Source organism: Blautia sp. DFI.6.71 (genome assembly GCF_020593585.1).
Classification (GTDB): domain Bacteria; phylum Bacillota; class Clostridia; order Lachnospirales; family Lachnospiraceae; genus Blautia_A; species Blautia_A wexlerae.
The window spans coordinates 1-57,671 of the sequence record NZ_JAJDMJ010000022.1 but is presented as its reverse complement, the minus strand read 5'-3'; the positions used below and the strand labels follow the sequence as shown (position 1 = coordinate 57,671).

Annotated in this window: 53 protein-coding genes and 1 tRNA gene (1 of these 54 running past the window's edge); 12 read left to right on the top strand and 42 right to left on the bottom strand. The window is 42.0% G+C overall.

Translation table 11 applies throughout. The annotated features are described in order from the left end of the window. From LJE12_RS10935 to LJE12_RS10925, 3 genes are all read right to left on the bottom strand, one after another. Nucleotides 1–330: the 5' end (the start) of an MATE family efflux transporter gene (locus tag LJE12_RS10935; protein WP_022380097.1), read on the bottom strand. Its footprint begins 1,038 nt before the window's first position; 330 of the gene's 1,368 nt are visible here — the first part of the coding sequence; its start codon is at nucleotides 328–330; the stop codon falls past the left edge of the window. Nucleotides 331–438: 108 nt separating this feature from the next. Then, nucleotides 439–954, bottom strand: a complete 516-nt coding sequence (tadA, locus tag LJE12_RS10930) for a tRNA adenosine(34) deaminase TadA (protein ID WP_025578592.1) — start codon at nucleotides 952–954, stop codon at nucleotides 439–441. 89 nt (nucleotides 955–1,043) lie between these two features. Further along, a tRNA-Pro gene (locus LJE12_RS10925) sits at nucleotides 1,044–1,117 on the bottom strand. 132 nt (nucleotides 1,118–1,249) lie between these two features. Between LJE12_RS10925 and LJE12_RS10920 the strand changes: the two genes are divergently transcribed. Then, nucleotides 1,250–2,293, top strand: coding sequence for a DUF6128 domain-containing protein (locus tag LJE12_RS10920; RefSeq protein WP_055199826.1), 1,044 nt, complete (start codon nucleotides 1,250–1,252; stop codon nucleotides 2,291–2,293). On the opposite strand, the gene LJE12_RS10915 is transcribed toward LJE12_RS10920, so the two are convergent. The 5 genes from LJE12_RS10915 to LJE12_RS10895 all read right to left on the bottom strand — a co-directional run bounded on the left by LJE12_RS10915 (nucleotide 2,264) and on the right by LJE12_RS10895 (nucleotide 7,439). Then, nucleotides 2,264–2,959 carry an anaerobic ribonucleoside-triphosphate reductase activating protein gene (locus tag LJE12_RS10915; RefSeq protein WP_008706935.1) on the bottom strand — a complete coding sequence of 232 codons (696 nt, stop codon included), beginning with the start codon at nucleotides 2,957–2,959 and terminating at the stop codon, nucleotides 2,264–2,266. The two genes, LJE12_RS10920 and LJE12_RS10915, sit on opposite strands and share 30 nt — an antisense overlap. A gap of 171 nt (nucleotides 2,960–3,130) precedes the next feature. Beyond that, nucleotides 3,131–4,453 (bottom strand): PcsB-like coiled-coil domain-containing protein, encoded by a 1,323-nt coding sequence (locus LJE12_RS10910; protein ID WP_008706937.1) that lies wholly within the window; start codon nucleotides 4,451–4,453, stop codon nucleotides 3,131–3,133. A gap of 256 nt (nucleotides 4,454–4,709) precedes the next feature. Beyond that, nucleotides 4,710–4,997 (bottom strand): septation regulator SpoVG, encoded by a 288-nt coding sequence (gene spoVG, locus LJE12_RS10905; RefSeq protein WP_055053372.1) that lies wholly within the window; start codon nucleotides 4,995–4,997, stop codon nucleotides 4,710–4,712. Between the two features lie 49 nt (nucleotides 4,998–5,046). After that, nucleotides 5,047–6,165, bottom strand: a complete 1,119-nt coding sequence (gene glgD / locus LJE12_RS10900; RefSeq protein WP_008706942.1) for a glucose-1-phosphate adenylyltransferase subunit GlgD — start codon at nucleotides 6,163–6,165, stop codon at nucleotides 5,047–5,049. After that, a complete protein-coding gene (locus LJE12_RS10895; RefSeq protein ID WP_008706943.1) occupies nucleotides 6,165–7,439 on the bottom strand; it encodes a glucose-1-phosphate adenylyltransferase in 1,275 nt (424 codons plus the stop codon). The genes glgD and LJE12_RS10895 overlap by 1 nt, the downstream gene beginning before the upstream one ends. A 393-nt stretch (nucleotides 7,440–7,832) precedes the next feature. Here LJE12_RS10895 and murC point away from each other — a divergent pair, with 393 nt between their 5' ends. From murC to LJE12_RS10875, 4 genes are all read left to right on the top strand, one after another. Next, on the top strand, nucleotides 7,833–9,212 hold the full coding sequence (gene murC, locus LJE12_RS10890) for a UDP-N-acetylmuramate--L-alanine ligase (protein ID WP_020993254.1): 1,380 nt from the start codon (nucleotides 7,833–7,835) through the stop codon (nucleotides 9,210–9,212). A gap of 632 nt (nucleotides 9,213–9,844) precedes the next feature. Next, nucleotides 9,845–10,927: a DnaD domain protein gene (locus tag LJE12_RS10885; RefSeq protein WP_008706947.1), complete on the top strand. Its 1,083-nt coding sequence runs from the start codon at nucleotides 9,845–9,847 to the stop codon at nucleotides 10,925–10,927. A 68-nt stretch (nucleotides 10,928–10,995) separates the two neighbouring features. Beyond that, nucleotides 10,996–11,979: an ATP-binding protein gene (locus tag LJE12_RS10880; RefSeq protein ID WP_008706949.1), complete on the top strand. Its 984-nt coding sequence runs from the start codon at nucleotides 10,996–10,998 to the stop codon at nucleotides 11,977–11,979. 3 nt (nucleotides 11,980–11,982) lie between these two features. Further along, nucleotides 11,983–13,170: a ribose-phosphate pyrophosphokinase gene (locus tag LJE12_RS10875; RefSeq protein ID WP_008706950.1), complete on the top strand. Its 1,188-nt coding sequence runs from the start codon at nucleotides 11,983–11,985 to the stop codon at nucleotides 13,168–13,170. A gap of 162 nt (nucleotides 13,171–13,332) precedes the next feature. Here the strand turns inward: LJE12_RS10875 and LJE12_RS10870 are convergent, their stop codons facing one another. From LJE12_RS10870 to LJE12_RS10830, 9 genes are all read right to left on the bottom strand, one after another. Next, nucleotides 13,333–14,703: a hypothetical protein gene (locus LJE12_RS10870; RefSeq protein ID WP_020993256.1), complete on the bottom strand. Its 1,371-nt coding sequence runs from the start codon at nucleotides 14,701–14,703 to the stop codon at nucleotides 13,333–13,335. Continuing rightward, nucleotides 14,669–15,721 carry a metallophosphoesterase family protein gene (locus tag LJE12_RS10865; RefSeq protein WP_055059440.1) on the bottom strand — a complete coding sequence of 351 codons (1,053 nt, stop codon included), beginning with the start codon at nucleotides 15,719–15,721 and terminating at the stop codon, nucleotides 14,669–14,671. Before LJE12_RS10865 ends, LJE12_RS10870 begins: the two co-directional genes overlap by 35 nt. A gap of 84 nt (nucleotides 15,722–15,805) precedes the next feature. After that, a complete protein-coding gene (gene asnS, locus LJE12_RS10860; protein ID WP_008706954.1) occupies nucleotides 15,806–17,197 on the bottom strand; it encodes an asparagine--tRNA ligase in 1,392 nt (463 codons plus the stop codon). A 211-nt stretch (nucleotides 17,198–17,408) separates the two neighbouring features. Then, on the bottom strand, nucleotides 17,409–19,814 hold the full coding sequence (locus tag LJE12_RS10855; RefSeq protein WP_227226857.1) for an InlB B-repeat-containing protein: 2,406 nt from the start codon (nucleotides 19,812–19,814) through the stop codon (nucleotides 17,409–17,411). Between the two features lie 193 nt (nucleotides 19,815–20,007). Further along, nucleotides 20,008–21,498 carry a UDP-glucose--hexose-1-phosphate uridylyltransferase gene (gene galT / locus LJE12_RS10850; protein WP_008706957.1) on the bottom strand — a complete coding sequence of 497 codons (1,491 nt, stop codon included), beginning with the start codon at nucleotides 21,496–21,498 and terminating at the stop codon, nucleotides 20,008–20,010. Between the two features lie 213 nt (nucleotides 21,499–21,711). Further along, nucleotides 21,712–24,165: a C39 family peptidase gene (locus LJE12_RS10845; protein ID WP_227226858.1), complete on the bottom strand. Its 2,454-nt coding sequence runs from the start codon at nucleotides 24,163–24,165 to the stop codon at nucleotides 21,712–21,714. After that, a complete protein-coding gene (locus LJE12_RS10840; RefSeq protein WP_118574014.1) occupies nucleotides 24,162–25,325 on the bottom strand; it encodes a class I SAM-dependent methyltransferase in 1,164 nt (387 codons plus the stop codon). Before LJE12_RS10840 ends, LJE12_RS10845 begins: the two co-directional genes overlap by 4 nt. Before the next feature lie 87 nt (nucleotides 25,326–25,412). Beyond that, a complete protein-coding gene (locus tag LJE12_RS10835; RefSeq protein ID WP_022379846.1) occupies nucleotides 25,413–25,781 on the bottom strand; it encodes a hypothetical protein in 369 nt (122 codons plus the stop codon). A 109-nt stretch (nucleotides 25,782–25,890) separates the two neighbouring features. Then, nucleotides 25,891–26,589 carry a 5'-methylthioadenosine/adenosylhomocysteine nucleosidase gene (locus tag LJE12_RS10830; protein WP_008706966.1) on the bottom strand — a complete coding sequence of 233 codons (699 nt, stop codon included), beginning with the start codon at nucleotides 26,587–26,589 and terminating at the stop codon, nucleotides 25,891–25,893. Between the two features lie 368 nt (nucleotides 26,590–26,957). Between LJE12_RS10830 and LJE12_RS10825 the strand changes: the two genes are divergently transcribed. Beyond that, nucleotides 26,958–27,203: a TIGR03905 family TSCPD domain-containing protein gene (locus LJE12_RS10825; protein WP_008706968.1), complete on the top strand. Its 246-nt coding sequence runs from the start codon at nucleotides 26,958–26,960 to the stop codon at nucleotides 27,201–27,203. Between the two features lie 149 nt (nucleotides 27,204–27,352). Here the strand turns inward: LJE12_RS10825 and LJE12_RS10820 are convergent, their stop codons facing one another. Then, nucleotides 27,353–28,969 carry an MBL fold metallo-hydrolase RNA specificity domain-containing protein gene (locus LJE12_RS10820; RefSeq protein WP_118338990.1) on the bottom strand — a complete coding sequence of 539 codons (1,617 nt, stop codon included), beginning with the start codon at nucleotides 28,967–28,969 and terminating at the stop codon, nucleotides 27,353–27,355. A 571-nt stretch (nucleotides 28,970–29,540) separates the two neighbouring features. Then, entirely contained in the window at nucleotides 29,541–29,981 is a 441-nt protein-coding gene (locus LJE12_RS10815; RefSeq protein ID WP_118614231.1) for a hypothetical protein, read from the bottom strand. A gap of 176 nt (nucleotides 29,982–30,157) precedes the next feature. Between LJE12_RS10815 and LJE12_RS10810 the strand changes: the two genes are divergently transcribed. Next, nucleotides 30,158–31,228, top strand: coding sequence for an undecaprenyldiphospho-muramoylpentapeptide beta-N-acetylglucosaminyltransferase (locus LJE12_RS10810; protein WP_008706972.1), 1,071 nt, complete (start codon nucleotides 30,158–30,160; stop codon nucleotides 31,226–31,228). Here LJE12_RS10810 and LJE12_RS10805 read toward each other — a convergent pair whose 3' ends face one another. Then, the gene (locus tag LJE12_RS10805; RefSeq protein WP_147412544.1) at nucleotides 31,229–31,762 is read right to left on the bottom strand and encodes an RNA polymerase sigma factor; all 534 of its coding nucleotides are present in this window, start codon (nucleotides 31,760–31,762) and stop codon (nucleotides 31,229–31,231) included. Nucleotides 31,763–31,788: 26 nt separating this feature from the next. Further along, on the bottom strand, nucleotides 31,789–32,202 hold the full coding sequence (locus LJE12_RS10800) for an HIT family protein (protein ID WP_025578568.1): 414 nt from the start codon (nucleotides 32,200–32,202) through the stop codon (nucleotides 31,789–31,791). A 139-nt stretch (nucleotides 32,203–32,341) separates the two neighbouring features. On the opposite strand from LJE12_RS10800, the gene LJE12_RS10795 reads away from it, so the two are divergent. After that, on the top strand, nucleotides 32,342–33,025 hold the full coding sequence (locus tag LJE12_RS10795; protein WP_008706975.1) for a sensor histidine kinase: 684 nt from the start codon (nucleotides 32,342–32,344) through the stop codon (nucleotides 33,023–33,025). A 7-nt stretch (nucleotides 33,026–33,032) separates the two neighbouring features. Here LJE12_RS10795 and LJE12_RS10790 read toward each other — a convergent pair whose 3' ends face one another. The 13 genes from LJE12_RS10790 to yicI form a co-directional block, all read right to left on the bottom strand. Further along, nucleotides 33,033–33,623, bottom strand: coding sequence for a rhomboid family intramembrane serine protease (locus LJE12_RS10790; RefSeq protein ID WP_118614235.1), 591 nt, complete (start codon nucleotides 33,621–33,623; stop codon nucleotides 33,033–33,035). A gap of 84 nt (nucleotides 33,624–33,707) precedes the next feature. After that, the gene (locus tag LJE12_RS10785; RefSeq protein WP_182465560.1) at nucleotides 33,708–35,177 is read right to left on the bottom strand and encodes a DUF6382 domain-containing protein; all 1,470 of its coding nucleotides are present in this window, start codon (nucleotides 35,175–35,177) and stop codon (nucleotides 33,708–33,710) included. Between the two features lie 30 nt (nucleotides 35,178–35,207). Further along, the gene (locus tag LJE12_RS10780) at nucleotides 35,208–35,669 is read right to left on the bottom strand and encodes a TadE family protein (RefSeq protein WP_025578565.1); all 462 of its coding nucleotides are present in this window, start codon (nucleotides 35,667–35,669) and stop codon (nucleotides 35,208–35,210) included. Beyond that, nucleotides 35,666–36,091: a prepilin peptidase gene (locus LJE12_RS10775; RefSeq protein WP_022380467.1), complete on the bottom strand. Its 426-nt coding sequence runs from the start codon at nucleotides 36,089–36,091 to the stop codon at nucleotides 35,666–35,668. The genes LJE12_RS10780 and LJE12_RS10775 overlap by 4 nt, the downstream gene beginning before the upstream one ends. Before the next feature lie 20 nt (nucleotides 36,092–36,111). After that, nucleotides 36,112–36,951, bottom strand: coding sequence for a TadE family protein (locus LJE12_RS10770; RefSeq protein ID WP_025578561.1), 840 nt, complete (start codon nucleotides 36,949–36,951; stop codon nucleotides 36,112–36,114). A 24-nt stretch (nucleotides 36,952–36,975) separates the two neighbouring features. Next, on the bottom strand, nucleotides 36,976–38,457 hold the full coding sequence (locus tag LJE12_RS10765; RefSeq protein ID WP_177968493.1) for a DUF5702 domain-containing protein: 1,482 nt from the start codon (nucleotides 38,455–38,457) through the stop codon (nucleotides 36,976–36,978). A 30-nt stretch (nucleotides 38,458–38,487) separates the two neighbouring features. After that, complete coding sequence (locus LJE12_RS10760; protein WP_020993262.1) at nucleotides 38,488–38,688, bottom strand: Flp1 family type IVb pilin; 201 nt, start codon at nucleotides 38,686–38,688, stop codon at nucleotides 38,488–38,490. Nucleotides 38,689–38,748: 60 nt separating this feature from the next. Continuing rightward, nucleotides 38,749–39,783 (bottom strand): type II secretion system F family protein, encoded by a 1,035-nt coding sequence (locus LJE12_RS10755; protein ID WP_025578558.1) that lies wholly within the window; start codon nucleotides 39,781–39,783, stop codon nucleotides 38,749–38,751. 8 nt (nucleotides 39,784–39,791) lie between these two features. Next, nucleotides 39,792–40,565 carry a type II secretion system F family protein gene (locus tag LJE12_RS10750; protein WP_008706986.1) on the bottom strand — a complete coding sequence of 258 codons (774 nt, stop codon included), beginning with the start codon at nucleotides 40,563–40,565 and terminating at the stop codon, nucleotides 39,792–39,794. After that, nucleotides 40,562–41,752 (bottom strand): CpaF family protein, encoded by a 1,191-nt coding sequence (locus LJE12_RS10745; protein ID WP_215679910.1) that lies wholly within the window; start codon nucleotides 41,750–41,752, stop codon nucleotides 40,562–40,564. The genes LJE12_RS10750 and LJE12_RS10745 overlap by 4 nt, the downstream gene beginning before the upstream one ends. Before the next feature lie 35 nt (nucleotides 41,753–41,787). Continuing rightward, a complete protein-coding gene (locus LJE12_RS10740) occupies nucleotides 41,788–42,813 on the bottom strand; it encodes a hypothetical protein (RefSeq protein ID WP_022380463.1) in 1,026 nt (341 codons plus the stop codon). After that, nucleotides 42,810–43,325 (bottom strand): prepilin peptidase, encoded by a 516-nt coding sequence (locus LJE12_RS10735; protein WP_062807119.1) that lies wholly within the window; start codon nucleotides 43,323–43,325, stop codon nucleotides 42,810–42,812. The genes LJE12_RS10740 and LJE12_RS10735 overlap by 4 nt, the downstream gene beginning before the upstream one ends. Before the next feature lie 345 nt (nucleotides 43,326–43,670). After that, nucleotides 43,671–46,025, bottom strand: a complete 2,355-nt coding sequence (gene yicI, locus LJE12_RS10730) for an alpha-xylosidase (protein WP_118614249.1) — start codon at nucleotides 46,023–46,025, stop codon at nucleotides 43,671–43,673. A gap of 269 nt (nucleotides 46,026–46,294) precedes the next feature. Between yicI and bsh the strand changes: the two genes are divergently transcribed. Both bsh and LJE12_RS10720 read left to right on the top strand, forming a co-directional pair. Then, nucleotides 46,295–47,272, top strand: a complete 978-nt coding sequence (gene bsh / locus LJE12_RS10725) for a choloylglycine hydrolase (protein WP_008706993.1) — start codon at nucleotides 46,295–46,297, stop codon at nucleotides 47,270–47,272. A 122-nt stretch (nucleotides 47,273–47,394) separates the two neighbouring features. Continuing rightward, nucleotides 47,395–48,906: an ATP-binding protein gene (locus tag LJE12_RS10720; RefSeq protein WP_008706995.1), complete on the top strand. Its 1,512-nt coding sequence runs from the start codon at nucleotides 47,395–47,397 to the stop codon at nucleotides 48,904–48,906. Nucleotides 48,907–49,017: 111 nt separating this feature from the next. Here the strand turns inward: LJE12_RS10720 and atpC are convergent, their stop codons facing one another. The 8 genes from atpC to LJE12_RS10680 form a co-directional block, all read right to left on the bottom strand. Continuing rightward, complete coding sequence (atpC, locus tag LJE12_RS10715) at nucleotides 49,018–49,431, bottom strand: ATP synthase F1 subunit epsilon (RefSeq protein ID WP_008706997.1); 414 nt, start codon at nucleotides 49,429–49,431, stop codon at nucleotides 49,018–49,020. 12 nt (nucleotides 49,432–49,443) lie between these two features. After that, the gene (atpD, locus tag LJE12_RS10710; RefSeq protein ID WP_008706999.1) at nucleotides 49,444–50,841 is read right to left on the bottom strand and encodes a F0F1 ATP synthase subunit beta; all 1,398 of its coding nucleotides are present in this window, start codon (nucleotides 50,839–50,841) and stop codon (nucleotides 49,444–49,446) included. A 5-nt stretch (nucleotides 50,842–50,846) separates the two neighbouring features. Further along, a complete protein-coding gene (atpG, locus tag LJE12_RS10705) occupies nucleotides 50,847–51,737 on the bottom strand; it encodes an ATP synthase F1 subunit gamma (RefSeq protein ID WP_022380460.1) in 891 nt (296 codons plus the stop codon). Between the two features lie 8 nt (nucleotides 51,738–51,745). After that, complete coding sequence (gene atpA, locus LJE12_RS10700) at nucleotides 51,746–53,245, bottom strand: F0F1 ATP synthase subunit alpha (protein WP_055057703.1); 1,500 nt, start codon at nucleotides 53,243–53,245, stop codon at nucleotides 51,746–51,748. Nucleotides 53,246–53,261: 16 nt separating this feature from the next. Next, nucleotides 53,262–53,765: an ATP synthase F1 subunit delta gene (atpH, locus tag LJE12_RS10695; protein WP_022380458.1), complete on the bottom strand. Its 504-nt coding sequence runs from the start codon at nucleotides 53,763–53,765 to the stop codon at nucleotides 53,262–53,264. Then, a complete protein-coding gene (atpF, locus tag LJE12_RS10690; RefSeq protein ID WP_020993266.1) occupies nucleotides 53,746–54,246 on the bottom strand; it encodes a F0F1 ATP synthase subunit B in 501 nt (166 codons plus the stop codon). The genes atpH and atpF overlap by 20 nt, the downstream gene beginning before the upstream one ends. Nucleotides 54,247–54,286: 40 nt before the next feature. Further along, nucleotides 54,287–54,505 carry an ATP synthase F0 subunit C gene (gene atpE / locus LJE12_RS10685; RefSeq protein ID WP_008707007.1) on the bottom strand — a complete coding sequence of 73 codons (219 nt, stop codon included), beginning with the start codon at nucleotides 54,503–54,505 and terminating at the stop codon, nucleotides 54,287–54,289. Between the two features lie 262 nt (nucleotides 54,506–54,767). Continuing rightward, nucleotides 54,768–55,430 carry a F0F1 ATP synthase subunit A gene (locus LJE12_RS10680; protein WP_008707008.1) on the bottom strand — a complete coding sequence of 221 codons (663 nt, stop codon included), beginning with the start codon at nucleotides 55,428–55,430 and terminating at the stop codon, nucleotides 54,768–54,770. A gap of 431 nt (nucleotides 55,431–55,861) precedes the next feature. On the opposite strand from LJE12_RS10680, the gene LJE12_RS10675 reads away from it, so the two are divergent. Together LJE12_RS10675 and LJE12_RS10670 are read left to right on the top strand one after the other, a co-directional pair. Continuing rightward, complete coding sequence (locus tag LJE12_RS10675; protein ID WP_227226859.1) at nucleotides 55,862–56,560, top strand: SGNH/GDSL hydrolase family protein; 699 nt, start codon at nucleotides 55,862–55,864, stop codon at nucleotides 56,558–56,560. Between the two features lie 100 nt (nucleotides 56,561–56,660). Further along, nucleotides 56,661–57,437 (top strand): GNAT family N-acetyltransferase, encoded by a 777-nt coding sequence (locus LJE12_RS10670; protein ID WP_055150171.1) that lies wholly within the window; start codon nucleotides 56,661–56,663, stop codon nucleotides 57,435–57,437. Nucleotides 57,438–57,671: the final 234 nt, after the last annotated feature.

Below are 57,671 nucleotides of genomic sequence, written 5' to 3'. Positions count from 1 at the left end.
CATGACAATGGAAAATGCAGCCATAAGGTAAATGGACATGGCAACATAATGGCGCATCCTGTCAAACTTTTTCGCTCCGAACATCTGGGCTACGATAATCGCAAATCCACTGCTGAGTCCATTCAGCCAGCCGGTCACAAAAAACATCAGTGAACCGGTGCTTCCGATAGCTGCAAGGGCATTTACTCCGATAAATTTTCCGGCAACAATGGAATCTGCAATATTATAAAACTGCTGAAAAAGATTTCCCAGGCACATTGGGATCATAAATTTTATTATCAGACTCACCGGACTGCCGACGGTCATGTCGTTTGTTGTATCTTTTTTCATTCTTTTTATTCGCCTCTTTTTATTTCTGCCTGTAACATTACTTCTGTTATTTTTATTACTCTTATTGCCTTTAAGATTCTTCCTGTTTTTGTCTGTCTTTTACTTTTATTATTCCGGTTCTCCCTCCGGATTTTCCTGTGCAGCTTTAAGGGCTGCCTTTTCCTGCTTCTTTTTCTCACGAAGCTTTCTGAAAAACTCAGATAACATAGAAGAACATTCCTCTTCCAGAACTCCCTGTGTAATCTTTACCTGATGATTAAATCCATCCACCTGTAAAAGATTCATCACAGAACCTGCGCAGCCCGCTTTGGCATTCATACAGCCGATCACTACTTCATCTATTCTGGACTGGACAAGTGCCCCGGAACACATCTGACATGGTTCCAGCGTCACATACATAGTGCATCCCTCCAGTCTCCAGTCACCAAGTTTTTTACTGGCTTTGCGGATTGCATTCAGTTCTGCATGGGAGAGTGTATTTTTATCTGTGTTTCTTCTGTTATATCCACGTGCGATGATCTTACCCTCATGCACGATCACACAGCCGATTGGCACTTCTTCCAGAGCTTCTGCCTTCTTCGCCTGACGGATAGCTTCTTTCATAAAACGTTCCTGATCTGTCAACTTTTCTTTTCCTTTCTGCTGTTGCATCACTACCAGAATAGCAAAAAGAAAGCCTGAAAACCAATTGGTTTCAGACTTCCTATGCGTAGTCGAAGCGACGGGATTCGAACCCACGACCTCTGCGTCCCGAACGCAGCGCTCTACCAAACTGAGCCACGCTTCGTCAATGCAAGTGCTATTATATTAATAAAATCGCAGTTTGTCAATAGATTTTTTCAAATTTTTTTAATTTTTTCGAATATTTTCTTCTGATGGTCATATACATTATTGAATCTGGTTTTACGGAGGAAGGATTTTGGCTGGATATCGGCGTTTTATCGCATATGTATATGACTATGAAAGCGGAAAGAAAGGCAGCAATTGCGGATTTATTAAAGTTGAAGTAAAAGATCAGCAATGTTCTGTTGAGATTCATCTGCATTGTCCGGGGCTGCCTGAAAATGTAAAATGCAATATTTATGGATTTACACGAAAGGATGGCCTGATCAACGGAATTCTTCTGGATACCTGCGAGACAGAAAAAGAAACTGTAGAATGCCTGATCATAACAGATGCAACAGATATGAATGACTCCGGCGTTGCAATGGGTAAGTTGGGCGGAATGATCATTACTTCAGATACCGGCGGATTCTTTGGTACTGAATGGGACGATCAGCCTATACGTCCGGAGAATTTCCATGAAATAAAAGCTATGCCTGACGCAGATATTCCTGAATCTGCGAAAATCACTTCACAGAAACCCGAAGTTCCGGCAGATATGGTATTACAGGAAATGCCCGAAGAACTTGAAGATATTTCAGAAAAACCCGAAGATACCTCGCTTACAAAAGTTCCTGACGATTCTTTATCAATTGAACCGTCTGCCAACATTCCGGCTCAGGGAACATCTGATAACAAGCCAGGAACAGAGTCATCCTATATCTCAGATAATACTGTTGAAGATTCCAATAGTTCTGAAAATGCCGGCAATCCTGTCCCGGAAAGAAATGCAGAAAACAGAAAAACCTCTGCCGAATTTTCCCCCTTCTCCGATGGCGAACTGATTTCTGCATGGAAGATACACCTTGATGACCTGAAGCATTTTCCGCGGCATTACTGTGCACTGCGCAATAACCGTTTTCTCCAGTATGGGCATTATAATTTCGGATATTTGCTTTTAGGACAAAGAAATAACGGACAGTATATCCTCGGCGTTCCCGGCGTTTATAATCAGCAGGAACGCTTTATGGCAAATATGTTTGGCTTTCCTTACTTCAAAGAAAGCAGCTATATAGAGATTCCAAAAATGCGCGGCGGTTACTGGTATCGTTTAATCGATGCCCCGGATTCCCACAGATAAAATCGTCTTTTGAAGAATCTTCTGAAAATTCTGAAGTTCTTCAAAAGTATAGCTTCCATATCCAGGCCTGAGGACTCCATCTGAGTCCTTATAAGCCTGCAGATAATATTCTTTCGCTCCTGCCAGCCACCCAGCGATTTCTTCAAAATCCTTCTGCGTATGCAGTTCCCGTACTACTGTTGTTCTGAATTCATAGTCCAGATTCCCATGCAGCAGAAAATCTGCTGTCTCAAAAATACTGTCCATATCAGGCTTTTCTATTCCGGTCAGATTTCCATAGTTATCCGGACAGGCTTTGATATCCATAGCTACTTTATCGATCAGTCCGGCTTCTGCCAGATGTTTTACAATCTTCGGACGTGAGCCATTGGTGTCCAGTTTAACAGCATAGCCCAGCTCTTTGATTTTTCCCAGAAATTCCTCCAGACCATCTGACAGTGTAGGTTCCCCTCCTGAAATGCAGACCCCGTCCAGAATTCCCTTTCTTTTTTTCAAAAAAGTCAAAAGTTCCTCCTGACTGTAATCCGGCTGTTCTCCGGGAGCCACAACCAATATACCATTCTGACAGAACGGACAGCGGAAATTGCATCCACCCAGAAATATAGTACTGGCTACCTTTCCCGGATAGTCCAGCAATGTCGTTTTATTAAAGCCACAGATTCTCATTGTTTATCTCCATTCCAATTATATTTTACCGTATATAAATCTGATATATCATTTTATCATCAGGCATCTGAATCCTCAAGTTAAACCACCTATGTTATAGCAATCCGGGCAAAAATCCGAAAAAAAGAACCCTGTTTTACCAGAGTTCTTAATCACATTATTGTTTTGTTATCAGTTCAACTGATAAACCTCAGCAGACTGAAGTCCGAAGCTTAATGCTTCTGAATGGCTGTCACAATAAATATCAACATGTCCATAAGGTGTTCCCAGATCCTCTACTGTGTATACATTTCCGTTGATCAGAAGCTGTGTTCCAAAGGGTACTCCCGCCATAGCTACAGTACGTCCTGCTGTCGGAACTGTTCCGCTGGCTGTCAGGTTACCTGCTGTACCGCAGCACTGTGCACAGTTGCAATATGCAGTCAGTGTAAAGTTGCCAAGGTATTTTCCCTGACCGGAAGAACTGTCTGAGGATGCCTGGCTGTCAGATGTATCTTCTGATTCATTGCTGTCAGAGTCTCCCTCATAGAAATCTGCATCGTTCTCTTCGTATGTATCTTCATCATCAGAATCCCCTGAATCTTCAGAAGTATCCTCAGATCCTTCAGTCTCCGAAGAATCCTGACTGTCCGAAGAGTCTTCCTCATAGGAATCTGTATCTTCTTCATAATCATCAGAACTCTCTTCTGCATCCTGTTCCTGTGCCGCTGCCGCCTCTGCTTCGGCCTGTGCCTGCGCTGCCTCTCTGGCTGCTTTTTCCTCTTCTGCCTGCTGCACAAGCTGAGCAATGCTGTTATCTGCATTGTTGATTTCTGCAGTCAGTGCTGCTGCTTCTTCCTGGCTTGCGCTGATCTGGCTTACATAGGAAGAGATGTTATCACTTGTGCTTGCTGCAAGATTCTGAACTTCCTGCTGTTTTGCCGCTCTCTCTTCAAGAAGCTGATCAATAGCAGCCTTCTCTTCCTCAGCAGTTGTTTCCTGATCTTTGATAGTGTTCTGAAGGTTCTCGCATTTCTCCAGCATAGTCCTGTCATACTGGGAAATCTTCGCAACACTCTCTGCATTGTTGAGGAACTCAGAAAGATCCTTAGATGACAGCAAAGTCTCTAATGCAGATGTACCACCATTCTCATACATATACTGGATGCGGAGTTTCATATCATCGTACTGTTTATTTAATGCTTTCTTAGCTTTCTTTAATTCTGTGTGAAGCTGTTTCAGCTCATTCTCTTTCTCTCCGGCCTGTATGCTAAGTTCAGAAATCGCATTAGTCAGGTCTTCATACTGTGTATTCAAATCAGACAGATAGTTCTCCAGCTCCTGCTTCTTGCTCTGAAGGCTGTCAATATTCGCCTGTGTCTGGGCAAGTCCGGCTTCTGCCTGCTGTTTCTGAGCCTGCATATCAGCAATCGCATCTTCTGTTGCATATGCAGTTGTTCCCATGGAAAAAGTAAGCATTCCGGCCAGCAGTAATGAAAAAACTTTTTTCTTCATAAATTAATCACCTTTCTCGTTAATCTGAAACCCAGTATATCATATTTCGTAAAAAAATCAACACTTTTTATTAACTTATGTAATAACTATGTAATATTTTCGTTACTGTTCACTGGTAATATCCCGCGAAGCGTGTTGCTGTGAACAGTAACAACATTTTACTTTTTCACCAATGCTAACAAAAAACAGGCACTGCCCTTTTTCAGAGACAGTGCCTGTGCTTCTTCTTATTTGTTTACAGTTCTTTATTCACCGGTTATTCCGCTTCTGCAGCTTCTTCCGGTTCCGCATCCATAACTTCCTGGAACTTGTCCAGAATGATCGTCTGGATCCTGTCACGTGTTGCAGAATTGATCGGATGTGCAATATCACGATATTCTCCGTCTGTTGCCTTACGGCTTGGCATAGCGATAAATAACCCTTTTTCTCCTTCAATCACCTTGATATCATGTACTACAAATTCATCATCGATTGTTATGGAAACAACCGCTTTCATCTTTCCTTCTTTTGCTACCTTCCTCACACGCACGTCAGTAATATTCATGATACAAATTTACTCCTTTCGATTTACCGAATCTATCCGGCTGTTTTATTTACAGTATATATCTGTCATTTTTCTCCACGACGATCTTCACTTCACCGTCGCCACAGTAATACGAATTTGCACGAATAGTATCCCGGCTTTCAACAATGCAGTTCTCAATATGAGTATTATCTCCCAGATATACATTGTTTAAAATCACAGAGTTCTTGATCACGCAGTTATTTCCTACAAATACGTCTTTAAAAAGAACGGAATTCTCCACCGTACCATTGATAATACATCCGCTGGCAACCAGGCTGTTCTTCACCTGTGCTCCCGGATTGTATTTTGCAGGAGGCAGATCATCAATCTTTGTCTTAATTGTCGGTTCCTGTTTGAAGAAATAGTTTCTGATCTCCGGTTTCAGGAAATCCATATTTGTCTTATAATATGCTTCTGCTGTGGAGATATTGCTCCAGTATGTGTCAATCTTATATCCATAGATTCTCTTAAGATTCTTGTAGCGGATCAGAATATCCTTTACAAAATCATGTCTGCCTTCCAGCGCAGCTCTCTCGATCAGCTCGATCAGCTGTCTTCTTCGGATAACATAGATACCTGTTGAAATTGTATTATAAGAAGAAACCATTGGCTTCTCTTCAAATTCCTCAATCCTGCAGTCCTCATTCATACGGAGAACACCAAATCTCTCAATCTCACTGGGATTATCGCAGGTAGTGCATACTACCGTAACATCTGCACGTTTCGCAATATGATATTCAAGAACCTTGTTGTAATCCATCTTATAAACGCAGTCGCCGGATGCGATCACTACATATGGTTCATGACTGCTTTTAAGGAATTCCAGATTCTGATAAATAGCATCTGCTGTTCCCTGATACCACAGACTGTTCTCTTTTGTGATCGTAGGTGTAAATACAAAGAGACCACCCTGTTTTCTTCCGAAATCCCACCATTTGGAAGAGCTTAAATGTTCATTCAGAGAACGGGCATTGTACTGTGTCAGAACAGCAACTCTCTGAATATGAGAACTCGCCATGTTGCTCAGTGCGAAGTCGATACTTCTGTAGCTTCCGGCAATCGGCATTGCTGCGATTGCCCTCTTATTTGATAATTCTCTCATGCGGTTATTATTACCGCCAGCCAAAATAATACCTATCGCTCTCATTATTCGTCACCGTCCTTTGCTGTAATTACCTGTCCGCCGGCCAGCTCACCATCAGGATAATCCTCAGGAACAGTTATACCTGAGATTGCTGTATTCTTTCCGATCCTTACATTATCCGGGATCACGCTGCGTTCACCAACCGTAGCAATTCCAAATGCATAAACTGCAGGTTTCAGCACATTCGGTGCTTCCTCACCACATCCCAGTACAACATTGTTTCCAATAGTAACATCCTCGGCAATAATAGCCTTATCCATCTGTACGCCCTCACCAATGGTAGAATTGCGCATGATAATGGAATCACGGATCACGCTGCCTTTTCCGATCACAACATTTGGTCCGATCACAGAATTATGTATTTCCCCGTAAATTTCTGCACCCTCACCGATCAGACATCTGTCTGTAACCGCATCTGCCGAAATATACTGAGGCGGGATAATATCTCCCTTTGTGTAAATCTTCCAGAATTCTTCATAGAGATTAAATTCCGGAATAATATCGATCAGTTCCATATTGGCCTCCCAATAAGAACCCAGTGTTCCTACATCCTTCCAGTATCCATTGTATTCGTAGGCGAAAAGTCTTTCACCTTTCTCCTTGCAGTATGGAAGAACATGTTTGCCAAAATCACAGCTGTTCTGATCCTTCAGAGACATCAGTGCTTCCTTTAAAGCAGGCCAGCTGAAAATATAAATTCCCATGGACGCCAGATTGCTGCTTGGATGCTCCGGTTTCTCCTCAAACTCCGTAATGCGTCCTATGTCATCTGTTACCATGATACCAAAACGGCTTGCTTCCTCAATAGGTACCGGCATACAGGCAATCGTCACATCCGCTTTATTCGCTTTATGGAAATCAAGCATTACTTCATAATCCATCTTATAGATATGGTCACCGGATAAGATCAGGACATAATCCGGATTATACTGTTCCATGTAATCCATATTCTGGAAGATTGCATTGGCTGTTCCTGTGTACCACTCACTGCTGGTACTCTTCTCGTAAGGCGGCAGTACTGTTACACCACCTTCGTTTCTGTCAAGATCCCATGGAATACCAATTCCGATATGTGTATTAAGTCGCAATGGCTGATACTGTGTCAATACACCTACTGTATCGATGCCTGAATTAATACAGTTACTTAAAGGAAAATCTATGATACGATATTTCCCGCCAAAAGCAACTGCAGGTTTCGCTACTTTTTCTGTCAGTACACCCAGTCTGCTGCCCTGACCGCCGGCCAGAAGCATAGCTATCATTTCTTTCTTAATCATGCAATCACCTCTTGTTGTAGTTATGGTAACTATTCGTCAGTCTGCTGTTTCGCGAGGCACTGAACAGTTACAGGTTATGATTATTTAATTATAACACACTTTTATCTGTTAGTGAACATTATTTACAATTTTTGTTTCTCATTTTTTGTTTTTTTATGATTTTTGCACACGTTTTTTATTGAGTCTGTATTTCCACCGATATATTATTAGGCATTTTTCATATATCCAATGTCGTTTTTTGTAATTTTTTATCAACCAAAAGAAGTCCTTTTCATTTTAAGGCACAGGGAGTATAATAAACAGACAGATAAAACAGTTCCAGTAACTATGCGAATATGTTACAGTTACCGGATTTATAAAGATTTGTAAATAATTAATCAAGGAGAACATACTATGTATCAGATAGATTTTCACAAACCACTTCATATACATTTTATCGGTATCGGCGGCATCAGCATGAGCGGACTGGCCGAGATTCTTCTCGGCGAGGATTTTGTCATTTCCGGTTCCGATTCCAAATCCAGTCCTCTTACGCAGGCACTGGAGAAAAAGGGAGCCACCATCTATTACGGACAGCGTGCCACAAACATTACCGATGACGTAGATGTTGTGGTATATACCGCAGCTATCCATCCTGACAACCCGGAATTTGCCTGTGCAAAGGAAAAAGGACTTCCAATGCTCACACGTGCAGAGCTTCTCGGACAGATCATGAGGAATTATGATACTCCTGTTGCCATTTCCGGAACTCATGGAAAAACAACCACGACATCTATGGTATCTCACATTCTTCTTGCAGGAGACTGTGACCCGACCATCAGTGTGGGAGGTATTCTTCCTGCTATCGGCGGAAACATCCGCGTAGGCAATTCTGAGACTTTTGTCACAGAAGCCTGCGAATACACAAACAGCTTTCTGAGCTTTTTCCCGAAGATCAGTATTATCCTGAATATGGATGCAGACCATCTGGATTTCTTTAAGGATATTGACGATATCCGTCATTCCTTCCGCCGCTTTGCAGAGCTTCTTCCTGCTGACGGTACACTGATCATCAATGCAGATACTCCGAAATATGAAGATATCATCCGGGATCTTCCATGTAATGTGATCACTTATGGTCTGGAACATGATGCAGATTATCAGGCAGCAGATATCACTTATGACAAATATGGACATGCTTCCTTCTCCGTTCTGCGCAATGGCGTTAAGGTTGGCAGCTATTATCTGAAAGTGCCGGGCATCCACAATGTTTCCAATGCACTGGCAGCAATTGCCCTCGGTCATCTTCTTGGTCTTTCCGAAGAAGTGATCATCAAGGGACTTGGAAGTTTCACAGGAACAGACCGCCGTTTCCAGTATAAAGGAGAAGTTGCAGGGGTTACGATCGTAGACGATTATGCACATCATCCTACAGAAATTGAAGCAACTCTTCATGCCGCACACAATTATCCCCATAAGAAATTATGGTGTGTATTCCAGCCACATACATATACCCGTACCAAAGCTCTGCTTCCGGAGTTTGCCAAAGCACTCAGCCTGGCAGATCATGTGGTAGTTGCGGATATTTATGCAGCAAGAGAAACCGATACTCTGGGAATTTCTTCTGAAGATCTGCAGAAGCGTATTCAGGAACTGGGAACTCCCTGCGAGTATTTCCCTACCTTTGATGAGATTGAGAATTATCTGCTCTCCAACTGCCAGGAGGGTGATCTGCTCATCACCATGGGAGCCGGAGATGTTGTAAATATCGGGGAGCATCTGCTGGGTAAATAATGTTTCTGCCTGACATAAATATCAGCAATTTACACAGGACAATTCGGAAAATAATTTTTCAGAATTGTCCTGTTTTTTACAAACGCCCAACTTATAGCAATAGAAGATACTGAACACTTGTGTCTCTGTCGACAATTTCCATTAAAAAGTTATAAACATTTTATCCCCCTCAATTCTTCCTTTATTTATAACAGTTCAGATCACTTATCCACATTTTCCACATCGTTATACACATTTTCATCTGCCTGCATATGTGGATGTATATGTGCATAAATCACTTAACATAATTCGACATTATTCGTCCCCGTAATACTCCGTTTTTCCCTGAAATTCAACATTTTTCAGGTTTCCAATAATATATACCACATTTCACCTTTCCACATTATCCACATTATCCACATTCAAATGTGGATGAAATCTTCGACAAAAATCCCCTATTCTCTTTTAAAAAATGTTGTGCTATAATTCATAGATATCAAGTCAGAGGAAAAATATCTTTTTTTACTCTGACATCTTATTATTATGAGAATTGTGGGAGCTGCTTTGCAGCGGAGCAATTCGTGGATATCAGGTTAGGGGCAAAATACCTTTTGACCCTAACATCTTATTATTATGAAAGAGAGTGGAAATTCATGGCTATGATCACTTTACAGAATTCCCGCAATGCGGAAGTAACTGTATTAACCAACAATTTCATAGACAACTATATGCCTGGGGCCAATGGAGAATTTGTGAAAGTATATATCTATCTTCTGAGGCTTCTTTCTGACACCTCTGTACCCTTCAGTCTGGAGCAGATGGCTGATCATTTCTTCTGTACAGAACGTGACATTATCCGCGCTCTGAAATACTGGGAGAAAGAGAAACTCCTTACTTTAACCTACAGAAATAACGAAGATATAGCAGATATCATATTGAATGTACCACCTGTAAAATCTGCTGCTTCCGACACACCCGTTTCGACAGCCCCTGTTACAAAAACAGAAACCCGTACTTCTTCTGCACCGGCACAGCCTGTGAAGCAGACCACCAACTCAGCCACTGCACTGTCTCCTGACCGTGTAAAAGAATTAAAGCAAAATGATGAGATCGTACAGCTCCTCTATATCGCAGAACAGTATCTCGGCAAAACGCTCACTCCTACCGAGATGAAAAAGATCCTGTTTTTCTATGATGAGCTGAAATTCTCGCCTGATCTGATCGAGTACCTGATCGAATACAGTGTCAGCCGCGGGCATAAGAGTATGCGTTACATAGAAACCGTTGCTCTTGCCTGGGCAGATGAGGGAATCACCACTGTCACCATGGCAAAAGAGGCAAATTCCCGTTATGCCAAAGAATACTTTACTATTTTTAAATCAATGGGAATCAGCGGACGAAATCCGGTAGATACAGAGATTTCTCTTATGAACACTTGGCTGAATGATTATGGTTTTACCATGGATATCATCCAGGAAGCCTGCAGCCGTACAGTTCTCTCTACCGGACAGCCAAGTTTCCAGTATGCAGATAAAATCCTTTCCGGATGGAAAGATAAAAATGTCCGTACACTTGCAGATGTCCGGCTCCTCGATGCTCAGCATCAGCGCCAGAAGATGGAAAAGAATACCCAGCGAAAAGCAGCTTCCAAACCGGCTGCATCAAACCGGTTTAACAATTTCCATCAGCGACAGTACGACTTTAACGAATATGAAAAGAAATTGCTGAATCAGTAACGGCAGTGGCATAATCGTCTGAAAGTCACTGAACAGCTACAAAAAAACAAACGAAAGGGTGTGAAGTCATGCCTTTACAGAATTATCAGTATGATACGATCATGCGGGAATACAGCAAGACCCAGTCTCAGAACAGACGTATTCTGGAGGAGCGTACTCAGGAAATTTATAAAAAAATCCCGCGCATCCACGAAATAGATGAAGAGGTTGCCACCTTAAGCGCCAAAAAAGCAAGAGCACTCTTAAGCGGAGAATCATCAGGTCTTGAGGACCTTAAAGCTGCAATCTCTCTTCTGTCCCAGGAGCGCAATGCCCTGCTGGTATGTAACTCATATCCGGAGGATTATCTGGAACTTCCATATAAGTGTCCGGTCTGTCAGGATACCGGTTACGTCGGAAGCCAAAAATGTACCTGTTTTAAGAAAGCAGAGATAGAACTGCTCTATACGCAGTCCAATTTAAAAGAAATTCTCAAAAAAGAAAACTTTGACCACTTTTCTTTTGATTATTATTCTGATACAATGAAGAACGAAGCTACCGGACTGACAGAAAGAGAGACGGCCCGGAGAGCTTATGATATTGCCAGAGGTTTTGTGAGAAATTTTGACAGTTCCTTTGAGAATCTGTTTCTTTACGGTGATACCGGTGTGGGTAAGACTTTTCTTTCTCACTGTATTGCTCATGATCTTCTGGAATCAGCACATTGCGTTATGTACTTTTCCGCATTTGATCTGTTTGAACTGCTGGCAGACTCCAAATTCTCCAGAGATAAAACAGAAGGACAGGAATTTGTATTTGACAGCGATCTGCTGATCATCGACGACCTGGGAACTGAACTTACAAACAGCTTTGTCTCTTCCCAGTTGTTTTTGTGCATAAATGAACGCATCATGCGCAGGAAGTCTACGATCATATCAACAAATCTGAAACTGGAAAATTTCTCGGATACTTATTCCGAACGAACCTTTTCGAGAATCGCCAGCAACTACCGTATGGTGAAACTGGAAGGAAAGGATATCCGTATACAGAAAATTTTTTTAGGAGGAAAATAAAACATGGCACAGGCAACAACTAAAGATTTAACTACACTTCCGGTGGGCAGACTTGGTCTGATCCCTCTGATCAGCTGTAAGGATCTGGGTGAAAAAGTAAATGAATGGCTGATACAGTGGCGTAAAGAGCGCAGCCACGAAGAGCTTGATTCTTTTGCATTTGAGGGTTATCAGAGAGAGTCCTATCTGATACCGGTCCAGACAGCACGTTTCGGTTCCGGTGAGGCGAAATGTACGATCATGGAATCTGTACGTGGTGACGATATCTATCTGATGGTTGATGTATGTAACTACAGTCTTACCTACAGCATCGGACCATACGAGAATCTTATGTCTCCTGATGACCATTTTCAGGATCTGAAACGTGTGATCGGCGCAATCGGCGGCAAAGCCCGCAGAGTAAACGTGATCATGCCTTATCTGTACGAAAGCCGCCAGAATATCCGCAGCGGCAGAGAATCCCTGGACTGTGCAACAGCACTTCAGGAGCTTGTAAGTATGGGTGTGGAAAACATCATCACTTTTGACGCACATGACGCGCGCGTGCAGAATGCAACACCTCTGCATGGATTTGAGACTATACAGCCATCCTATCAGTTTATCAAAGCTCTTCTCAATCATGAGAAAGGACTTCACATCGACAACGATCATTTCATGATCATCAGCCCTGATGAGGGAAGCATGAACCGCGCAATCTATCTTGCCAATATCCTTGGTGTTGATATGGGTATGTATTACAAACGTCTGGATTACTCCAAGAGAATCAATGGACGTCACCCAATCGCAGCTTACGAATTCCTCGGTCCAAACCTTAAGGGCAAAGATATGATCCTGATCGATGATATGATTTCTTCCGGTGATACAGTTCTTAAGATTTCTTCTCTCCTCAAGGAAAGAGGAGCAGGCAGAATTTATATCTGCTCTACTTTCGGACTGTTTACAAACGGACTCGAGAAATTTGATGAGGCTCATAAGGCAGGAGTGTTTGACAAACTGCTCACTACAAACCTAATCTATCAGTCTCCTGAGCTTCTTGCAAAAGATTACTACATTTCCTGTGATATGAGTAAATATATCGCCCTGATCATTGATACTCTTAATCATGATCAGTCCGTAAGCTATCTGCTCAACCCGGTTGACAGGATCAACCGCTGCGTAAGCAATTATATGGCTCAGTATGATGAGAAATAAATAACTTCTGTAAAATTTATAAAAAGAGATTTCATGTTCTGTTCCGGCTGTTTCATCCGAAATTCCTGCAGTACATGAAATCTCTCTTTTTGTTATATATAATGCAATCCACTCTTCTATGCGGCCCTACACTGAATAACTGCTTCGCAGTCTGATTAAAATTCAGGAAATAATTTGCTTCCCATAAGGGATTCCCTCTCTGTCCAGAAGTTCCATCTCGCGTTTACTGCAGGTACTGATGATAACCTGCTTTTTCTCCTTATACATCCATTCAAGAACTGCCTCAAGATCTTCTTCCTCATACATCCCAAAGATATCATCCAGTATCACCGGCAGACTTTCTTCCTGACACAGAAGCTCTCCTGCAGCCATGCGCATGGCAAAATAAATCAGCTCCAGAGTGCCGCGGCTGAGACATTCCAGTGCTTCCGCTCCGTTCCCGGTAGTTACTGTCATGTGGGATGCCGCATCCATCTGTACGTCCTGATATTCACCATCTGTAATCTCACTCAAAATCTGAGAAGTACGTATCTGCAGCTTTCGTCCCACCTGAAGATGAATATTTCCTGACATTCTCTCTATGGTTTCCATCGCCATATTCAGAGCCTGTACTTCCCGCTCTTCCGATGTAAGCAGAAAAGAATTTTCTTCGTATTCCCGGTATTCTTCCTTAAGGTTACAAAGTTCTGTTTCTTTCTCATCATAGTCCTGTCTGAGATTTTCTTTACTGCATCTGAGTTTCTCCTGCCTGGATACCCAACGTTTCTTCATCCGTATTCTCTTCTGAAATTCCCTTGCATACTTCAGCTGCTGTTTTCCACAAAATCCCACCAACGCAGCTGCAATAACCGCTACGATCAGACTTACCGAAACACTGTCCGCTATAATCGCAGTCAAAATCAATCCAAAGATGCCGGCAGCGGCCGATATCAGCATTCCCATTGCAAAGCTGTTTCTTTTTGCCTTTGCCTGTGCCATTCTCTCATCCAGAATAACCGCACCATTTTCATCTCCGGGATGCATCCGTAACGACTCCTCTTTCTCATTAATCTGATCCAGCTTTCCATTCAGATCATTCAGATCACTTATGATATCATCCATCCTGGTCAGAAGTTTCTGCCTCTCCTGTTCTGTCTCTTTCTGTTTTCTGTCTGCCTGTACCAGATAACCCTTTCTGGACATCTTGAGCATCTGCATGGCCCGTCCCAGATCCATGGAGCTGTCTGCAGTTCCCTGATAGCCGGTCATAAATTTTTGCAGCTCCCGAGCCAGATCCTGTTCTGTCGGACTCTTTAACTTCGCAGCAAAAACTGCATTATCGTAGATTGCTTCACTGATATCTCCGAGAAACATATTTTTAATATACGTATGTACTATCGCTCTTTCGCTTTCATTCTCTCCATACAGAACGTTAATTCCCGGAGAAAACTCTAAAGTTTTATCATGGATTTCTCCAGAGTTTTTAATATTTAACTGTCTGATAATCATATTCTGTCTGTCACCTGCTTGTTTCCAGTAAAGCCTGAAGACCATAATATAATGCCTTCTCCTCCACTGCATTTCTGTCTTTTTCAAGAAAATAACTGATATAGTCACCAATCAGTGTTCCACTATATTTTTTTTGAAGTGCTTCCAGATCATAGGAAGGCTTTGATTCATCCAGAACCTCTGTTACGTAGCCAAAAGACTTCAGTCTCTCGGGAAGCAGCAGAAGCTCCGGTGCCCTGGTTCCCTGGATTACGATCCTGTAGATATTCATGCGTCCTTTATTCGCCAGATCCGCCTTCAGCATATCCTCCAGAGATGCCTGTGTAGAATCTTCACGCAGCATCAGAAGAATCTGCTCATAGGAACGGCAGGCAAAAGGAACAAAATTTGTCTTAAGCCTTCCATTTTCCAGATGTCCTTCTATGTATCCATGATCACCCAGATCATTTCTGTCAACAGGCTCCAACGCACCTGCATAAGCTGCATTATCCCGGATCAGAATCTGGGGTTTATGAATATGTCCTAATGCAATATAATCAAATCCTGACGCAGCAATTGATTTGATATTCATGGGGATATGCTTCGCATCTCCACCATGAGCCAGTAAAATGTGAACCCCCTCTCCCTCTGCAGGATGTATAGAATCATACAGAGGATTCTCTATTTCCTGATGTTCATAGCTCAGTCCATATACATAAATATCCAGTTTCTCATCTTTCACACAGGTAAGCTGTTCATTCTTAAAAAATGTCACATTCTTTTCCCACTGAAAATCCCGGTAAAAAGAATCAGCCTTAATATAGTCATGATTTCCTGCCATCAGATAAACCCGGGTATCCGGGATGGTGGAAAACAGGTTATTTACTTCTTTCAGTTCCCGTAGAAGAGGCTGGCGGTGGAACAAATCTCCTGCTATAAATAACAAATCCACCGGATTCTCGCGGATACCCGCAATAACCCGGCGGAAAGTTTCCCAGATTTCTTCCTCCCGCCTGCTGCTCCATGGACAGCCCCTGTCAGGAACTGCACCAAGGTGTACATCTGCAAGATGAATAAATCTCATGCCAATCTCTCTTTCTATAACATTTTTGATATCTGCGGATTGCTCTGCAGCTTCAATGCTCCCACAATACTGATATCAGTCAAATTATAAATCACAGTTTTTAACAGTTCTTGGGAATGGAATTACGTCGCGGATGTTGCCCATGCCGGTAAGGTACATTACGCAACGTTCAAATCCAAGACCAAATCCTGAATGGCGTGTGGAACCATATTTACGAAGATCAAGATAGAAGTCATAATCCTCTTTCTTAAGTCCCAACTCGTCCATACGTTTCTCAAGTTTCTCAATGTCATCCTCTCTCTGGCTTCCACCGATGATCTCACCGATTCCAGGCACCAGACAGTCCATAGCTGCAACAGTCTTGTTATCCTCATTCATCTTCATGTAGAAAGCTTTGATCTCCTTCGGATAATCTGTTACAAATACAGGTTTCTTAAAGATTTCTTCTGTAAGATAACGTTCATGCTCTGTCTGCAGATCGCATCCCCAGAATACTTTGTAGTCAAATTTATCGTTGTTCTTCTCCAGAAGCTCTACTGCTTCTGTGTAAGTGACATGACCAAACTCAGAATTGATCACATGGTTCAGTCTGTCCAGAAGTCCCTTATCAACAAAAGAATTGAAGAAATTCATCTCTTCCGGTGCATTCTCCAGTACATAACGGATCACATATTTCAGCATTGCCTCTGCAAGATCCATGTTGTCATTTAAATCTGCAAATGCGCATTCCGGCTCGATCATCCAGAACTCTGCCGCATGGCGGGTTGTGTTGGAATTCTCAGCGCGGAAGGTTGGTCCGAAAGTATAAACATTGCGGAATGCCTGTGCAAAAGTCTCGCAGTTTAACTGTCCGCTTACTGTCAGATTAGTTTCTTTTCCGAAGAAATCCTGAGAGTAATCTACAGCACCCTTGTCATCTGTCGGAACGTTGTTCATATCCAGAGTAGTTACCTGGAACATCTCACCTGCTCCTTCACAGTCGCTTCCTGTGATCAGCGGAGTATGCACATAAACAAATCCCTGCTCCTGGAAGAAACGGTGAATCGCATAGGCACACAGAGAACGTACACGAAATACTGCCTGGAATGTGTTTGTTCTCGGACGGAGATGTGTGATGGTTCTTAAGTATTCAAGACTGTGGCGTTTCTTCTGAAGCGGATAATCAGGTGCAGAATTACCCTCTACTGTAACTTCTGCTGCCTGGATCTCAAATGGCTGTTTTGCCTGTGGAGTTGCTACCAGTGTACCTTTGACAATGATTGCTGCACCTACGTTTAATTTGCTGATCTCAGCAAAGTTCTCCATTGTATCGTGATAAACTACCTGAAGGGTCTCAAAGAAGCTTCCGTCGTGAAGCACGATAAATCCAAATGTCTTGGAGTCACGTACGCTTCGTACCCATCCACCTACTGTAACCTCTTTATCCAGGTATTTTTCTCTCTCTTTGTAAATCTCTTTTACTGTTGTTAACTTCATATCTATGTTTCCTCTTTCTCCTCATCGTTCTGGATGTTACACATAAAAAGACGAAACGCTGTTCTCGTCTGACAGCCGTCTCGTCTTTTAGTATAGACTATTCCCTGATTTCACGCAAGGAGTAATCTGGTATTTACTGTGTTTTTTATTCGTTACCGGGTACGAAACGAATAGTAACTTTTATCCTGATAATATTTAAATAACATCTATCCTATCTTGGTACCCTCAGCGAATCTATACACTTGGCATAAATTCGCTTGTATGTTTTTGCCGTATAATGCAGACCATCATCGATAGTTCCTGCTCCATAGTGATCACTGGCAAAGCTGTAGCCTGTGGATTTCAGGTAGGAGTACATATCGATATAAGTATATGCAGAAGAAAGATTTGCTTTCATATAATCGTTAAAGGATCTGACTGCCGCTTCGCTTCGGTCTGCTCGTCCTGTATTTGAAAGCATCGTACGGTTCAACGGATTTACTGACATGAAATACAGTTCGCATCCTTTACTTTTAAGCTGCGGTGCAATCCAGTTATAATATTCTACATAATCTGCATAATCTGACAGATCATTTACTCCAAAGTTAAAAATTACCGCTGTTTTCTTAGAAAGAATACTGTTGGTGTCCTTCTGCACCATAGCATAAAGCTGTGACCATCCTGTGGTAGTAAGCCAATTTAATTTCTTTCCCGCAGAGCAGACAAACTTCACATTTTTAATTGCTGATTCTCCCATTCCCTTCAGAACATTCTCCATAAATTCTGTACGGGAATCGCCCACAAAGATTACCTGTTTGTATTTATAGATATCTACCTGCGGGAGCTCAGCTTCTGTAAGATCTTTTTCTGTTGATCTGTTAAATACTACTGCATACAGGTTCATATTACCGTTTACTGTAATCTTCTCTTCTGCCTCATATTCCGGATTCACAGACTGCATTGGTTTTGATGACCATCCCATGAAAGTATAACCTTCTGCATCTCTTACTCCTGGCAGAGAATAGGTAGATCCTTTCGCCAGAGTCGTTTTCTGCCAGGTGCTGCCGTCACATCTGTGGAAAGTCAGCTGTACTGCCTTCTTCTGTACCGCATAAAGAGTGATATTTTTATTAACTGTACATTTCGCCTTCGCTGTTGCTTTCTCGGAATTTTTCTTACTTGACCAGCCCTGATTAACATAACCGGTTCTTGCCGGTACTTTTGCAAAGGTAACAACAGTTCCCTCTTCTACTGTCTGAGTAAGTTTTTGATAAGCTGCATTAGTGCTTCCATTTCCCAGATAGTAGCTGACCGTATAATAATTACTCTTTCTGCACACTGCATAGAACTGAGTTGCCTTTGTAATCTTTACTGTATCACCGGCTGAATATTCCGGTTCTGTTTCTCCCTTTACAGTTGTCCATCCCAAGTTTGTATAGCCCTTTACTTTCGGCACATCAGGCAGTGTCACTTTCTGATTTTTTGACGCATACATGGTGAGAGAGGTATAAATTTTGCTGGTACTTGTTCCATTATTGTTATTGAAAGTAACTGTGTAAGGCAATTTCTTATATACAGCATAGAGAGTCAGTGTTTTTGATACAGTCACATTCTGGCCTGCTTTATAGTCAGCTTTGGAGGCTTTTTTACTCTTTGACCATCCCAGAGACTGATATCCTGTCTTGACAGGTACCTGCGGCATTGTAACTGTAAGTCCCTTTCCGACTTTCTGATTCAGTCTGGTAAATTTACTGTTGCTTGCCCCTGTATTGGTCTTAAAATTCACCTGAAGTGCTGTACGGCGCACAATGTAAAAATCTGTGTCACCGGTCACTGTAAATTCTGAATTCAGTTCATATTTTACAGCAGAACTTCCCTTTGTATCTGTCCATCCATAATTAATGTATTTGGATGATGGCATATCCGGAAGTATGACGTTTTTTGTCTCATATGCCCGCAGAATTCCATTGGAAAACACACTGGTTCCTGAATTATTATAAAGAGAAACCGTACATTTCTTTGGCATATAGAAGTTCAGGATGCCTTTTTCGAGAAACAGATTCCAGTTCTCGCCTTTCTTCAGAGTAAGAATATCTCCACCCTTCAGAGTGATCGCATCTCCAAGTTTTTCATTTTTTTCCAGTTTCCACATATCCGGTGCACCTGTATCCGGTACATTGGGAAGGATCAAAGATTCACCCCAGGACATCACTGTTCGCAGCTGTTCACATTCATTTCCTTCTCCGTCTATAAACCGGAGCATTACCTCTTTCTCCGGATTAATCGTCGGCGTGGGAGATGGTGATGGTGTGACTGAAGGAGTCGGTGTTGAAGACGGCATCGGTGTGACCGAAGGAGTCGGTGTTGAAGACGGCATCGGTGTACCCTCCGGTGTCGAAGTCACTGTTGGTGTTGGTGACAGTTCCGATGCCATTACTTTCTCCGAATCAGAAGCTGCCGGCAAAGTATTTTCTGTATCAGTTATGCACGAATCTTCTTCCCCTGAACTGAAAATCTCTTCAAAACTGTCCGGAGTGCCGAACTCTGCTGCCTGTACGGGAACTGTTGCAGTGATCAGTGCCACAGTCAGAAACACACTTGCCAGACGCTTTCCTCTTTTGTGTCTTTTTCTGTACATATTTACCTCCATTTTGCAAAAACGTCCCAACATAAAATATGCGGGACGTTCTCTATGCATTCCCAATCATTCAAAAACATCTTCAGACTGCCCGGCTTTTGATCAGAACCGCTACAACCTGCTCATATGTAAATAATACCAGATTTGTCATCCTGCTATGTAAACACTGTTTTCTTATGGTTGAAAATATTCCTTATAATTTATTGATAAACCTCATAAATGCTTCTCTGCCTTCAGCAGTGCATTTATATACGCCGGCATCCTCAAGTACATGAACGAATACATTACCGACTTCTTTTCTGAGAACATCCTGAATGTTGTCTTTATCAAGGTTGTCATATTTCGGAAGGAATTCTGCAACCCACGCTGCATGTTTCTCAATCTTCTCATTGGAAGAAATGTCTTTTCCCTCCAGAATATATTCTGCCAGAAGTTCCAATTCTTCTTTTAATCTTGCCGGAAGTACAGCAAGTCCCATTACTTCGATCAGGCCAATATTCTCTTTCTTGATATGGTGATACTCTGCATGCGGATGGTATACACCAAGAGGATGCTCATCAGTAGTAATGTTATTTCTAAGTGTGAGATCCAGTTCAAACATATCTCCGGATCTGCGGGCGATCGGTGTGATCGTATTGTGCGGTTCTCCATCAGTTTCAGCAAAGATAAACGCACTTTCGTCTGTATAACCTCTCCACGCTTCCAGAACATGTGTAGCAAGCTCTATCAGTCTCTTCTCATCCTTATGACGGATCCTTAAAACTGAAAGAGGCCATTTAACAATACCTGCTTCTACATCCTCATATCCCGGAATAGTCACATGTTTCTCAATCGGTGCTTTTGCCATTGCGAAAGTATAATGTCCGCCCTGGAAATGATCGTGACTTAAAATAGAACCGCCTACGATAGGCAGGTCTGCATTGGATCCCAGGAAGTAATGCGGGAAAAGTTTTACAAAATCAAAAAGTTTGATAAATGTATTCTTCTCAATCTTCATCGGAACATGCTGACTGTTAAAGACGATGCAATGCTCATTGTAATACACATATGGGGAATACTGAAATCCCCAGGGACTGTCATTTACAGTGATAGGAATGATTCTGTGATTCTCTCTGGCAGGATGATTAACTCTTCCTGCATATCCTTCGTTCTCCGGGCAAAGAAGACATTTCGGATAGCTGCTGGATTTTACAAGCTTGGCAGCAGCGATTGCCTTCGGATCTTTTTCCGGTTTGGAAAGATTGATGGTGATATCGATTTTACCATATTCACTGTCTACTGTCCATTTCTGATCTTTCTTTACACGATAACGACGAATATAATCGCTGTCCTGACTGAGTTTATAGAAGTAATCGGTTGCTTCCTGTGGATCTTTCTCATATCTGCTCCAGAACTCATTCTGTACCTGCGCCGGACGCGGCATCAGACAGTTCATAAGTCTGGTATCAAAAAGGTCTCTGTACACAACACTGTCTTCTATGAGATTTCTCTTCACAGCCTCATCCAGAAGTGCATTTAATACCTCTTCAAGATCGATATCCCTGTACTCTTCCTCAGGTTCCACATATTCGTCTTCTTTAAAGACATCCAGAAGAAGATTTATTGTATAATTCTTCTCGCAGGCCGGTGTAAGTCCTGTTTCTACTCCGTACTGTACTAATTTTTTAATGTTCTCATATAACATCTGTACGTTCCTCCGTTTCGCTGTTACTGTTTCACTCTTACAGTAACGTGTTTAAACAATAAATTTCTCTGCCACTGTTTGTCCTTTTTAGAATACTCAAATATCAGTGAAATGTAAAGAAGCATTTTTACAATTTTTTGGATGAATAACCGGCAGGTTGCTGTCGCGTTACTGTTCGCTCCGTTCTCAGCTGCCTGCCGGTTATGTTTTTCATCAGTAATTTACTGTTTCTATATAGGTGATAAACACATTTCCGGCTTTCTGGAAAAGATCCGTACTGTCATTCATTCCATACGGATAGGTCTCTTTTTTAACCGGATCATACAGCCAGGTATTATATTCATCATATCCTACGATCACCACGCTTGTATCTGCTCCCGTTTTGGCAATTACCGGACGCTGTGCACTTATCTCGTACAGCACACTGTCCAGACTGCAGCCGGAAAGATCGATCACAGTTCCGGTCTTTTTGAGGCTCTTTTTCAGGGTTTTAATATCATAGGTTCCCTGAAGCACACTCTCCGGAATCCCTTCTGTATCTATCTGCATTTTTGTCTTTTTATTTCCACGTTCCCATACATACTGCTGTGTACGGTTCAGCACTACACCTCCCAGCGTATCTGCACGCAATACAGCCTTCGCCGGATCTGTATAGATACCGTCCAGTCCGCCCTGTCCGTAAACATAATATGCTGTTTCCTGAGGAATCTGAGTGTCCAGAACAATGTCTTTCCGGTCGGAACTGCTTACCTTTGCATACATAGTCAGCGGAGAATCTGTCTGTTTGGTTGTGTTAAATACCAGTTTCACACGAACACCTGTCCTGGATGCAGAAATAAGTTCGATTTTTACTGTATTTGCCGCTGCCTTTTTATTATTCATGATCGTATCTTTCTTCTGGGCAACATAAGAGGTTTCTCCGGATTTTGCAGAAAGTTCAAACTCGATCAGAGTATTTCCTACTGAAATATCAGTGATATAAAGTCCGTCTTTCCGGTATTCTTTTTTTACATTTCCTTCAAAATCTTCAATGCGCAGAATGCGGATCCCAACAGATTTATGTCCCTCCTCATCTGTAAGAATATCTTCTTTATTCAGCATTCCATAAATCAGATCTTCATTCATAAATCCAACTGTACGAAGTCTCTGGCCTTTCTGCGGTGCGATCAGTCGGGTTTTACAGGTATCAAAATCAATTTCCTTGATATTTCCCTTTTCATCCCCCTCTGAAACCAGCCAGGCTGCATGGTCATTATTATCGGAAGATACAAAATTCGCATTTTTTATTCCTTTTTCAAGAATTTCACTGGAGTTCTCTTCGATATTGATCCTGTAAAGATTCTTCGCCAGAATCAGAAACAGCTCATTCTTTTCATTGACATAGGACAGTTTTTCAAGATCTTTTTTCAGAAATTCAAATGATTCCGAAACAGGGATAAAGGCTCTTTCTTCTGCCACGTTTTTATCACGATTGTAATGGTAAACTGCAATTCCTTCATATCCTTCATGGCTTCCTCTGTTCATATATCCATAAAGTACGAAATCAATATCTCCTTCATCAGTTACTCTGACGATCTTGATGTCATGCTGAGTTCTGGAATCGCGGAAATCTCCGTCCTTCGATTTTCTGAAACTGAAAACCTGATTTACCTTTTCATTGCCCGGTGAATAGGACCACAGATCTCCCTCCTGCACAAAAGCTATCACAGTAGCAGCATCATTCATCATATATTCTACATTCTTATCGCGCACTCCAAGGATAATCCCATCATCCTCATAAACAGGCAGTGTACCATCAAAGACCTGATTTGCAGAACGCTGGAAATCCAGCAGATAAATCCTGGTATCCTGATATTTCATTCTGTAAAATTCTTTTACGTCATATAATTCCGTTTCCTCATCCTCATTCTGCGAAGTCAGCTGATATTCCAGCACAACGCTGGCAGTTGTCTCATTGATCTCTTTGATCACAGGAATTCCCTCCTGACACAGCTGCGGAGCAAGATTCCCCCAACTGATCTCACTCAGGGAAGAATTAATATTAATTCCCGAGTAATTCGTTGCTGCTCCTGTTGTCTGTGGTTCCAGATAACTTCCCAGTGCATCTGCTGACTCTTTGTCAAGACACGCTTCATAAAAATATTTTACAAAAGCTGCATAATCTGAAGCATGTACCTGTGACCTGGAAACAACTCTCGTATAATAATATGCTGTACCCTCATCCAGTTCCAGGGCAATCTGCATGGAATATTCCTGATTCATACGCAGATCACTGCCAATCTCCACGTCTACGGACAAATACTGATCTTCTTTTACAAGATTCTTAATCTTCTTATTTTCAAGAACTTTACTTCCATCAGATGTACGGATCTCATAAGAAAAACTCTTTACTTCCGAATCATAGGGATTCACTTTAAATGTCAGTTTTTTTGATGTATCCAGAGGAGTCACACTGTCTCTGGTAAAATCCGCCTGCATAGGCTGCGCATATCCATACATCCGGTTTATCAGCGTATCATTCATATCCACCATGACTTCCGGAAACACTGCGTCATTAAAATCAGAACGGTTATCTGTGGATTCACTGTTAAGAAGCAATGCAGTACCTGCTGTACTAAGCAGAAATACCAGAAGAAGAATACCTGCTTTTTTCAGTATCCTTTTCATCGCACACTCCCTTCCTGTTCTTTTTCATTCAGAAGCCTGTCCAGTGTGGGATGGATATTCAGGGCTGCAAGCATTTTCTCCACCTTACCCTGGTCTGATCTTTTCCCTGTTCTGACTGCTCTGATCAGGAGATTCTTAGGTGTATGTTCCATATCAATAAACTCCAGGATCTGGGTATCATAACCTTTGCTCTCCAGAAGATCTGCACGCACAGCATCTGTGATCAGCGCAGACATCCTTTCTTTCAGGATTCCATAGCGCAGAACCGGCTCCAGCATTTCATTTTTGATCTGTTTATTAACTTCATGCTGACAGCAGGGTACGGAAAGAATAACTTCAGCTCCCCATTCCACTGCCTTGGCAAGTGCATAATCGGTAGCTGTGTCACAGGCATGAAGCGTTACCACCATATCCACACAGGATACACCTTCATAATCTGCAATATCACCATGATAGAAATGCAGCTTCTCATATCCGTATCTGAGTGCCAGAGAATTACATTTCTCAATTACATCTGTTTTCAGGTCAAGACCTATGATATTTACATCATATCCTTTTAGTTCTCTTAAATAATAATACATGGCAAAGATAAGATAACTCTTTCCACAGCCAAAATCCAGAATCGTTATTTCTCTGTCTCTGGAAAGTCTGGGAAGTATATCTTCAATAAATTCAAGGAAACGATTGATCTGTCTGAATTTGTCATATCTGGCATGGATAATCTTTCCCTGTTCATTCATAACTCCCAGATCGATCAAAAACGGAACCGGAACGCCTTCTTTAAGAATATATTGTTTCACCCGGTTATGTGCCTGGATCTGAACTTTTTCTTTCTGTTCATGGTGTTTCTGTTTAATAGTCATTTTCCCCTTTTTACTGACAAGAACAACCCCGTCTGTTACTGCACCCTGTGCCTGAAACTGTCTGAAATTCTCTGCAAGTTCTTTTTCCACATATTCAATCAGTTCCGTACGCCCGTAGTTTTTATGCAGAACTTTCTGTCCTTCTGTGGCAGATGCCTGATAACAGATCTGTCCTTTCAGCCGGATCGGACGAATCTTTATTTTTGATATGCCATCTTTATTTCTGCCGGCACTCAGAACAGCCTGTATCAGATTTTCATTTATCTGTTCTTCTAAATATTCTCTTAAATTTTTCATTGCTCTTTCTGTCTGTTAATGTTATATAATCTGTTGTAACTGTCCGGTGTACCAGCAAACCGATTTCCCGAGCAATTACAATCTGTTTTAAAAGTATCTCCTGCAGCGATATCTGCGGCATCTTCTTCTGGATATTTCCTGACAAAGCATTACCTGTATCAGTTCATCCAGAAAATCCTCCCTGATAGCCTGAGTGCTTATTTCCGGTTCCATACTCTCCCTGATCTTGCAGCTTAAATGATAAATCATATATTTATCCGGATATTCATCATAAAGGCGGCTTCCCTCATAATCCATGAGATCACATTCCTCTTCTATTTTCTCCTGAATATGCTGTACAGTCCCCGGATAATAGGATTTCATCAGGTTAAATTCTTTATCCTGCATCCGTTCTCCTTCATACAGAAGAGGATTTGCATATGTGGTATAAAACGGAAAATATTCTTTCAGATACATCGTACGATCCTGCATTCTTTTCGATTGTCTATTTCAGTATATGCAAAGTTCTGCAGACTGTGCCGAAATACAGTTCACGTGCCGCTTTATTTCATCTGCTTCTTGCAGATTACAATTCCTGGATCATTCTTACAGTTAATTTGACACTGTGTTCAATTGCCGCCATCTCAAACTCAGCGTAATCCATGTGAGCACTTCCGTCTGCCTTATCAGAGATTGCTCTTACTACAAGGAATGGAATATGGTTCAGATAAGCAGCCTGACCGATAGCAGCACCTTCCATCTCTACTGCAAATCCGCCAAATTCTGAAATGATGGCATCTTTAACGCTCTTATCTGAGATAAACTGATCTCCGGAACAGATTCTTCCTTCAAATACACTGATCTCAGGATTTACTTCTTTACATACTTTTGCAGCCAGTTTACGAAGTTTTTCATCAGCAGGGAAGGAAAATTCATCCATCTGCGGAATCTGACCTTTCTTATATCCGAAGCCGATTGCATCCATATCATGATGCAAAACATCTGTGGAAAGAACAATATCCCCAATATTTACATCATTATTCAGACTTCCTGCAATTCCTGTATTGATCACCGCTTCCACACCAAATACATCTGCAAGGATCTGTGTGCACATACCTGCGTTTACTTTTCCGATTCCTGAGCGTACAACAACTACTTTCTTTCCTTCCAGAGTTCCCTCATAGAAATCCATACGGGCTCTGGATGTAATTGTGACATCCTGCATTTTTTCCTTGATTTTTGCAACTTCCTGTTCCATTGCTCCGATAATTCCGATACATTTCATTATTAAAACACCTCTTCTTTGTATATTGTAATTTTTCATTTTCATGGTATCAGGTTCAGATGTGTAAACAGTGACAAATGTTCCTGACATTTCTTTATTATAGCAAAACTTTATTTATATGGAAACTTTTTTTATCCTCTGTTATAATACAATTGCTATTTTATGTTACTGTTCACATATCACTATTCCGCGAGGTGTTTTGGCATGAATATGCCAAAATCCCGAGACATACAAGCCAAAATTCCATTGCCGCAGGCAATCTGGAATAAATTTTGGCTACGTTACTGAGAACGAAGTAAACAGTAACGTAGTGGTATATGAACAGCAGCATTTATAGTTACATTTTTTCACACAGGAGGAAACATATCATGACGTATAAAACAAAAGGTGTCTGCGCCAGCCATATTGAATTTGAAGTAGATGACAATAAGAAAGTCCACAATGTCCGTTTCATCGGCGGATGCAGCGGAAATACCCAGGGTGTAGCCAGTCTTGTAGAGGGAATGGATGCAGAGGAAGTGATCAGCAGATTAAAAGGAATCAAATGCGGATTTAAGAATACCTCATGTCCGGATCAGCTTTCCACTGCACTGGAGGAAGTTCTGAACAAATAAACAACTGTGGAAATACTGAACAGTTACGCAGGTGACCATATAAAATATCCCACGAAAACTATAGCAAGCCTCTTAAATAATGTAAATTGAATCAATATATTATTTACAAAGATTGCTATAGATAAAGTTTCGTGGGATATTTTTTTAATTTACATATCTGTCCTGTCCCATTTATCACACAGGGACTGAACATCTCTTGAAAATCTTTCCAGATCTTTATTCGGCGTTCCTTCATTTTTCCTGATAACCGTAATAAGCCTGTAACCAAGTGCCAGAAGTTTCTCGAAGGCTCTGGCTGCTCTTGTTGCCTTCGGTGATGCAGATGCTTTCTGGATTTTCACACCCTTTGCCTCATACAGACATACATCGTCTGCCAGATCATAAACCGTACCGCTGAACGGAGCCATTGTATCATACCCCAGTTCATCTGTCAGACGTTTTGCAAAAATCTCTGTAACTGTATCATCTCCATGAGTAACAAAGACTTTCTGCGGTTTCTCCTCAAATGCCTTCGCCCAGTCTAAAAGGCCATTCACATCCGCATGACCGCTGATTCCCGGCATCTGGCAGATATGCGCTGCCACATGAACAGGTTCACCAAACAGTTTCACATCTGCAGCCCCCTCGATCAGTGCTCTTCCAAGAGTACCGACCGCCTGATATCCTACAAAAAGAATCGTATTCTTCTCATTCCACAGATTATGTTTCAGATGGTGCTTGATACGGCCTGCATCACACATACCACTGGCTGAAATGATTACCTTGGGCTCCTCATCATAATTGATCGACTTCGAATCATCACTGGTGACGGAAATCTTCAATCCAGGGAAACTAATTGGATTAATTCCCTTTTTGATCAGTTCCATCGCTTCTTCATCAAAACAGTCATACTGATGCTCCGAGAAAATCGTGGTAGCTTCATTTGCAAGAGGACTGTCCACATATACTTTAAATCCGTCATGTCCATACACCAGTCCGTCTGCCTTGATCTGTCTGATAAAGTACAGCATTTCCTGCGTACGTCCCACTGCAAAAGAAGGAATCACAAGATTTCCTCCTCTGTCAAAGGTTTCCTGGATGATTTCTGACAACAGTTTCACATAATCCGGCTTTTCTCCATGACTGCGGTCACCGTAAGTGGATTCCATAACTACATAATCTGCATGGTGCAGATACTCAGGATCCTTGATCAAAGGCTGGCAGGTATTTCCAATATCTCCGGAGAATACAATCTTTTTCTCTGTATCCTCCTCCCTGACCGTCAGTTCAATACTTGCAGAACCCAACAAATGACCCGCATCAATAAACCGGACTGAAATTCCCTCTGCAGGAGTGATCATCTTATTGTACGGGCATCCCACAAAATTTCTGATCACTCCCATGGCATCTTCCATTGTATAAGCCGGAACAAATTCCGGTTTGCCCTGTCGTCTGCCTTTACGGTTTCTCCATTCTGCTTCAAACATCTGAATGTGCGCACTGTCTCTGAGCATAATATCGCATAAATGGCTGGTGGCATCTGTGGCATATACCGGTCCTCTGAACCCCTTTGCATAAATAGCCGGAAGATTACCTGAGTGATCTATATGTGCATGTGTCAGAAGAACAAATTCTATCTCTCCCAAAGCCACTGGTATTTCTGCATTTTCATAATAATCCGGTCCCTGCTCCATTCCGCAGTCTACAAGAAACTTGTGACCTGCTGCCTCCAGATAATAACAGGATCCCGTAACCTCATGAGTTGCCCCGATAAATGTAATCTTCATATAAAAACCTCCCTTCAGATTTTGATGTACTCTCGGAATCTTTTTGTGCTTGATTTTATGAGAAGATTTTTTGTCAGATGTGCCCGAATTTTTGAGGCGTACGCGGTGCGTACGTTGATAAAATTCGGGTGCATCTGGCGAAAAATCAGCCATAAAAGCAAGTGCAATAAAGACTCCGAGAGTACATTTTTGATATCCCCAATTGTTTTGCTGCATTTTGCCTGTTTAACCCGGCAGCTTTTTACTGCTTTTATGATCCTTCTATATTGTATTAATTATACACTACAATGAAACAAATTAACAATATCTTTTCTGAAAATAAAAAGCAGAAACAGTTTTTTTTCGACTGTTCCTGCCTTTCTTTGCATCTGCCACGTAAGAATTTTAAAAATTTGCCGATATTTTAATGATTCTCTGTCGGTCAGTGCATAAATATATAACGTTTTGTTCCGAGCCTTTGATCCGCACACTTATCCGAAGAATAAAATGCCGGATTTCTGCTTCGCAAACTTTCATTACATATACTATGCGAATCAAATCGGCAAATATCACACAAAAAAATAAAATTTTTTTATTTTTTTTCAAAAACGGATGTCTTCTGATATGTCTGCGTATTTTTATCCGGATATCGATAGTCAGCTATAGCAGTCATTCCCACCAGCGCAGTCAACATAACTACTGCCACTGCGGCAGCTGCAGATTTCAGGATTCTGTGAGTCCTGTTCCCGTCATACTCAAGACTTTCAAGTTTTTCCTTTGCCGCCCTGGTGCTTCCTGTCTTTTCAGCCCTGGCTGCTTCATTGAAATCCCCTGTTTCTCTCAGTCGGGTGATCAGCCGATCATACCCCGCCCGGATCTTCTCCTCGGATTCTTCCGGAAATTCATCCCATGAGGTTTTGCCTGCTGCGTTCAGCAATGCGGATTCAAGTATTTTGGTTTCAGTATCATACTGCTCTTGAAGTATTTTGTCTATCTGCTGATTTTTTGTCTGTATATCTGTTTTGTTCTTCATAATATTTAACTTTCCTTGACAATTTCTCCCCCTGGGTTCATATTAAATAGTAACGTATAGCAATTCCATAAAATAATGAATCCGGACATTTTCGCAGAATTTCACATATTCCCGGATTCCCTGCAGTCTTTTATAGAATTGTTGTAACTATTCAGAATAAAACAGGAGGAATCTCTATGAAACATATTGTGCTCACCGGTGGCGGCACAGCCGGACATGTGACTCCGAATATTGCTCTGATCCCACGCCTTAAGGAGCTTGGATACGAAATTTCCTATATCGGATCCTACGATGGAATCGAAAAAAAGCTTATTGAAGAAATGAATATTCCTTATTACGGAATCTCATCCGGAAAGCTGAGACGTTATTTTGATCTGAAAAACTTCACAGATCCATTTCGTGTACTGAAAGGATTCGGTGAGGCCAAAAAATTATTGAAACAATTAAAACCAGATGTGGTTTTCTCCAAGGGTGGCTTCGTGACTGTCCCGGTTGTAATCGCTGCCGGTCGACGTAAAATTCCTACCATCATTCATGAATCAGATATGACTCCCGGACTTGCAAATAAGATCTGCATTCCATCTGCAACAAAAGTATGCTGTAACTTCCCTGAGACTGTAAAAAGTCTTCCTGCTGACAAAGCAGTACTTACAGGTACTCCTATCCGTCAGGAATTATTAAACGGAAGTAAAGAGGCAGCCCGCGAATTCTGTGGTTTCACAGATGACAAACCGGTTCTTATGGTGATCGGCGGAAGTCTTGGTGCTGCATCTGTCAATGAAAATATCCGCAAAATCCTTCCGGAACTTTTAAAAGAGTTTCAGGTTATCCACCTGTGTGGTAAGGGAAAAATGGATGAAAGTCTCAAAGACACAAAAGGATATGTACAGTATGAATATATTAAACAGGAGCTTGCCGATCTGTTTGCTCTGTCTGATATCGTTATCTCCCGCGCAGGTGCCAATGCAATCTGTGAACTGAATGCTTTAAAAAAACCCAATCTTCTGATCCCGCTTTCTGCAAATGCCAGCCGCGGTGACCAGATCCTCAATGCACGTTCATTTGAACGTCAGGGATTCAGCATGGTACTTGAGGAAGAAGAGATTACAGAAAGCACACTTTTAAACGCAATCCGCGAACTGTACCAGAACAGAGAGTCCTATGTTCATGCCATGTCAGAAAGCAGTCATATGAATTCTATTGAAAAAATCACCGGGCTGATCGAAGACTGCGTAAATAAACAGTAATCACCGGGTTATTTTCTTATATTCCCTGGCAAGCCAGCGTCTCGTCCTCATGACTCTGTTATTCACATTATTTTCTGTGATATGATAATGTCTGGCAACGAGACGCGTTGGTATGTCATATAACGTTACACTGACATAGATTTCATAATTTGTCCTGTTCTTTTCTCTCAGTTTTTCAAATATCGACTGCAGGTATCCTGCTGCCTCCAGATTCAGAACAATCTCATCTACACGATTACCTTTTCTTACCCGCATATCTGTCATTTCCAGAATCACATCTGAGTTCGCATATTCATATTTCCTGAAGGCCTTTTTGCGATGATCGGATGCCTTATGGTAGCTGATTCTGACAATCAGATTCTCCAGTTTCTTTTCATCTGAAAAATCCACACTCCGGCCCATATGAAACAAAGTCTCAAATACATCCTGACAGACATCTTCTGCTTCATCTTCATCGCCAAGGATAAATTTTCCAATATTGAACGCCCGAGAGCGGTATTTCCTGTAGATACTTACAAAATCTATATTCTCCATCTTTTGCAATGTGCTGTATCAGAATATCAGGACAGCTGCTCCTTTACTTTTAACAGGATTTCTTCTTTATCTGCATCACTGAGTTCACCCGGGTGCCATGTGATTCCCACCTGATCTCCTTTATATCTCGGAATCAGATGCATATGAAAATGAAATACTGTCTGCCCTGCACACTCGCCATTATTCTGTACAATATTAAATCCGTCACATTTCAGTGCTGCTGTCATTGCTGTCGCCATTTTCTTTGCAAGAATCATTGCCTTTGCAGCCATTTCATCCGATAATTCATAAATATTGGCAGCATGCGATTTCGGAAGGATCAGCGCATGTCCCTTACTCGCCGGGCCCAGGTCAAGAATTACCCTGAAATTCTCATCCTCATAAAGTGTTGCAGCAGGAATCTCTCCATTAGCGATTTTACAAAAAATACAATTTTCCATCTTTAAATCCTTCTTTCTTAAAATTCAAGATTTTGATTTGCAATAATCAGTAATACTTGTCGTTTTATTGCGAATTTTTCAGGACGAAATCAGTTGCGGCTGAAAGTTCACAATGATACACTTTTCCTGAGGTGATAATATGCAGATTGAAATAACAAAACAATCAGAAAAAGATTTTCGTTTTCTTTTATCCAGACTTTCACATGAAATCCGTAATCCGGTCACGCTGATCAACAGTGAACTTCAGTTGATGGCTTCCTCTCACCCGGAACTGTGCAGTTACAGACAATGGGACAGTCTTATGGATAACCTTGAATATGTAAAAGAACTGCTGAAAGAACTCTCTGACTTCAGCCATGCGCAGACAGTTACTCTTGTTCCCGTAAATCCCGCGGAATTTCTGACCACTGTTTTATCCTGTCAGAAAAACACTCTGGACTATCTGGGAATCCGGCTGGAAATACATGTGGAACATACTTCTTCACCTGTTTTTCTTGACCGGATAAAAATGCGTCAGGTCATATTTAACCTGATCAAAAATTCCTGTGAAGCCATCGATCAGCCAGGCGGAAAGATTATTGTAAATCTCACCCCTGCAGATTCCGGCATCTGCATCTGTATTAAAGATAACGGATGTGGTATGACGCATAAGCAGACTGAGAATATCTTTCATCCCTTCATTACATATAAACCGGAAGGAACCGGTCTCGGGCTTGCAGTAACAGCAGAAATCATCTCTGCACACCATGGTCAGATCAGGGTTTCCAGCACTCCCGGTCAGGGTTCTGCCTTTTATATTTATCTGCCGGCATCCCCTGAATAAAGGTCGGTTATCCTGCACGCTGCGAAGGGTGATAAAGCAGAACTGCAAGCAGGAATCCACAGATAAGACCGCCTACATGTGCCGCATTGCCCACCCCTTCGCTTGTAAAACCAAAATAAAGCGAAAAAGCAGCCATGATCACTACCTGTCTGGCAGAAAGATCTTCAATATGACCTCTGCCCCTGATCACAGCATAGATCATTGCACCCATCACAGCAAACACTGCACCGGATGCACCTGCCGAAACTGCAAAATCCGCACTATCCAGTTCCAGGAACAGACACAGCAGATTTCCACCCATTCCTCCCAGAAGATAGATCAGCAGATATTTCAGTTTTCCAACTGTACGCTCCAGTCTGCCTCCAAGCACAAACAGTACCAGCATGTTATTTCCAAGATGCTGCGGTCCAAAATGAAGGAACATACTTGTAAAGATCCTATAGTATTCTCCCTGCATAATGGCGGGAGTATATGCCGCTCCGCACTGAAGCATATGCATGGTATCCTCTGATCCTCCGGTAAATTCCACTGCAGTAAAAACAAGAATATTCGCCAGAATGAGAAGCACTGTAACCGGTGCCTTTTTCAGTTCTTCCAAGTTTTACCTCTTTTCTGTTTCTTTATCTCAAAAACAATGTACCATTACTAATTGTAGCAGACCTCCTGTATTTTGTAAAAACATTTATTCCAGAAATATATATCTTGCCTGTGCAAAATCCACTTCATCTTCCGGTTCAAGCTGATATTCCTCATCCGGACGAAGTAATCTTCCATTTACAGACGTTCCGTTTCTGGAATTCATATCACTAAGGAAATAGTTTTCTTCTTTTTTTCGTATTTTTGCATGGATACGGCTTACGGTAGGCAGGCTGATCACCGCATCACAGGCAGTTTCCAGCTTTCCGATCACAGTCAGATCTTCATTGAGATAAATGGTCGCCAGTTCTCCCGGTTCTTTGCTCACCAGACTTGCAGGTCCGCTTACTGTTCCGGCAGATAGTACTACTGTTTCACCATAGTCCATATGTATCCGGGATGATTCGGAAGTTTTTTGTCCACAGTCTGACATTTTCTGCCCATTCACCGGCTGACTCTGATTTGTTTGCTGATTTCTCTCCACTGTCTGGGACAGGTTTTCATATAATCTGTCCTCCCATTTCTGCTCTGACACTTTTCCTTCTGCTTCTTTCCATCCTGATCTTTTCCCTGATGTTTTCTTTTCTGTTTTATTCCATGATGGCATATTTCTTATTTTTTCTATGTGTCTCACTGTTTCTCCTGATGCATACGTCTGTTCCGGGAGATGCAAAACTTTTTTTGTCTTTATAATACGCAGGCCCAGCATGATACCCGCTATAGCTATAACAATTACACCAAGTATGGTTTCCATTTCCACATATGGCAGATATCCCTTCAGGATAGCAGCTGCCAGTCCACAGATCAGAACAGCAGCCGGCACAATAACACCGACCGGGTTCAGTCGGCCGGGTTCTTTTGAATCTTCTCCTTCTCTTACAAATTCATTCCGGTTTTCATTATCTTCCGGGAAAGTCTCTTCTTCTGCAAACTCCATCTCCTGCTCTGTCTTTTTTGCATTTATTTTTTCTTTCTTCTCCCCATTTACATCTGAACTCTGAGTTTTATATAATTCTTCTTTAATATGCTCCAGATGAAAACTGTCTTCCATTGCTCTTTTATATACTCCATATCCAAGGATTACCGCATCCTGATCCTGATGGTCTATTTTCGGCAGAATATATTCTGTCAGAAGCTGAAACTGTTCTTTAATATCCTTCTCATATCCGGGCATCATACAGAAATAAATCTGTCTTTTTTCAATATCTGTATAAATATATTCCGGCGACATTATAAACTGTCCGGGATTGATCAGATATTCCGCCGCATCTTCCATAGCCTTTACAAAACCACCGAAAATAAGCCTGAGATCTTCAACTCCCATCTTCTTTTCTTCATACAGCACATTCACCGCCTGTTTCGAAGTAATATCAAAATAGATAAGAAATCTGCCATCCATCCCCTGTATCCTGCACTTCAGAAGAGAGGGAATCACATTTCCCGCAAGCATCCTTACCTGATAGGAATCTGTATTGATCTCATTCTCACCATAGACAATGAGATAATTATGATTCATATCCCTCTTATATTCTGTCCGCATACTATTCTATTCCCCCATTTCTCTCAGTACCGCCTGCGCCGCCCGCAGTCTGCGGATATGTTTCACCGGATTTATCACTGCGGATTTCCCTTCTGTCCTCAAATGCCAGCTCAGATTGCCATACGACGAGATCGTGTCCAGGTCATAGGTTACCTGCACTTCTTTTCCCACATTTGTCTGGGTACCTAAATTCTCCGCCCCGAAAAAGCCAATACTCCCCAGCTCCTCACTGCGCATCCTTGCAGTATCATATATTTCTCCATTTTTCTTAATCCCTTCCATGCTCCCGCTTACTGCCGATTCATAAGCTGCCGCTGTCAGCCATGCCCTGTTATGTACAAAAAAGCTCAGATAGATAAGTCCCATCAACACCAGCAGGATCAACGGCATGACACAGGCAGTCTCGATTGTAAAACTTCCCTTACGAATTATACTGTATTCATTTGTTATACAAAAATTATCTTTCATATCAAAAATCCTCCCAGATATCCTGCCAGCAGAAATGGCACAAACGGTATCTCCGTACTTCCCTTTCTGCAAAATCCCATCATCATGATGCCGGACCATACTGCACTGCAGATCATTCCCATAAAAAGTGTTGAAAAAAATTCTTCCGGGTACAGCACTGTCCCCAGTGCCATAAGCAGCCAGCCATCGCCCATTCCCACAGCACCTTCTGTAAGAATGCTGATCAGCACAAAGAGAAAACCTGTCCCCACGCACATAAGAACCTCCGGAACATTTCTTCTGCTATATATTGTCCACACAGTTCCGCAGACTGCAAATATTATGATCAGTAGAAGAGAAACCTGCTTTTTTCTGATATCTATCCATGAATTTATTCCCAGAAATCCAAGTACACATATTTCTTTTACGCCATTCATCTCCATATACATCTCTCCGGCAAAATTCAGCCACACCTGCTACATGCTCCCATTTCCGAAACAGAGGAAGCTTTTACCAGTCTTACCGAACGTTTCAGCCCACTGCAGGACTCCAGATTATGGTATCTGTTTCCCTGTTCCGTAACATATACCACTCCTGCCGGATTCTGATTCCTGCTGCAGATTTCACAGGCTGAATAATGCTCCCCGTACTTATTAGATGCAGATTTTGCGGAACTTCCGGGAATTTGTTTTAATGAAACATTCAGATAGCTGCAGCCCGGATTTTTATGGTACACACTGCCCGAGGCAGTTACATAAACCATCGGTTCTGTTTCTCCCTGCTCTCCTCCATTGTCAGGAAATTCGGTTCCTGTCCATGCATGGACTTTTACATGGTTATAAACTCCAACATCCGGAAGAGGTATCAGTCCACCAAAGGGTTTATACGTGTAGATATCCGGCAGCGTAATATCATCAACACTGTCCCCACCCGGAAGATACGCATACATTCCCGCCTGTTTTGCCTTCGTACACAATGCAGTCAGATGTTCCGTCTGCAGTTTATATATATCCATAAACGAAATCAGCGTAACCATTCCCAGGAAGAACAGCGGCAGTACAAGTGCTGTTTCTACTGCCAGACTTCCCTTCTTAATCTTTCCCCGAAAAGAGGTGCAGAAAGATACTTTTACAGAAGAAACTTCTCCAATATGTTCTTTTGCATTTGTCCGAAAATATTTCCGACTCTTTTGGGGGAATAAAAGATCGTAAATATTGCTTAGAGAGACTTTTCTCCTTTCATAAATTTTTTTATCTTTTTTTCCGATTTCTTCAATGCTTTGTTTTTCTTTCTGTAAAAGCATCTTTTCACACCTCTTTTCAGCAATTCATTCATAACAATACTGACGTATCACCTGAAATTCCTTTTTCCTGTTTGCTTTTACCTCCGCAAATGCCTCCAGAGCTACAACACAGGAATCCATATAAAAATTTGCCCTGCCTTTCTTTCTTATCGCATCTTCGATCATATCCATAGCTCTCATCACTTTCTTTTCCTTTGAAACAGGCAATATCAGAACCTGAAGGTAATCCTCATAGGACAATCCATGTTCATTGTTTTTCCGCATGGAATCCAGTCCTTCCATCAGACTTGAAAGATTAGACAGTGAAATCTGCCAGTCTGCGGAAGTTTTTACAAGGGGAATCTTCCCTCCTGCAAAAAGCTCTCTCACATCCAGTACGCTCTCCGCAAATGCCCAGCATAAAAGCAATGCAGACTCTATCACTACCGCTGCCGGAGGAACCAGAAATCCCGACGCAATGGCTGCAGCGAGTGCCTGTGCCTCTGTTCTTTTTACATTATCTGCCATCAAACATGCAAAGTTTACGCCTTCTCTGATGAACAAGAGCTTTGATGCCACAGATTTAAGGTTATCTATATCATTGTCTCTTCCTCCAAAAACATATTCCATCTGATATGCAAGACTTTCTTTTGACGGATCTGTGTAATTTCCCAGATGATTCATCAGATACTGCTGAAACAAAACCCCGGAAGTATAACTGCTATCTGCTGTCACTCCGTCCGGCATCTCCATTCCCTGTTGCAGCTGTCTTCCCGAAACCATTGTGTCTTTGCTGACTGTCCGGGTGGAAATTTCCCGTCCGGGTGGCAAAACCAGCTCCAGTATTCCCATTTTCATAATTCTTTTTATAATACTGATGGGATTGTCAGCCTGTGGCTGCGTCGGTGCTGGCTGGGTTGATATTTGTCCTTCCTGTTGCTGCCTGTTTTCAGCTTCCTGTGCTGCCTGCCGGCTTTTCTGAGAAGCCTGATTCATTTCTGAATCATATCTGTCGATGGAGCCTCCTGTCTCCGCCTGTTTCGCTTTCAGATCCGCCTCTTCTGCTTTTCTCTCTCGATCAGACATTTTGTTGAGAAGGAGCTGTACCCCCTGACTTCCAAGAGTTTCCTGCATATACTGCACAATCTGCTGATAAAAAACCTCTCCGCACTCATCTGTCAGAAGCCGGTAACCGGTAAGTCCGCTCTGATGCAGTTCAAGTTTCTGACTGTTCTGCTTTAACACCGGTTTCATATAGGATTCCAGATTATCGCAGATCTTTGCGAGATTAAGCTGCCCGCCTCCCATGGAACCATCCAGCGCAAACAGATCATATTCCTCAAGAAGTTTCCTGTCATACTGTCCAAATACAGAATAAAGTCCGATATCCATACTGTTGAGTATTTGGGTTCTGGCCGATGCCATACATACAGATTCTATACTTGTACATACAAGAGACAAAAGCAGACTGAGTATTAATGCAAGAAATAATGTAATGCTTCCTCTTTCCTTTCCGCAATATTTCATACAGGAAGTACACCTCCTTCTCTTTTCATCTTAAATAGAATTACTCTGTTTGGCGATCTTTGAAAGAATGCTCTGCACCAGTTCGGTCAGCTGCTCTTTGAAAATAATGACAAGCCCGATCAGGACTACAAGAATCAGAATGATCTCCACAACACCTACAGCGTCTTCTTCCTCTGCGAATCTTCGTATCAGTCCGTTTTTCTTTTTTATCTGTCTTATCAATTGTCCCATTTTTTCCCTCCATATCCAAAAGCACCCTTTACGCTGCACAGAATTTACTGCAGCACCTTATCATGTTTCTCCGTAGAAAGACATAAAAGCAGGAATCATGACAATTGCCATAACGACAATAAGCATCATGATCATCGGCACCAGAAGTTTTGTGGCTGCAGCCTCTCCAAGAACACGTGCTTTTCTCTTTCGTTCTTCCCATGCTTCGGTTGATTCTCTTTCAAGCATATCAGCCATCTGTCTGCTGCCCTTCTGGAGATTCTGGATAAGAAGCGTGGCAAATGTTTTATACTTTGCCTGACCACATCTTTCTCCAAATCTTCTGTATGCTTCACTTTCAGAAACTCCGCTTTCCATCTCATAGCAGACAATCCGTATCTCTTCATACGCAGGTCTTGGATTCCGCTTTCTCTTTCTTCCATAATCCAGAGAAATTTTCTGGAATGCCTTTCTTACAGTCATCCCGGCCTGAACCAGAAGTGTAAATTTCATGATCAGTCCCGGATAATCCATAAGAAGTTCTTCATACCGTTTCTGAAGCTGAACCTGTTCTTCTCTCCCTTTCATCACAAGAATTGCCATTGCCGCAATAAGAAACAGTCCTGTCAGAAGCATTCCGGAAGTGTCTGCCGGACTTTCCCATTTTACCTTTTTTCCATTCAGCTTATCCGGAAGATAATAATAATCCGGATCACTGCGCTGCTCGTTATACCGGGATACTGCCTCTGCAATACTTTTTTGTGCCTGTTCTTTTCTGGTCAGCTTCTTATTCTGTTTCGGTTCTTCCTCCTGCTCTTCCAGTTCCTTCTCCGGTACCTGAATGTACATGGAGACCGGTTCTTCTCCGTCAACGGATACCATAAATTCCTTCTCATATGATCCTGTATCCTCCTTTTCCAGACGGTATCCCTGAGGATACACCTGTCCACCGTTTTGCAAAGTAAGGATCATGCCCAGCAGATTTCCGGCTATCGCTACTACCGCAAAAAGTCTGATACCATCCTTCCCTCCGATTCCGGAAGATGGAATCCATCCTTTTTTCCAGCCGGTCAGTGCACACAGGATCATAACAAAAATGACAACATGTATCCACATTTGTACTGTCACACCTCAATATCTACAATCCTTCTGCCAAGCCAGTATGCCGCAGCATAAATGACAAGACAGATACTCATTGCTGCAATTCCAAAGGGATTTCCATAAAGAACACTTAAGAAGCCCGGTGAAGTCATCTGCAAGTACAGGATAATTCCCACAGGCATAAGACTCATGATCATCTGTTCTGACTTCTTTGCTGCCAGTGTAGCCTCTATCTCTTTTTTAACGTCAATCTTATCTCCAAGCATACGAGACACCTTCTGAATTACCCGGTTCATATCACCACCTGTACGCTTGGCTGTATAAAATACAGAGGCAAAATTTTCGATATCTTCTATCTGACTTCTTTCTCCAAGATCCAGAAACAGCTCTTCCAGCGGAACACTGATATGCTGCTGGCTTTCAATATAGCGAAATTCCTCCACAATATCCGTTCCCTTTCCGTAGAGTCTCTCCAAATCTCTGACACAGGTTTTTACCGCGCTTTCCACCGAATATCCGGCCTGAACCGCAACACTCAGCGAAGTAAGTGCATCCTTAAACTGATAATTCAGATTCTTCCGTCTTTCCCTGATCATACGATTTTTCTGCCATTTCAGATAAAACACAGGAACGGGAAGCATAAGAAGCAACACCCATTTACTTTTGTAAAAAAGATAATCTGCCATTATGCACAACGCCAGTGCCTGTCCCATATATTTCAGAAGTTCTTTCATAGAAAAACGATAATGATCATAATTACGTTTCTGATAAAGCTGTTCTTTTTCTTTCCCTTTCATAGTTCAATCCCCGCTCTTTCCAGTTTTTCCACATGGAGGAGGGATGCTGTCTTTACAAGACCTTTCCCTTCCTGCCATTGATACAGCGGCCGGATACGGATTTCTCCATTTTCAAAGCCACACACCTCAGTTACTTCCAGCAATTTCCTTGATTTATCCCTCATTCTTCCCAGATGTACCAGAATATCCACTCCGGAAGCAATCTGTCTTCTGATTGCTTCCAATGGAAGATCAACGCCCATCAGAACCATTGTTTCCAGTCTGGATAACATATCCCTGGCAGAATTGGCATGGGCAGTAGACAGCGACCCTTCATGCCCTGTATTCAATGCCTGAAGCATATCCATTGCCTCTCCGCCACGGACTTCTCCCACTATGATTCTGTCCGGACGCATTCGTAATGCAGCTTTGATCAGATCTCTGATCGTAACAGAAACTGCTCCTTCCATGTTTGCCATCTTTGCTTCCAGCCGGACCAGATTGTCAATTCCCCTGATGCGAAGTTCTGCATTATCTTCTATTGTGATCAGTCTTTCGTCCCTGGGGATATATTCCGACATTGCTGCAAGAAATGTCGTCTTTCCGCTTCCGGTTCCGCCTCCTATGACCATGGAATATCTGGCCTTCACAAGCTTCTCCAGAAATTCTGCACATTCCTGTGTGATACTTCCCAGTGCGATCAGCTTTTCCATTGTAATGGGGTGTTCAGGAAAACGCCTTATAGTGAGAATCGGACCATTTAATGCAACCGGATAAATTACAGCATTTACCCTGGAACCATTTTCCAGCCTTGCATCCACGATCGGCATGGATTCATTGATCACACGATTACATTTGCCAACAATCTGCTGGATCACATCCTCCAGTTTCTCAGCAGAAGTAAAACTTTTATGCCATTTCATAAGCTTGCCGGCCCGTTCTACAAAAATAGTATCCGGCCCGTTTACCATGATCTCAGTCACTGTCTCATCATCCACCAGTTCCTGAAGCACATCCAGTTTGCGGACAGAATAAAACAGTTCCTGACGAAGCTGTACCTTTTCTTTCAGCGCAAGACGGACATCTTTTATCTGGTTCAGAATCAGCTCATCAATCACATCAAGGATTTCTTTATCCGATAATTCTCTGGACAGATCCAGTTCTTCCATCAGCATCTGCCGCAGCTTTCTAAATACATCTTTGTTCATCCTTTTTCCCTTTACAGCATCTTTCCGGAACTTTTTTAATTTTCTTTTTTCTGGCTTTCTTTCCTCAGAAGGTTCCGCACATAATCTCCCAGTTCACTCCACATCAGCTGTTCAACATACGCAGGTGACAGACAGGTTGCCATATGAAACGGTGGATTTATCTTTTCCGTCTTTTCCAGAATCTGAGGATAATCCCAGATTCGGACCAGATTCTCAAACTGCGCAATCTTACACTGTGAAACAGCATCAGACAATACAGGCATATAAATCTTCTTACACATATCCAGCAGCTGGAAATTTTCATCAATCCCACATCCAATATCCAGCACAATCACTTCATAAGAACTGTCAAGTATAAGCATCTGAAAAAGCCGTTCCCAGTCCTGCCAGGCTGTTGTACGGATATCTGCCGGCATCTGCACAGGTGGAACATAATCCAGATTATTGATCGTCTGTATCATACTGTTCATCTTATAGAGAAGATTCTGGTTATCCTGTCTCACATAATAAAGAAGATCACTCAGATTGTGGGCAAAACCTTTTCCCATCAATTCTTCAAATCCGGAATATTCTTCCATATTCAGATAAAGAACGGCTCGTTCTTTGGCAAGTATCTGTCCAAGTGTCAATGCAAAAGAGGTTTTCAGACAACGTCCCAGAGGTGAAAATATTCCAATAATTTCTGTTGTCTTTTTTAATACAGCAATCTGATCTGCCACTGTCTTTTTTTCGGCGCCATAACATGCCATCACTTCCCGGAGAACATCAGAAGAAGACTGATATTTATACACACTTGGATACTGGTCAAGTTCCGGAGGGTGTACCCCTTCCGACAAAATGATGATCTTCCCGATATCCAGATCCCGGACTTCCCGGCACATAGCCCGCCCGGAGATCAACAGCAACTCTATATGTGTTTGTTTCCCATAGGCGATCAGGTTCTCTACAGATGTAAATGCCTGTATCTCAAAGGGAATATTCTTCTTCCGATTCATATAGTCCATAAAGTTCAACGCATAATCCACTTCCAGATCGCATACTGCAAAAATATTTCTTTTCAATAGATACCTCCTGCATATAACAACACACTTATAAAAACAGGAATCGTAAAATGGAAATTTTCAGGAGCAGCAATATTTTTTCTCCGATAGGAACTAATCTTTCCCGTACCGACTGTACATTTCACATATTCAATAAAATAAAGGATACGTTCACAGAAATTGTGGTTAAAGATCAGAAGTGCGGCAGAAATACCTGCACCTGTCAGAAAAGAAATAAAGATGCATTTTATGATAGATTCACAGCCCATTATCCCTCCCAGTGCGCAGAATAATTTAATATCTCCGGCACCTATCATCCCAAAAGCAAAGAGGATCATAAGAAATAACGGCATTACGCTTCCCATTATAAAAAATCCAATTCCCGTAATATTCTTTTGCCATATACAGACAAACAGTCCCACAGACATGGAAAAAATAATCCATCCGTTATCAACTTTTGCTGTACGGATATCCATGATCATGGCAGTTCCGGCAACCGTTACAGGAAAAAGGTGAAAAAATGCATATTGCATCACCTCCAGTCTTATATTTTTCGCAACTGTTTCGATACTGTTCATACAATAGGAAACAGTCTGTCTCTTCTTTGGTATTTTAAAAAAATAAAAGTGGAATTAACCGCCGAACTGACGGGATTGAATCACCAGAAGAACTCTGGTGAGTATTATTATAGGACCGGACAATCCATTTGTCCAGTCCTATTTTTTGTCGAATTTCTAAAATATTTATAAACTTGTTACCTGTCCACACGCTGCTATCCCGAAATATACTATGCGAAGTGTATTACTGAGAACAAATTGAACAGTAACATAAACCCGGCTATAATGCACTTCACAGAAAGAATATCATGCACCTGTCAATTAGAGTTCGATTTCCTGTCTGCATCCTTCCGGTACAATGATAATACCATTTTCTGTATCTTTCACTATGCTTCCACCAGTAACATCGGCTATTTCATGAATATTTCTCAGCAGATAGGTCATACCTCCATTTTCTGCTGAAGCTTCCAGAGTGAGTTTATTTCCCTCTCTTACAGCTTTTACTGTAAAAGCTGTCTCTCCTTTACGCGTCACTACCTCACAGGATGCAGTTTCATTTACTTCATAAACCTGAATCTGTACATCTTTCTCCAGTTCATAATCAACGGTAGTATCTACAGCACCAATCGGAAGCAGAGTATTCTCTCTTACAAATACAGGCAGTGAAAAAAAATCATAATCTTCTTCATACCATCTTCCGCCTTCTTTGACTTCTCCGCTTAAAAGATGAGTCCATTTTCCTGCCGGCAGATAATATTCTGCATGACCTTCTTTGTTGAAGATTGGTGCAACCAGAATACTGTCACCTAACATATACTGCATATCCAGATATTTGGTTGCAGGATCATCGTTAAATTCCATGATCATTGCACGCATGGACGGAATACCTGTCTTGTGTGATTTTACGGCCATAGAATACAGATATGGGAGTAATCTTAATTTCAGCTTTGTAAACTTACGGCATACATCTACAGCTTCTTCATCAAACAGCCACGGTACACGATAACTCTTGGAACCATGGAGACGGCTGTGTGTGGAAAGAAGACCAAACTGCAGCCAGCGTTTGTATACATCCGGTGCTGCTGTCATTTCAAATCCGCCCATATCATGACTCCAGAAGGAAAATCCTGATAAAGTAAAGGACAGACCACCTCTTAAGCTCTCAGCCATGGAGGCATAGGTTGCAGAACAGTCACCGCCCCAGTGAACCGGGAACTGCTGTCCGCCTGCTGTCGCACTTCTTGCAAAAAGGATTGCTTCACCTTCACCTTTTACTTCCTTCAGCAGATCAAATACTGCCTTGTTGTAAAGGTACGTATAATAATTATGCATAGAAACCGGATCTGAACCGTCATAATATTTCACATCGACCGGAATTCTCTCGCCAAAGTCTGTCTTGAAACAGTCAACACCCATATCAAGCAAAGTTTTCAGCTTATTCTGATACCACTTCACTGCATCCGGATTTGTAAAGTCAACCAGGCCCATGCCAGGCTGCCAGTTGTCGATTTGCTTGATTCCTCTTCCGTCTGCACGCTGTACCAGGTATCCGTTCTTCAGACCCTCTTTAAAGAAGTTAGTTCCCTGTGCAATATATGGATTAATCCATACACAGATCTTAAGTCCTTTATCCTTATAACGTTTCAGCATTCCCGGTACATCCGGGAAGATTCTGGAATCCCATTCAAAATCACACCAGTGGAACTCTTTCATCCAGAAGCAGTCAAAATGGAATACACTCAATGGAATATCTCTGTCTGCCATTCCCTGGATAAAGGAATTGGTCGTCTCTTCATCATAGTTTGTTGTAAAGGATGTGGAAAGCCATAATCCAAAGGACCATGCAGGCGGCAATGCCGGTTTTCCTGTAAGATCTGTGTAGTTCTCAATTACACCCTTAATGTCATCTCCGTAAATAATATGATATCTGATCTCTTCACCTTTCACAGAGAATCCCACATTCTCAACCTTTTCACTTGCAACTTCGAAGGAAACATGATCACTGTGGTCTACGAATACGCCATAATGTTTGCTTGTTACATAGAATGGAATATTTTTATAAGAAATCTGAGAAGCTGTACCGCCATCTTCATTCCAGATATCAACAACCTGACCGTTCTTTACAAACGCTGTAAATCTCTCACCCAGACCATATACACATTCTCCAGGTGCAAGAGAAAGCTCTGTCACCATATATGGCTGATACTGTGCTGCCATATAGTTCGGTTCCGGGAATTTTGTCAGCGTAGCTCTGTCATATTGCATATAGCCAAGATTGCGGAATCCGATGTTTGTGAGAACTTTTCCGCCTGCTTCATATGTAATCTTAAAGTCTTTCAAGTCCACTCTTACTGTCATTCTTCCGGCTTTCATCACAGCTTCATCTTCTGTAATCTCAACCTCTGTTTCCTGTGGATCCTCATTCAGCTCATACCTTGGCTCACCTTTTACATAACCTTCATAATGATAACTTCTTACACTTATGATATCTTTACGTACAGAAATAAATTCTGTAGTGATAGTTCCGACATCCAGAGCACCGCCTCTGTCTGTGATCTGGCGGAATGGAGAAACAATTCTCATTCCTCCCGGAATTGCTTCCGCAGTAAAAGCCTGCATCGCATAGGATGCGTTTGCGCGTTCATTTTTCTCCCAGTAACCTTCTGTGAACTTCATTCCTGATCCTCCTTGCTTTTAATCTTATGATTTGCTTATTTTCCGAAATTGAAACTCTTTCAGTACCTTGCGGGATAACGGACTGCTGAATAGTTATCTGATACCAGTATACATCATGATTTTTTTTCTTACCAGCAATATAACCCAAATTTTATCTGTGCAAAAAACAAAATCTGTATATTGCATAAAAACAAAAGATTGTGGTAATATTCTTCAAAATATACACGTTCTACAAGTATATCTATTTTTGCACCAGGAGGTAAGAAAATATGTGCACAGCAGCAACTTATAAAACAAAAGATTTCTATTTCGGCAGAACCCTTGATTATGAATTTTCCTACGGTGATGAAATCACCATCACACCACGAAACTACCCATTCCATTTCCGTCATTCTGATAAAGCCCCTGACTCTCACTATGCCATCATCGGAATGGCTCATGTGGCCGGAGACTATCCACTCTACTATGATGCCATTAATGAAAAAGGTCTCGGCATGGCAGGTCTGAATTTCGTAGGAAATGCAGTCTATGCAGAACCAGTATCGGACAAAGAAAACGTAGCCCAGTTCGAATTCATCCCATGGATTCTCAGCCAGTGTGCCACCTTAAAAGAAGCCCGCCAGAGACTCTCAACTATGAATCTCACCAACACACAGTTCAGTGAGAACTTCCCATGTGCTCAGCTCCACTGGATCCTCGCAGATGCTTCCGGCTGCCTCGTTATCGAATCCATGCAGGACGGCCTCCATATCTACGAAAATCCTGTAGGGGTACTAACCAATAACCCACCCTTCCCACAGCAGATGTTCCAGCTTAACAACTACCAGTCTCTCTCCCCTCGCCAACCAGAAAACACCTTCGCTCCAGGATTAGAACTCCAATCCTACAGCCGCGGTATGGGCGCCCTCGGCCTCCCGGGAGACCTTTCCTCCGCCTCCCGCTTTGCCAAAGTTGCCTTCACAAAAATGAACTCCAGATCCGGCGACTCCGAACTCGAAAGCGTCAGCCAGTTCTTCCACATCCTCGGCTCCGTAGATCAACAGCGTGGCTGCTGCGAAGTAGCAAAAGGCAAATATGAGATCACTCTCTACACTTCCTGCTGCAACACAACAAAGGGAATTTATTATTATACCACCTATGAAAATCATCAGATCAATGCTGTCGATATGCATCGTGAAAATCTGGATACAACAGTCCTAATCCGATATCCTGTACTCGCAAAACAGAATATCTGTTTCCAGAATTAATGTGAAGCACTCTATACCTGTGGCAATTTCGACAAATATTCTTTAATTATAGCCATTGCCATTTTTCAGTTCTGTACGGTATAATAAAGACAAATTATTGGTTTCAAAAAGAGGTAATAACAATGGTACATTTTTTTGATATTACAAAGTTCAACTTATATAAAGAAGATAACCGGCGCGAAGTAAAAAAAGCAAATGGCGGCCTTCCTTCTTCTTTATGGGAGACTTACTCTGCTTTTGCAAATTGTTATGGCGGCGTAATTATTCTGGGAGTTGCCGAAAACAAAGATGGAACCTGGAGAACTACAGGTTTAAAAAGTACAGACAGGGACAAGCTGTTAAAACATTTCTGGGATACAATCAATAATCGAAAAAAGGTCAACGTAAATCTTCTATCTGATCAGGATGTAGAGATATATGAGAAGGATGAAGATACTATCATCGTGATTTATGTTCCTATGGCAAACAGAGAACAAAAACCTGTGTATATTAATGATGATATATTTGGCGGAACATTTCGAAGAAATCACGAAGGAGACTATCATTGTACCAAACTTCAGGTGAAAGCCATGCTCCGCGACCAGACAGACAACACTATGGATATGGATGTACTGGATGATGTTCCAATAAGCGACCTAAATTATGAAACCATTCAGGGATATCGCAACAGACATCGAGCCCTTAAACCTGCACATCCATTTGGCCGTTTAAATGATTCTGAATATTTACGCAGCATAGGAGCTGCTGCCATTTCCAATATTGATAAATGCCTTCATCCAACAGCTGCAGGAATGCTAATGTTTGGAGATGAATATAACATTGTACGACATTTCCCTGAATATTTTTTAGATTATCGTGAAATTCTGGATCCAACTATACGCTGGACCGATCGCTTACAGTCAAGTTCCGGTGAATGGTCCGGTAATATATGTGATTTTTACTTCCGAGTATATAATAAACTTGTTAAAGATATCAAGGTACCTTTTAAAACAATCGATGGAAACCGTATTGATGATACTCCCGTACATGAAGCATTGAGGGAAGCCCTCGCAAACTGTTTGATAAATGCAGACTTTTATGGTGTTCGAGGCATTGTAGTCCGAAAAGAAGCTGACAGAATAGTATTTGAAAATCCAGGATATTCCAGAACAGGAAAACAACAAATGAAAAAAGGGGGAATTTCTGATCCTCGCAACAAAGTACTCATGAAAATGTTTAATCTGATCAATATCGGCGAGCGTGCCGGCAGCGGAGTACCCAACATTTTTAACACATGGGAGGATCAAGGCTGGGTTGAACCAGTTATAGAAGAACAATTTGATCCAGATAGAACTCTTCTGATTCTTAGCTTCGATAAAAAACAAGCGATAAAAACAAGCGATAAAAAACAAGCGATAAAAACAAGCGATAAAAAACAAGCGAATAAATCCTGTCATAAAAAACAAAACCAAAAAACTTTGGAAAATATAGAAAAAATCAGAGAGTATTTATCTAAAAACAATATCTCAAAAACCAGTGATATTGCTGAATATATTGGATTAAGTCTTCCGCGAACCCGGGCTATTTTAAAAGAAATACCTGATGTATCTCCAATTGGAAATAATTCAAACAGAAAATGGACTCTGCAAAAATAATTTTCACCAGCCAAGAAATAAGTCAGAACATGGTACAAAGCAATAAAAGCATCTACGGAAAGCCTTCATCAGACCATCCAAAGATGCTTTTTATTGATATATTTTGTTTCTTTAAATTTCTTTATGACTCGTAACCCTAAGTCGTGCCATAGCTCTGGACAGAGCCAACTGATTCATATGATACTCCTGAATACTCTGCTTCTGTCTCATCTGCTCTTCTGCTCTCTCCTTCGCTTCCTGTGCCCTGCGGATATCAATCTCCTCAGGACTCTCTGCCGTCAGACAGAACAGCTTCACACGGTTATTGATCATCTCCACAAACCCACTGCTCACAGCCAGAACATGCTTTGTGCCATCAGCTTCCTCGAAACGCATTTCTCCCGGAATGATAGCAGCAACAATATTCTCATGCTGTGCCAGAAAGGCCTGCTCACCGTCAACAGCCGGGATTGTCAGGGTTTTGGCACGTCCTGCAAACGCCAGCTTATTACTGGCATAAATCTCAAGACCAAATGTATCTGCCATAAAATCCGCTCCTTATTCCTGACCCATCTCAGTCTTTGCTTTCTCGATGACATCCTCAATTGTACCAACATTGAAGAAAGCATTTTCCGGATACTGATCCATCTCACCATCAACGATTGCCTTGAATCCACGGATGGTTTCTTTCAGAGGAACATATTTACCCTTGATACCTGTGAAGTTCTCAGCTACATGGAACGGCTGAGAAAGGAACTTCTGGATCTTTCTTGCACGGAATACAGTGCTCTTATCCTCTTCAGAAAGCTCTTCCATACCAAGAATAGCAATGATGTCCTGAAGTTCTTTATATTTCTGAAGGATTTCCTGTACTTTACGTGCTACTTCATAATGTTCTTCACCTACAACATCCGGCTCCAGGATACGGGAAGTAGATTCCAGCGGGTCAACGGCCGGATAAATACCCTGCTCTACGATCTTTCTGGAAAGAACGGTTGTTGCATCCAGATGAGCAAATGTAGTTGCAGGAGCCGGGTCAGTCAGGTCATCGGCAGGTACATAGACAGCCTGTACAGATGTTACAGAACCATCCTTAGTAGAAGCGATACGTTCCTGAAGTTCACCCATCTCAGTAGCCAGTGTTGGCTGATAACCTACGGCTGAAGGCATACGTCCAAGAAGGGCGGAAACCTCGGAACCAGCCTGTACAAAACGGAAAATATTATCAATGAAAAGAAGCACATCTCTGTGTTCCTCATCTCTGAAGTACTCAGCCATTGTCAGTCCGGTTTCAGCAACACGCATACGGGATCCCGGTGGCTCGTTCATCTGTCCGAACACTAAGGCTGTTTTTTCAAGAACACCGGACTCTTTCATTTCTGACCATAAGTCGTTACCTTCACGGGAACGCTCTCCAACACCTGTGAAAATGGAATATCCGCCATGCTCTGTGGCAATGTTCTGGATCAGCTCCTGGATCAGGACTGTTTTACCAACACCGGCACCACCGAACAGACCGATCTTACCACCTTTTGCATATGGTGCAAGAAGGTCGATAACCTTAATACCTGTTTCCAGGATTTCTACAGCCGGTTTCTGATGTTCGAAATCCGGCGGATCTCTGTGGATGACCCATTTCTGTTCTCCCTCAAGGGAAGGACCGTCATCTACTGTATCACCAAGTACGTTAAATAAACGTCCCAGTGTCTTATCACCTACAGGAACCTTAATGCCGCTTCCTGTGGCGATGACTTCTCTGTCTCGCTGTAAGCCTTCGCTTGCGCTCAGCATAATGCAGCGTACCATATTGTTTCCCAGATGATGGGAAACTTCCATTACACATCTTTTACCGTTGTTCTCTACCTCAAGGGCATCCTTAATCTCAGGAAGATTTCCATCTTCAAAAACAACGTCTACAACAGGTCCCATAACCTGTACAATTTTACCTTTGTTCATCGTCGTCACTTCCTTTTTTGTGCTTTTGCACCGCTGACAATCTCAGTGATTTCCTGTGTGATGGCAGCCTGACGCGCACGGTTGTACTCAATGGATAACTCCCTGAGCATCTTCTTTGCACTGTCCGTAGAGGACTGCATTGCCATCATTCTGGCATTATTTTCACTGGCATACGCTTCTACAAGACATCCATAGATCAGACCGGTCAGGTAATTTGGGATCATGGTATTCAGAAGTACATCGGCTGATGGTGACAGCACGATTTCCTCCTGTGGCATGTCCGCAAGCATTGCCTGATTTGGCAGGAACTCTGCTTTCTTCAATGGAAGAAGCTGCATATTCACCGGCTCCATTGTAACTGCACTCTGCATCTCCGTATAGAAAATACGGACTTCGTCCAGTTCTCTGTCCAGGAACGCTCTGACAATCTCCTCTGAGATCAGACGCGCTCTGTGCATGGTCGGTTTCTGTACTGTATATGGAAAGTTCTCTGCGATATCCATATGTTTCTTCGTGAAATACTGACGGCCTACCATACCCAGCACATAAAGCTTGCAGTGCTCATGCTCTGCCATAAACTGTTCTGTCATTTTCTGGATATTATGGTTATAGGCACCTGCCATACCCTTATCACCGGTAACTACGATACAGCCAATCTTACGGTCTTCCTCCGCAATCTTATGACGGATACTGAAAAAAGGATGCTCTGTATCCGGCATATGACGCAGGATTCTGGAAATTGCTGCCTGCATATTATAGTAATACGGCTCTGTATCAGACAGGATTCTTTTGGCCTTCTGCATCTTGGATGAAGAGATCATATACATGGCATTGGTGATCTTCATGGTGTCCTGAATGCTTTTCATTCGAGTCTGAATCTCTTTCGTACTGCCCATATCAACACCTACCTGCTCTTATCTGCAAATTCTTCTGCCACTTTCACGATCTTTTCTGCCAGTTCATCCGGAAGCTGTCTCTTCTCCTCGATCTCTCTTCCGATTTCCGGATAAGCACTGTCAAAGTAGTCCAGCATATCTCTCTGATACTTCTTCATCTTCTTGGTTTCCACGTGCATCATTGCTTTGTGTGTTGCCGCACAAAGAGTGATGACCTGCTCATGAAGACTTAACGGGCTTGAAAGCGGCTGTTTCAGAAGTTCCATAAGTCCGCTTCCGTATTTCAGCTGCTGAGTTGTAGCCTCGTCCAGATCAGAACTGAACTGTGTAAAGATTTCCATCTCACGATACTGAGCCAGATCGATACGGACACTTCCTGCTGCTTTCTTCATGGCTTTTGCCTGTGCAGCACCACCAACTCGGGATACGGAAAGACCTACGTTAACCGCCGGACGCATACCGGAGTTAAACAGGTCACTCTCCAGGAAGATCTGACCATCTGTGATGGAAATAACGTTTGTAGGAATATATGCGGAAAGGTCACCTGCCTGTGTCTCAATGATAGGAAGTGCAGTGATAGAACCACCGCCGGCCTTTTCATTCAGACGGCTGGAACGCTCCAGTAATCTGGAATGGAGATAGAATACATCTCCAGGATAAGCCTCACGTCCTGGTGAACGTTCCAGAAGCAGTGACAGTGCACGATATGCAACCGCATGCTTGGATAAATCATCATAAACCATTAATACATCTTTTCCCTTATACATAAAGTACTCAGCAAGTGCAGTACCTGCATAAGGAACAATATACTGAAGCGGTGCACAGTCACTGGCTGTAGAGGAGAATACTGTTGTATAGTCCATAGCACCATGTTTCTCCAGAGTAGATACGATCTTAGCTACTGTGGAAGCTTTCTGTCCGATTGCAACATAGATACAGATTACATCTTTGCCTTTCTGGTTCAGAATGGTATCCAGTGCAACGGAAGTCTTACCTGTCTGTCTGTCACCGATGATCAGCTCACGCTGGCCACGGCCGATGGGGAACATGGAGTCAATAGAAAGAATACCTGTTTCCAGAGGAACTGTTACAGATTTTCTGTCAATAATTCCAGGTGCCGGATTCTCTACCGGACGATACCCGTCTGCCTTGATCTCACCTTTACCATCGATTGGCGCTCCCAGAGCGTTTACGATCCTTCCGATAAAAGCGTCACCTACAGGCACACCTGCCTGCTTCTGGGTTCTTGCTACCTTTGTTCCTTCTTTGATCCCTGTATCTTTACCGAACAGGATACATCCGATGCTGTTTGCACGGATATCCTGAACCATACCTTTCAGACCATTCTCAAAGGTTACAACCTCGCCATACATAGCATGATCAATACCATGTACCGTGGCGATACCATCTCCGACGGAGATGACTGTTCCTACTTCCTGGTCCTTGCTGATTTCGTCATAATTCTTAATTTCTTCTTTCAGAATCGAAATGATTTCATCTGGATTCATTGCAGCCAACTTTTATTCACCTCCGTGTCAATTTCTGTCTTAAATTGTTATAACGTCCGCGGAGACTCCAGTCGAACTCTTTGTCTCCGGCAGAAAGAATGAAGCCTCCGATCAAAGATTTGTCTTCTCTGAGAGTAAGGATTACTTCCTTTGCTCCAAATTCCCTGCGAAGGAAATCTTCCATCTTCTCTTTCTGGGCTTCTTCCGGTTTTGTTACATATGTGAGAACAGCTTTCAGGATTCCTTTCTGCTTGCGGCTGTAATTGCCATATGCTTCCAGGATATCATAAATGCTGCTGATTTTCTGATATTTACAGGTCACCTTCAGGAAATTTTTCATCTCCTGTGGGAATACCCTGTCAATTACATGTTCTTTTTCTTTTAAAGAAACCAGCGGATTCTCAAGAGCACCCTTTAACTGCGGGGTACTCCTGAAAATCTTTTCTGTCTCCAAAACAGCTTCTTCCGGGACAGAAAGCTCATATAATGCTTTTGCATAATTAATGCTTGTTTCCGTCATTGGAATCACCTGCCTCTTTTATAAACTGGTCATAAAGGGACAAATCCTGCTGACTGCTGTTTTTCTCTCCCATGATCTTTGAGGCTGCATCCAGCGCGATCTCTGCCACTCTGCTTTCCATAGCCTTCATAGCATTTTCCTGCTCTGTCCTGATATCTGCCTTTGCTTTGTCAAGCATTGCACCAGCCTGTGTGTTTGCATCTTTTACAATACGCTCAGCCTGTACTTTTGCCTCATCCTTTGCCTGGTTTACAATACGCATGGATTCGTCTTTCGCAGATTTCAGTGCATCTTCATATTTGCCTTTCAGTTCATATGCCTGTTCTTCTGTATCTTTGGCACTTGCGAACTGCTGGTCGATCATGTTTTTTCTCTGCTCCATCACATTGAGGATCGGACCAAATAAGAACTTTTTCATTAAAAGATAAAGAACAATCAGGTTAATAATTGTAAAGACCAGGTTGATGTTAATCTCGATCACCTGTCCCACCTGCCTTTCTTAGTTATTCTTTATCCATTAATTAGCCAAGCATGATAACGATCAGAAGACCGATAACGAAACCGTAAATAGCTGTTGCCTCGGCAAGGGCACATCCTAAAAGAAGGGATTTGCTGATCTTGCTTTCTGCTTCCGGCTGTCTTGCGATTGCTTCTACTGCTTTGGATGTTGCCATACCAATACCGATACCAGCGCCAATACCTGTTAAAACTGCGATTCCTGCTCCAATAGCTACTAACATAACTTTTTCCTCCTGTTGTTTAACTGAAATAAACTAAATATTACAAATCTTTCTTCACAATATGCTATCCTGTCGATATTCCGATGAGATCATTTGATGCCTGTGCAACAGATGTCTGTACCAACGGTTGTTTATGACCGTTATGACCCACCGAATATCCGGACAGCATTTAAGTGCTGTTCATAACTGCTGTCTTATCCCTTATGTCCCGCGTCTCAGGTCTTATATAGGTGTCATATTCCTGTATGAACAGTAATCTTTTTTATTCAATAGCTTCTTTGATAAATAAAGAAGTTAAGAATACAAATACATACGCCTGAATGAATCCGTCAAAGAAATCAAAATACAGGCTGAATGGAATAGGAAGAACTGCCGGGCATATAAACTCAAGAAGTTTCATAACCACATAGCTTCCTAACACATTACCAAAAAGTCGCATACAAAGTGATGTCGGTCGAATAACGACCTCCAGAATATTAATCGGCAGCATAATCGGTGCCGGCTCTGCGAAGCTTTTAAGAAAGCCTTTCAGACCTTTCTTATGGAATCCTGCATACTCGATCAGAAAAATACTTGTGATCGCAAGACCGATCGTACAGTTTAAATCCTTTGTAGGCGGTACAAATCCAAACACACCGAAAATGTTTGCAATTCCAATGTAAATGACAACTGTCATCAGATAGGGAATATACATTTTTCCCTCTTCTCCAAGGATATCCTTAAAGAAGTTATGAAGAAAACTGACACCGGTTTCCAGCAAAAGCTGTTTCTTACCGGGGTTTTCCACACTCAGGTTTCTTACGAGCACCAATGACAAAATTAAAAGCACTGCCATGATCACCCATGTCACTGCTACTGACTCTGCAACTGGTATTCCTCCAAACACCGGTATGGTAAAAACTGTCTTACATTGAAGTTCTTCCATTAACGTGTCTGCTAAATTACCCGTTTCTTTTCCCTCCTTTTTCTATTTAAATCTCCGGAAGATATTCTGGCTTTTTATGCTGTCTGCCTCAGATGCCTCAGCCAGGATTCCTAAACTTATGTCTGTAAAATATTTCATAAGCTTTCCATCGATTCAAGATTTTGAGATTATTATATTAAAATCCGTTAAAAAGTCAACAATTATTTTGACTATTTCTGGCAAAAATAGATTTTCTTTTTGTGCATTTCATCCAGATATTTTGATTAAAAAATAGATTTTCATAATTTTTTTAATGCATTTTCACGAAAAAAAGGCAATTTTCATTGACCGAACTGTAAGCAGATGATATTATTTTATATGGTTTTTATATAAATTTTATATCTCTGCACTTACCAATCCTTATATTGGTAATACCAAATAGGAGGTTTTTTATGCAAATCATTTGTCTGGGAGACAGCATTACGGACTGTAATCATTTATTTGAAGATTTTCCTCTGGGAAATGGGTATGTACAGATACTCTCAGAAATGTTCCGTAATCAGACTCCTTCTTTCTCCATATCCGCAGATACCGTCAGACGCTCATCAAGCGCTGTACAGTTAACAGATAAATCAACAGGTGCCATACATTTCAGGAACTGTGGCATAGATGGCTTCACTGTGGCAAGAGTCCTTGAAAATATCCGCCAGCACCGTATTTTTTTGCATCACTCTCCTGTTATAACTCTGCTGATCGGCATCAATGATATCGGTCTGATAATGAACACAGACCGGACGGATTCTCAGAAAGAACAGATGATGAGAGAGTTTGCCACTCATTACAATGAATTATTGAATCTGCTCACTACAGATGCCAGGCAGGTAATCCTTATGGAACCCTTTATCTTTCCACATCCGGAAGAATATGAGACATGGATTCCCTATGTCCATACCATGTCTGATATTATCCGACAGCTCTCTGTCAGATTCAGACTTCCATTTCTGCCTCTGCATAACTATTTTAATAAGGAAGCAACTCAATCGGGATTTGATGCCATAACAACGGACGGGATTCATCTTACTTTGTATGGGCATAAGCTTCTGGCCGAGAAACTGTTCCCTCTCCTTCAAAGCATTGATAACAATCCCTGAACAGATAAACTATTGCGCATTTTCCCGGAACTTTGTATAATAAATCACTGTCCTCGCTCATATCTGCGGACTTATTATGGAAAGGAGTCTTCCTTATATTATGGAAACTACAATTAAACAGATTGAAGATATGTCTCTGAATGCCTGGCCATCTCACAAGATGGAATTATACGACGGCTGGATCCTGAGATTTTCTTATTTTTATACACACAGAACCAACAGCGTAGAACAGTTCGGCAATTCCACCCTCACCTGGCGGGAAAAAATCCCATATTGTGAAAGCGTATATAAGCGTCTGGGAACCCCCGCTGTATTTAAGATCAGTCCTCTTGTCTCTCCTGACTTTGATTATGTTCTGGAAAACCGTGGATATGCTATCCAGCATACCACCAATGTCATGGCAATGAGCATGAACGCCGCACGGCTGGATGCTCCATATCCTGATGTAACCTTCTGTGACAATATTCCCTCCGAATGGATTGAAAGTCTGTTCCGTTTAAAAAACACCACCAATCCCATCCACCGGAAGGTTGTTCCATCTATGTATCAGGCAATCCTCAAGGAAACCATCTGTGCTTCCATCCGCATGGACAACCAGATCATCGCAACCGGACTTGGTATTCTGGACAGAGATTATATCGGCATCTATGCCATCCATGTCAAAGAAGAATACCGCAAACATGGCTATGCCCGTCAGATCTGCACCGGACTTCTGAAAGAAGGAATGAAAAAAGGTGCACAGAATGCATATCTTCAGGTTGTAGAAGGAAATGACAATGCCCGCGCTCTTTATAAATCGCTGGGGTTTCATCAGCTATACACCTACTGGTTCCGCGTGCAGCCGGATGAAAACGGAAATTTCCCGCCTGAGAAATAAAAAAGAACTATCTGTAAAGCATTTTCATTTTCTGCTTTTACAGATAGTTCTTAATTTTTATAGATTTTAACTTTTCTTTTTCGGGGAATCAGTTGATTCATTTAACATAGTTCGCGCCAACTATGTTGTATATCATTTTAATATTCAAGTCTTATTCTGTATTTTATCTCTGACTTAATTATGTTACTGTTCACTCCGTTCACAGTAACGTAGCCAAAATTCATTCCAGATTGC

What these genes read in the sequence shown, in the direction of transcription:
- LJE12_RS10915 (WP_008706935.1), bottom strand. Translation starts at nt 2,959, where the DNA reads ATGAGAATCTGTGGCTTTAATAAAACGACATTGCTGGACTATCCGGGA.
- LJE12_RS10910 (WP_008706937.1), bottom strand. Translation starts at nt 4,453, where the DNA reads ATGAAGAAAAAAGTTTTTTCATTACTGCTGGCCGGAATGCTTACTTTT.
- spoVG (WP_055053372.1), bottom strand. Translation starts at nt 4,997, where the DNA reads ATGAATATTACTGACGTGCGTGTGAGGAAGGTAGCAAAAGAAGGAAAG.
- glgD (WP_008706942.1), bottom strand. Translation starts at nt 6,165, where the DNA reads ATGAGAGCGATAGGTATTATTTTGGCTGGCGGTAATAATAACCGCATG.
- LJE12_RS10895 (WP_008706943.1), bottom strand. Translation starts at nt 7,439, where the DNA reads ATGATTAAGAAAGAAATGATAGCTATGCTTCTGGCCGGCGGTCAGGGC.
- murC (WP_020993254.1), top strand. Translation starts at nt 7,833, where the DNA reads ATGTATCAGATAGATTTTCACAAACCACTTCATATACATTTTATCGGT.
- LJE12_RS10885 (WP_008706947.1), top strand. Translation starts at nt 9,845, where the DNA reads ATGGCTATGATCACTTTACAGAATTCCCGCAATGCGGAAGTAACTGTA.
- LJE12_RS10880 (WP_008706949.1), top strand. Translation starts at nt 10,996, where the DNA reads ATGCCTTTACAGAATTATCAGTATGATACGATCATGCGGGAATACAGC.
- LJE12_RS10875 (WP_008706950.1), top strand. Translation starts at nt 11,983, where the DNA reads ATGGCACAGGCAACAACTAAAGATTTAACTACACTTCCGGTGGGCAGA.
- LJE12_RS10870 (WP_020993256.1), bottom strand. Translation starts at nt 14,703, where the DNA reads ATGGTCTTCAGGCTTTACTGGAAACAAGCAGGTGACAGACAGAATATG.
- LJE12_RS10865 (WP_055059440.1), bottom strand. Translation starts at nt 15,721, where the DNA reads ATGAGATTTATTCATCTTGCAGATGTACACCTTGGTGCAGTTCCTGAC.
- asnS (WP_008706954.1), bottom strand. Translation starts at nt 17,197, where the DNA reads ATGAAGTTAACAACAGTAAAAGAGATTTACAAAGAGAGAGAAAAATAC.
- LJE12_RS10855 (WP_227226857.1), bottom strand. Translation starts at nt 19,814, where the DNA reads ATGTACAGAAAAAGACACAAAAGAGGAAAGCGTCTGGCAAGTGTGTTT.
- galT (WP_008706957.1), bottom strand. Translation starts at nt 21,498, where the DNA reads ATGTTATATGAGAACATTAAAAAATTAGTACAGTACGGAGTAGAAACA.
- LJE12_RS10845 (WP_227226858.1), bottom strand. Translation starts at nt 24,165, where the DNA reads ATGAAAAGGATACTGAAAAAAGCAGGTATTCTTCTTCTGGTATTTCTG.
- LJE12_RS10840 (WP_118574014.1), bottom strand. Translation starts at nt 25,325, where the DNA reads ATGAAAAATTTAAGAGAATATTTAGAAGAACAGATAAATGAAAATCTG.
- LJE12_RS10835 (WP_022379846.1), bottom strand. Translation starts at nt 25,781, where the DNA reads ATGTATCTGAAAGAATATTTTCCGTTTTATACCACATATGCAAATCCT.
- LJE12_RS10830 (WP_008706966.1), bottom strand. Translation starts at nt 26,589, where the DNA reads ATGAAATGTATCGGAATTATCGGAGCAATGGAACAGGAAGTTGCAAAA.
- LJE12_RS10825 (WP_008706968.1), top strand. Translation starts at nt 26,958, where the DNA reads ATGACGTATAAAACAAAAGGTGTCTGCGCCAGCCATATTGAATTTGAA.
- LJE12_RS10820 (WP_118338990.1), bottom strand. Translation starts at nt 28,969, where the DNA reads ATGAAGATTACATTTATCGGGGCAACTCATGAGGTTACGGGATCCTGT.
- LJE12_RS10815 (WP_118614231.1), bottom strand. Translation starts at nt 29,981, where the DNA reads ATGAAGAACAAAACAGATATACAGACAAAAAATCAGCAGATAGACAAA.
- LJE12_RS10810 (WP_008706972.1), top strand. Translation starts at nt 30,158, where the DNA reads ATGAAACATATTGTGCTCACCGGTGGCGGCACAGCCGGACATGTGACT.
- LJE12_RS10805 (WP_147412544.1), bottom strand. Translation starts at nt 31,762, where the DNA reads ATGGAGAATATAGATTTTGTAAGTATCTACAGGAAATACCGCTCTCGG.
- LJE12_RS10800 (WP_025578568.1), bottom strand. Translation starts at nt 32,202, where the DNA reads ATGGAAAATTGTATTTTTTGTAAAATCGCTAATGGAGAGATTCCTGCT.
- LJE12_RS10795 (WP_008706975.1), top strand. Translation starts at nt 32,342, where the DNA reads ATGCAGATTGAAATAACAAAACAATCAGAAAAAGATTTTCGTTTTCTT.
- LJE12_RS10785 (WP_182465560.1), bottom strand. Translation starts at nt 35,177, where the DNA reads ATGAATCATAATTATCTCATTGTCTATGGTGAGAATGAGATCAATACA.
- LJE12_RS10780 (WP_025578565.1), bottom strand. Translation starts at nt 35,669, where the DNA reads ATGAAAGATAATTTTTGTATAACAAATGAATACAGTATAATTCGTAAG.
- LJE12_RS10775 (WP_022380467.1), bottom strand. Translation starts at nt 36,091, where the DNA reads ATGGAGATGAATGGCGTAAAAGAAATATGTGTACTTGGATTTCTGGGA.
- LJE12_RS10770 (WP_025578561.1), bottom strand. Translation starts at nt 36,951, where the DNA reads ATGCTTTTACAGAAAGAAAAACAAAGCATTGAAGAAATCGGAAAAAAA.
- LJE12_RS10765 (WP_177968493.1), bottom strand. Translation starts at nt 38,457, where the DNA reads ATGAAATATTGCGGAAAGGAAAGAGGAAGCATTACATTATTTCTTGCA.
- LJE12_RS10760 (WP_020993262.1), bottom strand. Translation starts at nt 38,688, where the DNA reads ATGGGACAATTGATAAGACAGATAAAAAAGAAAAACGGACTGATACGA.
- LJE12_RS10755 (WP_025578558.1), bottom strand. Translation starts at nt 39,783, where the DNA reads ATGTGGATACATGTTGTCATTTTTGTTATGATCCTGTGTGCACTGACC.
- LJE12_RS10750 (WP_008706986.1), bottom strand. Translation starts at nt 40,565, where the DNA reads ATGAAAGGGAAAGAAAAAGAACAGCTTTATCAGAAACGTAATTATGAT.
- LJE12_RS10745 (WP_215679910.1), bottom strand. Translation starts at nt 41,752, where the DNA reads ATGAACAAAGATGTATTTAGAAAGCTGCGGCAGATGCTGATGGAAGAA.
- LJE12_RS10735 (WP_062807119.1), bottom strand. Translation starts at nt 43,325, where the DNA reads ATGCAATATGCATTTTTTCACCTTTTTCCTGTAACGGTTGCCGGAACT.
- yicI (WP_118614249.1), bottom strand. Translation starts at nt 46,025, where the DNA reads ATGAAGTTCACAGAAGGTTACTGGGAGAAAAATGAACGCGCAAACGCA.
- bsh (WP_008706993.1), top strand. Translation starts at nt 46,295, where the DNA reads ATGTGCACAGCAGCAACTTATAAAACAAAAGATTTCTATTTCGGCAGA.
- LJE12_RS10720 (WP_008706995.1), top strand. Translation starts at nt 47,395, where the DNA reads ATGGTACATTTTTTTGATATTACAAAGTTCAACTTATATAAAGAAGAT.
- atpC (WP_008706997.1), bottom strand. Translation starts at nt 49,431, where the DNA reads ATGGCAGATACATTTGGTCTTGAGATTTATGCCAGTAATAAGCTGGCG.
- atpD (WP_008706999.1), bottom strand. Translation starts at nt 50,841, where the DNA reads ATGAACAAAGGTAAAATTGTACAGGTTATGGGACCTGTTGTAGACGTT.
- atpG (WP_022380460.1), bottom strand. Translation starts at nt 51,737, where the DNA reads ATGGGCAGTACGAAAGAGATTCAGACTCGAATGAAAAGCATTCAGGAC.
- atpA (WP_055057703.1), bottom strand. Translation starts at nt 53,245, where the DNA reads ATGAATCCAGATGAAATCATTTCGATTCTGAAAGAAGAAATTAAGAAT.
- atpH (WP_022380458.1), bottom strand. Translation starts at nt 53,765, where the DNA reads ATGACGGAAACAAGCATTAATTATGCAAAAGCATTATATGAGCTTTCT.
- atpE (WP_008707007.1), bottom strand. Translation starts at nt 54,505, where the DNA reads ATGTTAGTAGCTATTGGAGCAGGAATCGCAGTTTTAACAGGTATTGGC.
- LJE12_RS10680 (WP_008707008.1), bottom strand. Translation starts at nt 55,430, where the DNA reads ATGGAAGAACTTCAATGTAAGACAGTTTTTACCATACCGGTGTTTGGA.
- LJE12_RS10675 (WP_227226859.1), top strand. Translation starts at nt 55,862, where the DNA reads ATGCAAATCATTTGTCTGGGAGACAGCATTACGGACTGTAATCATTTA.
- LJE12_RS10670 (WP_055150171.1), top strand. Translation starts at nt 56,661, where the DNA reads ATGGAAACTACAATTAAACAGATTGAAGATATGTCTCTGAATGCCTGG.